46 protein-coding genes are annotated in these 57,671 nt (G+C 61.8%); 40 read left to right on the top strand and 6 right to left on the bottom strand.

Annotated features, from left to right (window positions below):
• Positions 1 to 62: 62 nt before the first annotated feature.
• Entirely contained in the window at positions 63 to 623 is a 561-nt protein-coding gene (locus tag Q0I65_RS04785) for a carbonic anhydrase (protein ID WP_296060541.1), read from the bottom strand.
• Positions 624 to 743: 120 nt separating this feature from the next.
• On the opposite strand from Q0I65_RS04785, the gene Q0I65_RS04780 reads away from it, so the two are divergent.
• The 23 genes from Q0I65_RS04780 (at position 744) to uvrB (ending at position 28,479) form a co-directional block, all read left to right on the top strand.
• Positions 744 to 1,418 carry a YigZ family protein gene (locus Q0I65_RS04780; RefSeq protein WP_296060538.1) on the top strand — a complete coding sequence of 225 codons (675 nt, stop codon included), beginning with the start codon at positions 744 to 746 and terminating at the stop codon, positions 1,416 to 1,418.
• A 13-nt stretch (positions 1,419 to 1,431) separates the two neighbouring features.
• Positions 1,432 to 3,123, top strand: a complete 1,692-nt coding sequence (locus Q0I65_RS04775) for a polyphosphate--AMP phosphotransferase (protein ID WP_296060536.1) — start codon at positions 1,432 to 1,434, stop codon at positions 3,121 to 3,123.
• A 289-nt stretch (positions 3,124 to 3,412) separates the two neighbouring features.
• Positions 3,413 to 4,213, top strand: coding sequence for an HAD family hydrolase (locus tag Q0I65_RS04770; protein ID WP_296060534.1), 801 nt, complete (start codon positions 3,413 to 3,415; stop codon positions 4,211 to 4,213).
• A gap of 162 nt (positions 4,214 to 4,375) precedes the next feature.
• On the top strand, positions 4,376 to 6,907 hold the full coding sequence (feoB, locus tag Q0I65_RS04765; protein WP_296060531.1) for a ferrous iron transport protein B: 2,532 nt from the start codon (positions 4,376 to 4,378) through the stop codon (positions 6,905 to 6,907).
• A gap of 69 nt (positions 6,908 to 6,976) precedes the next feature.
• On the top strand, positions 6,977 to 7,489 hold the full coding sequence (locus Q0I65_RS04760; protein WP_296060529.1) for a YbhB/YbcL family Raf kinase inhibitor-like protein: 513 nt from the start codon (positions 6,977 to 6,979) through the stop codon (positions 7,487 to 7,489).
• A 210-nt stretch (positions 7,490 to 7,699) separates the two neighbouring features.
• Positions 7,700 to 9,586 (top strand): acetyl-CoA carboxylase biotin carboxyl carrier protein, encoded by a 1,887-nt coding sequence (gene accB / locus Q0I65_RS04755; protein WP_296060526.1) that lies wholly within the window; start codon positions 7,700 to 7,702, stop codon positions 9,584 to 9,586.
• Complete coding sequence (accC, locus tag Q0I65_RS04750) at positions 9,586 to 10,938, top strand: acetyl-CoA carboxylase biotin carboxylase subunit (RefSeq protein ID WP_296060524.1); 1,353 nt, start codon at positions 9,586 to 9,588, stop codon at positions 10,936 to 10,938. The genes accB and accC overlap by 1 nt, the downstream gene beginning before the upstream one ends.
• Positions 10,935 to 11,288: an Asp23/Gls24 family envelope stress response protein gene (locus tag Q0I65_RS04745; protein WP_158048678.1), complete on the top strand. Its 354-nt coding sequence runs from the start codon at positions 10,935 to 10,937 to the stop codon at positions 11,286 to 11,288. Before accC ends, Q0I65_RS04745 begins: the two co-directional genes overlap by 4 nt.
• A 7-nt stretch (positions 11,289 to 11,295) precedes the next feature.
• Complete coding sequence (nusB, locus tag Q0I65_RS04740; RefSeq protein ID WP_296060519.1) at positions 11,296 to 11,967, top strand: transcription antitermination factor NusB; 672 nt, start codon at positions 11,296 to 11,298, stop codon at positions 11,965 to 11,967.
• Complete coding sequence (locus tag Q0I65_RS04735; protein WP_296060516.1) at positions 11,954 to 12,268, top strand: exodeoxyribonuclease VII small subunit; 315 nt, start codon at positions 11,954 to 11,956, stop codon at positions 12,266 to 12,268. Before nusB ends, Q0I65_RS04735 begins: the two co-directional genes overlap by 14 nt.
• Before the next feature lie 49 nt (positions 12,269 to 12,317).
• Positions 12,318 to 14,201 carry a 1-deoxy-D-xylulose-5-phosphate synthase gene (dxs, locus tag Q0I65_RS04730; protein WP_296060514.1) on the top strand — a complete coding sequence of 628 codons (1,884 nt, stop codon included), beginning with the start codon at positions 12,318 to 12,320 and terminating at the stop codon, positions 14,199 to 14,201.
• Positions 14,202 to 14,429: 228 nt separating this feature from the next.
• A complete protein-coding gene (locus Q0I65_RS04725; RefSeq protein WP_296060512.1) occupies positions 14,430 to 14,666 on the top strand; it encodes a helix-turn-helix transcriptional regulator in 237 nt (78 codons plus the stop codon).
• Between the two features lie 296 nt (positions 14,667 to 14,962).
• Entirely contained in the window at positions 14,963 to 16,237 is a 1,275-nt protein-coding gene (locus Q0I65_RS04720; RefSeq protein ID WP_296060510.1) for an ammonium transporter, read from the top strand.
• A 29-nt stretch (positions 16,238 to 16,266) separates the two neighbouring features.
• Complete coding sequence (locus tag Q0I65_RS04715) at positions 16,267 to 16,605, top strand: P-II family nitrogen regulator (RefSeq protein ID WP_296060507.1); 339 nt, start codon at positions 16,267 to 16,269, stop codon at positions 16,603 to 16,605.
• 153 nt (positions 16,606 to 16,758) lie between these two features.
• Positions 16,759 to 17,193, top strand: a complete 435-nt coding sequence (locus Q0I65_RS04710; protein WP_296060505.1) for a transcriptional repressor — start codon at positions 16,759 to 16,761, stop codon at positions 17,191 to 17,193.
• Between the two features lie 83 nt (positions 17,194 to 17,276).
• Complete coding sequence (locus Q0I65_RS04705; RefSeq protein ID WP_296060502.1) at positions 17,277 to 18,824, top strand: LuxR family transcriptional regulator; 1,548 nt, start codon at positions 17,277 to 17,279, stop codon at positions 18,822 to 18,824.
• Positions 18,825 to 19,226: 402 nt separating this feature from the next.
• The gene (locus tag Q0I65_RS04700) at positions 19,227 to 21,527 is read left to right on the top strand and encodes a molybdopterin-dependent oxidoreductase (protein WP_296060500.1); all 2,301 of its coding nucleotides are present in this window, start codon (positions 19,227 to 19,229) and stop codon (positions 21,525 to 21,527) included.
• Positions 21,528 to 21,539: 12 nt separating this feature from the next.
• On the top strand, positions 21,540 to 21,872 hold the full coding sequence (locus Q0I65_RS04695) for an oxidoreductase (RefSeq protein WP_296060637.1): 333 nt from the start codon (positions 21,540 to 21,542) through the stop codon (positions 21,870 to 21,872).
• 129 nt (positions 21,873 to 22,001) lie between these two features.
• Positions 22,002 to 22,469 carry a hypothetical protein gene (locus tag Q0I65_RS04690; RefSeq protein WP_296060498.1) on the top strand — a complete coding sequence of 156 codons (468 nt, stop codon included), beginning with the start codon at positions 22,002 to 22,004 and terminating at the stop codon, positions 22,467 to 22,469.
• 65 nt (positions 22,470 to 22,534) lie between these two features.
• Positions 22,535 to 23,842 carry an MFS transporter gene (locus tag Q0I65_RS04685; protein WP_296060494.1) on the top strand — a complete coding sequence of 436 codons (1,308 nt, stop codon included), beginning with the start codon at positions 22,535 to 22,537 and terminating at the stop codon, positions 23,840 to 23,842.
• Between the two features lie 365 nt (positions 23,843 to 24,207).
• On the top strand, positions 24,208 to 25,413 hold the full coding sequence (rpsA, locus tag Q0I65_RS04680) for a 30S ribosomal protein S1 (RefSeq protein ID WP_296060491.1): 1,206 nt from the start codon (positions 24,208 to 24,210) through the stop codon (positions 25,411 to 25,413).
• Positions 25,414 to 25,593: 180 nt separating this feature from the next.
• Positions 25,594 to 26,193 carry a dephospho-CoA kinase gene (coaE, locus tag Q0I65_RS04675; RefSeq protein ID WP_296060489.1) on the top strand — a complete coding sequence of 200 codons (600 nt, stop codon included), beginning with the start codon at positions 25,594 to 25,596 and terminating at the stop codon, positions 26,191 to 26,193.
• Positions 26,194 to 26,328: 135 nt separating this feature from the next.
• Positions 26,329 to 28,479, top strand: a complete 2,151-nt coding sequence (gene uvrB, locus Q0I65_RS04670; RefSeq protein WP_296060486.1) for an excinuclease ABC subunit UvrB — start codon at positions 26,329 to 26,331, stop codon at positions 28,477 to 28,479.
• A 160-nt stretch (positions 28,480 to 28,639) separates the two neighbouring features.
• On the opposite strand, the gene dtd is transcribed toward uvrB, so the two are convergent.
• Positions 28,640 to 29,086: a D-aminoacyl-tRNA deacylase gene (gene dtd, locus Q0I65_RS04665; RefSeq protein WP_296060483.1), complete on the bottom strand. Its 447-nt coding sequence runs from the start codon at positions 29,084 to 29,086 to the stop codon at positions 28,640 to 28,642.
• A gap of 282 nt (positions 29,087 to 29,368) precedes the next feature.
• Between dtd and recN the strand changes: the two genes are divergently transcribed.
• On the top strand, positions 29,369 to 31,030 hold the full coding sequence (gene recN, locus Q0I65_RS04660; RefSeq protein WP_296060479.1) for a DNA repair protein RecN: 1,662 nt from the start codon (positions 29,369 to 29,371) through the stop codon (positions 31,028 to 31,030).
• A gap of 232 nt (positions 31,031 to 31,262) precedes the next feature.
• Here recN and Q0I65_RS04655 read toward each other — a convergent pair whose 3' ends face one another.
• On the bottom strand, positions 31,263 to 32,531 hold the full coding sequence (locus tag Q0I65_RS04655) for a polysaccharide deacetylase family protein (RefSeq protein WP_296060476.1): 1,269 nt from the start codon (positions 32,529 to 32,531) through the stop codon (positions 31,263 to 31,265).
• A 916-nt stretch (positions 32,532 to 33,447) separates the two neighbouring features.
• On the opposite strand from Q0I65_RS04655, the gene Q0I65_RS04650 reads away from it, so the two are divergent.
• The 4 genes from Q0I65_RS04650 to Q0I65_RS04635 are packed head-to-tail and all read left to right on the top strand — an operon-like array spanning position 33,448 to position 36,546.
• Entirely contained in the window at positions 33,448 to 34,035 is a 588-nt protein-coding gene (locus Q0I65_RS04650) for a tryptophan transporter (protein ID WP_296060473.1), read from the top strand.
• 44 nt (positions 34,036 to 34,079) lie between these two features.
• On the top strand, positions 34,080 to 34,937 hold the full coding sequence (locus Q0I65_RS04645; RefSeq protein ID WP_296060471.1) for an ATP-binding cassette domain-containing protein: 858 nt from the start codon (positions 34,080 to 34,082) through the stop codon (positions 34,935 to 34,937).
• Positions 34,934 to 35,782, top strand: coding sequence for an ABC transporter ATP-binding protein (locus Q0I65_RS04640; RefSeq protein WP_296060470.1), 849 nt, complete (start codon positions 34,934 to 34,936; stop codon positions 35,780 to 35,782). Before Q0I65_RS04645 ends, Q0I65_RS04640 begins: the two co-directional genes overlap by 4 nt.
• Complete coding sequence (locus Q0I65_RS04635) at positions 35,779 to 36,546, top strand: energy-coupling factor transporter transmembrane component T (protein WP_296060467.1); 768 nt, start codon at positions 35,779 to 35,781, stop codon at positions 36,544 to 36,546. The genes Q0I65_RS04640 and Q0I65_RS04635 overlap by 4 nt, the downstream gene beginning before the upstream one ends.
• A 341-nt stretch (positions 36,547 to 36,887) precedes the next feature.
• On the opposite strand, the gene Q0I65_RS04630 is transcribed toward Q0I65_RS04635, so the two are convergent.
• Positions 36,888 to 37,691, bottom strand: coding sequence for a protein-ADP-ribose hydrolase (locus Q0I65_RS04630; RefSeq protein ID WP_296060465.1), 804 nt, complete (start codon positions 37,689 to 37,691; stop codon positions 36,888 to 36,890).
• 189 nt (positions 37,692 to 37,880) lie between these two features.
• Here Q0I65_RS04630 and Q0I65_RS04625 point away from each other — a divergent pair, with 189 nt between their 5' ends.
• The 6 genes from Q0I65_RS04625 (at position 37,881) to Q0I65_RS04600 (ending at position 46,230) form a co-directional block, all read left to right on the top strand.
• Positions 37,881 to 38,984: a methyltransferase domain-containing protein gene (locus Q0I65_RS04625; RefSeq protein ID WP_296060460.1), complete on the top strand. Its 1,104-nt coding sequence runs from the start codon at positions 37,881 to 37,883 to the stop codon at positions 38,982 to 38,984.
• A gap of 75 nt (positions 38,985 to 39,059) precedes the next feature.
• A complete protein-coding gene (locus Q0I65_RS04620) occupies positions 39,060 to 40,148 on the top strand; it encodes a GTP-binding protein (RefSeq protein WP_296060458.1) in 1,089 nt (362 codons plus the stop codon).
• A 194-nt stretch (positions 40,149 to 40,342) separates the two neighbouring features.
• A complete protein-coding gene (arsS, locus tag Q0I65_RS04615) occupies positions 40,343 to 42,388 on the top strand; it encodes an arsenosugar biosynthesis radical SAM (seleno)protein ArsS (protein ID WP_296060455.1) in 2,046 nt (681 codons plus the stop codon).
• A gap of 195 nt (positions 42,389 to 42,583) precedes the next feature.
• The gene (locus Q0I65_RS04610) at positions 42,584 to 43,696 is read left to right on the top strand and encodes a hypothetical protein (protein WP_296060454.1); all 1,113 of its coding nucleotides are present in this window, start codon (positions 42,584 to 42,586) and stop codon (positions 43,694 to 43,696) included.
• A gap of 8 nt (positions 43,697 to 43,704) precedes the next feature.
• Positions 43,705 to 44,568 (top strand): histidine phosphatase family protein, encoded by an 864-nt coding sequence (locus Q0I65_RS04605; RefSeq protein ID WP_296060453.1) that lies wholly within the window; start codon positions 43,705 to 43,707, stop codon positions 44,566 to 44,568.
• Between the two features lie 252 nt (positions 44,569 to 44,820).
• Positions 44,821 to 46,230, top strand: a complete 1,410-nt coding sequence (locus Q0I65_RS04600) for a cation:dicarboxylase symporter family transporter (protein WP_296060452.1) — start codon at positions 44,821 to 44,823, stop codon at positions 46,228 to 46,230.
• 144 nt (positions 46,231 to 46,374) lie between these two features.
• Here the strand turns inward: Q0I65_RS04600 and Q0I65_RS04595 are convergent, their stop codons facing one another.
• The gene (locus Q0I65_RS04595) at positions 46,375 to 47,166 is read right to left on the bottom strand and encodes a GNAT family N-acetyltransferase (RefSeq protein WP_296060448.1); all 792 of its coding nucleotides are present in this window, start codon (positions 47,164 to 47,166) and stop codon (positions 46,375 to 46,377) included.
• Positions 47,167 to 47,786: 620 nt separating this feature from the next.
• Between Q0I65_RS04595 and pheS the strand changes: the two genes are divergently transcribed.
• Together pheS and pheT are read left to right on the top strand one after the other, a co-directional pair.
• Positions 47,787 to 48,869, top strand: coding sequence for a phenylalanine--tRNA ligase subunit alpha (pheS, locus tag Q0I65_RS04590; protein WP_276996131.1), 1,083 nt, complete (start codon positions 47,787 to 47,789; stop codon positions 48,867 to 48,869).
• 169 nt (positions 48,870 to 49,038) lie between these two features.
• A complete protein-coding gene (gene pheT / locus Q0I65_RS04585; RefSeq protein WP_296060441.1) occupies positions 49,039 to 51,501 on the top strand; it encodes a phenylalanine--tRNA ligase subunit beta in 2,463 nt (820 codons plus the stop codon).
• A gap of 105 nt (positions 51,502 to 51,606) precedes the next feature.
• On the opposite strand, the gene Q0I65_RS04580 is transcribed toward pheT, so the two are convergent.
• Positions 51,607 to 52,398 (bottom strand): MBL fold metallo-hydrolase, encoded by a 792-nt coding sequence (locus Q0I65_RS04580; protein WP_296060439.1) that lies wholly within the window; start codon positions 52,396 to 52,398, stop codon positions 51,607 to 51,609.
• A gap of 424 nt (positions 52,399 to 52,822) precedes the next feature.
• Here Q0I65_RS04580 and Q0I65_RS04575 point away from each other — a divergent pair, with 424 nt between their 5' ends.
• The 4 genes from Q0I65_RS04575 to Q0I65_RS04560 form a co-directional block, all read left to right on the top strand.
• The gene (locus Q0I65_RS04575; RefSeq protein ID WP_296060436.1) at positions 52,823 to 55,693 is read left to right on the top strand and encodes a molybdopterin-dependent oxidoreductase; all 2,871 of its coding nucleotides are present in this window, start codon (positions 52,823 to 52,825) and stop codon (positions 55,691 to 55,693) included.
• Positions 55,694 to 55,722: 29 nt separating this feature from the next.
• Positions 55,723 to 56,301, top strand: coding sequence for a 4Fe-4S dicluster domain-containing protein (locus Q0I65_RS04570; RefSeq protein WP_296060434.1), 579 nt, complete (start codon positions 55,723 to 55,725; stop codon positions 56,299 to 56,301).
• On the top strand, positions 56,301 to 57,287 hold the full coding sequence (nrfD, locus tag Q0I65_RS04565) for an NrfD/PsrC family molybdoenzyme membrane anchor subunit (protein ID WP_296060432.1): 987 nt from the start codon (positions 56,301 to 56,303) through the stop codon (positions 57,285 to 57,287). The genes Q0I65_RS04570 and nrfD overlap by 1 nt, the downstream gene beginning before the upstream one ends.
• Positions 57,288 to 57,477: 190 nt before the next feature.
• Positions 57,478 to 57,671 (top strand): hypothetical protein (locus tag Q0I65_RS04560; protein WP_296060427.1); only part of this gene is annotated, 194 nt, incomplete at its 3' end.

Here is a 57,671-nt window from a genome sequence, read left to right as displayed (position 1 = left end):
GGAAGGCTCGTCGGGTCAGCGCCCGCCGTCCGTCTGCGAGGTGCCGGCGCTTCTGCCAGATGCTAATCCGCCACGCGAATGAGCTCGCCGGTTTCGGAGTCCATGATGAAGCCGGCGACGCGCACGTGCGGCGGCATGACCGGGTGGTTGCGCACCACGTCGACGCTTTTGCGCACTGCCTCCTCGGTGTCGCCGAAACCTGCGAGCCACTTATCGAAGTCGATGCCGCAATGGTGCGCCATCCTGATGTGGTCAGCGCTCACGCCAAGGCGCATCATGTCGGAAACCATGCCCTCGCCGCTCATGTGCTGCGCGCCGCAGTTCGTGTGCGCGACGATCATGATGTCCTCGACGCCGAGCTCGCACACGGCGATGAGCAGCGATCTCATGACGCTGCCGAAGGGGTGGGAAACCTCGGCACCTGCAACTTTGATGATCTTCGCGTCGCCGTTCTTAAGCCCGAGCGCCGCCATGAGCAGCGCTGTCAGACGCGTGTCCATGCACGAGACCACGGCGAGCTTTTTGTCGGGGTATTTGTCTGTCTTGAACTGCTCGTATTCGCGTTCTTCCACGAAGCGCGCATTGTGTTCCAGGATCTGATCGATCGTCGACTTCTCGGCCATTTTCTGCCCTTTCTCTTGACGAGTGACAGTTTAGCATCGTCTGCTCCCCGCGCCCGCCTGTTTGCGCGCATGCGCTATGATGGGGCAAAGCTGAGTTTTCCCGAAGACGAAAGGAGCCGCATGGCCTCGTATTGCACAACCCAGGGTCGTGCGCGCGCCGAGATCGTCGAGAAGAAGAGTCGCTTCATCGCCACCGTCCAGCATGTCGAAACCGAGGAAGAGGCGCTCGCGTTTCTCGACGAGATCCGCAGCGAGCACCGCATGGCGCGCCACAACGTGTACGCCTACGTGTTGCGCGAGAACGGTCGCGTGCGCTACTCCGACGACGGCGAACCCCAGAAAACGGCGGGCATGCCGACGCTCGAGGCTATCCAGCATGCGGGCCTGACCGACGTCGCCGTGGTTGTCACGCGGTATTTCGGCGGGATCCTGCTTGGCACGGGCGGGCTCGTGCGCGCCTACACGCAGGCGACGCAGGCCGGTATCGCCGCGGCGGACATCGTGTCTGTCTCGCGGTGCATCGACGTGCTGATCGAGGTCCCGTATTCCCTTTACGAGCAGGCTCAACGCCTTGCCAGCCAGCACGGCGCCCAGACTGTCGACGCCGATTTTGCGGCACAGGTCGCCCTCACGTTCCGCATGCTCGACGGCACGCAGGAGCCCTTCGAGGCGGCCCTCACGGAGCTCGTGCGCGGGCAGTGTCCGATCATCGAGAGTGACCCCTACGATGCGCCCTTCGCGGTGCCCGGGCAAGCCGACTCCTCGGCGCCCGACGCTGCGCCAAACCTTACGTGAAAAGAGGTTTTCCATGCTCGACCAGGTCAATCTGAATCAACCGGATATCGATAAGGGCACGTACAAGGAAACCCACGACGCGCTCATCGAGCGGCTCGTGACGTTGCAGCAGCAGGCACGCCTTCGGGGCGTAGGGCTTGTGGTGCTCTTCGAGGGATGGAACGGCGCGGGCAAGGGAAGCCGCATCTCCGACCTCATGTTCAACCTGGATGCGCGCGCGACGAGCGTTCATGTGACGGGCGATTTCGACGTGGACGAGGCGCGGGCGTTCTCGGATGCCGGGCATAATGTCACTGGGTACTGGCCTTTCATGCAGCAGTTCTGGCAGGCGCTCGGGCCGCGCGGGGCGATCACCTTCTACGATCGCGGCTGGTATTCCGTGGCCGCCGAGCGCGCGATGTGCCGTGCATTCGGCGGACTTAACCCGAAGCGCAAGGAAGGCAAGAAGGGCGCTGTCCGCGGCGATCAGCTTGCAGCGCGCAAGGAGGCCGGAGTGTGCCTCGCGTCCATACGCGAGTTCGAACGCGGCCTTGTCGACGACGGCTACGAGGTCGTGAAATTCTTCATCCATGTGTCCGCCGAAGGCCAGAGGGAGCGCCTCGAGCGCCTGGCCGCCGACCCCACCACGGCGTGGCGCGTCGACAAGAAGCGTCTCGAGCGCATTGGGAACTACGAGTACGCCTACAGCATCTACGATCTCATGCTCGAGGGCAGCAACTTCGCGTTCGCCCCTTGGACGCTTGTGAACGGGGAAGACAAGCGCCGCGCGAACATCGTCATCGCGCAGACGCTTGTGCGCGCACTCGAGTCCGCGCTCGCGCGCAAGGAGGCCGCGAACTCGGTGAAGGCCGCAAGTGCCGCGGGCTCGGCGGATGCCGCAGACGCCTCGACCCCCGCAGACGCCTCGGCTTCCGCGGACGGTGCCATGAGACAGCCCCCGCGCTTTGCCGCCCCCGCGACTTCCCGCTTCCACCTTATCGACGACCCACCGACGCTTGCGGGCGTCGACCACTCGCTCGCGCTCTCGCCCGAGGAGTACAAAGACGAGCTCAAGAGCCTGCAGAAGCGACTGTTTCGACTTGAGAACAACATGTACCAGGCCCGCATCCCGCTTATGGTGATGTACGAGGGCTGGGACGCCGCGGGCAAGGGTGGCAACATCAAGCGCGTGGCACAATCGCTCGACGCGCGCGCCTACACGATCTTCCCGAGCCCCGCCCCCACGGCGCCCGAGCTCGCGCACCCGCACTTGTGGCGCTACTGGACGCGCCTGCCGAAGGCGGGCCATGTGGGTATCTACGATCGCAGCTGGTACGGCCGCGTGCTTGTGGAGCGGGTGGAGGGCTACGCCTCGCCCGAGCGCCTCACCCAGGCGTACGACGAGATCAATGCCTTTGAGAAAGACCTGGTGGATTGGGGTGCCATCCTCCTGAAGTTCTGGGTGGAGGTCAGTCCCGACGAGCAGCTGCGCCGTTTCGAGGAGCGACAGTCGAACCCCGCCAAGCAGTGGAAGATAACCGACGACGACTGGCGCAACCGCGAGAAGTATCCCCAGTACAAGGAAGCTATCGAGGACATGTTCCGCCTGACGTCGACCTCGTTCGCGCCCTGGATTATTCTCGAGTCCGACGACAAACGCTACGCGCGCGTGAAGGCCCTGCGCACGATCGTCGCCGCGCTCGAGGACGCGGGACTCTCCGACTAGCCCCTTCGGCTTTCGCCTCCGGGACCGCCCGTGGGTTTGCCGCCCCTGGGGGTTGCCCTTCGCCTATCGCCCCGAGGCCGCCCCTGGGGTCGCCGGCCCTCCGCCGTCGCTCCCTCCCGAGGCCGCCCCTGGGGTCGCCGGCCCTCCGCCGTCGCTCCCTTCCGAGGCCGCCCGCAGACGGTCCGTGACCTTCCCTTAACCGTTTCTTTATACACGCCCGCTACAATGCAGGCGTTGGAAACGCGAAGGGAACAGGCTGGCGACGGGGCCGGCAAGAAGGAGAACCTGCATGATCAAGCTTATCGCAAGCGACATGGACGGCACCCTGCTCGACGCGGAGGGCAACGTCCCGCCTGAAACGTTCGAGCTCATCAGCGGGCTTCGCCGCTGCGGAGTCCACTTCGTCGCGTCGTCGGGGCGCCGCTTCGACACGCTTTCCGAGCAGTTCGCGCCTGTGATCGACCTTATGGACTTCGTCGCGTCGAACGGCGCGCAGGTTGTCGTCGGCGGCAAGCTGGTCGACCGTGAGGTCTTCTCTCATGCCGCCGTGTGCCGCCTCTACCGTGCGGTCTCCCTGTTCGACGTGCTCCACCTGGCCCTATTCGATCGGACGAACAGCTTCCTCCTCGACGACGAGGCCGTTTTCGAGCGCGAGATCGACAAGAACCTCCCGAACCCCGTGCGCGCCTACGAGGTGCCTTCCCCGGAGACGAACATCATCAAGGCGTCGGTGTATGTGAGCGACGGCGCCGTCATGGATATGTCCTATGCGCTCACCCGCGAGCTGGGGGAGGACTTCGTGTTCGCGCCGTCGGGCCGAAAGTGGATCGACGTCATGCAGCGCGGCGTGAACAAAGCGACGGGAATTCGCCAGGTCATGGAGGCGCACGGCGTCTCGGCCGACGAGGTCGCGGCGTTCGGCGATTCCATGAACGACTACGAGATCCTGCGCATGGTCGGCATGCCCATCGCGATGGAGAACGGTCGCTCGGCCGTAAAGCAGGTCGCGCGCAAAGTCATCGGCCCCAACACCGAGCACAGCGTGCAAAAGGAGCTGCGCCGCATGCTCGAGGAGCTTTCCGCTCGATAGCTCGCGGGGCGAGAAACTTCCCGCTTGGCACGAGGAGCTTTCCCGCTTGGCAGCTCGCGGGGCGATGGATATTTCTCGGCCGTTCGGGGAGATGTTCTTGCGCTCGCGCCCGTTACGCGTGACGATAAGCAGTTGAAAGTTAGCGCGGGGGACGAGGTTTGCATGACGCAGGAGAAAAACGATGCGGCGAAGGCCGAGCTGGGAAGCGGGGGAGTGCTCCTGAAAGGCGGCGCGCCTGGAGAAGGCGGGCGCTCGAGCGGTGCATCCGCAGATGACAAATCCGCAGTTCGCGAGCATGAACCAAACGATGAACCCACGCTCGACACGCTGAAGGCGGGGCAGTGCGCGATCATCAAGGCGGTGCGCGGCCACGGCGAGCTGCGCCGCCATCTGCTCGACATGGGGCTTACGCCCGGCATCGGGGTGCGCGTGCGCAAGGTTGCCCCGATGGGCGACCCTATCCAGATCGAGCTGCGCGGCTACGAGCTGACGCTGCGCCTCGACGACGCCCGCTTCGCCCTGATCGAGCCTGTGGAATCCCTTCCTCAGACACCTGTTCCCGTTGAACCGTTACCCCGCGCATCCGCGCACCCCGGCATCGGCGAGGTGAGCGCAACGGGCGACGACTACATCCGCAACCTCGGTGAGCCTCTGCCCAAGGGCGCGCCGATTACCTTTGCGCTCGCCGGCAACCAAAACTGCGGCAAGACCACGCTATTCAACCAGCTCACAGGCGCAAATCAGCATGTCGGAAACTTCCCCGGCGTCACTGTCGACAAAAAGGAGGGCCAGCTGCGCCGTCATCCCGAGGCGACGGTGGTCGATCTTCCCGGCGTCTACTCGCTCTCGCCGTACTCGAACGAGGAGGTCGTGACGCGCGACTTCCTCATCAAAGAGAAGCCCACCGCGATCATCAACATCGTCGACGCGACCAACATCGAGCGCAACCTTTATCTCACGTTGCAGCTGATGGAACTCAATATTCCCATGGTGCTCGCGCTCAACATGATGGACGAGCTCTCCGCGAACGGCGGTTCGGTGCGCATCAACGAGCTCGAGGCGGCGCTCGGCATTCCCGTCGTGCCCATTTCTGCGGTGAAGAACCAGGGCATCGACGAGCTTGTCGACCATGCGATGCATGTTGCGATGAACCGCGAAGTCCCCGGGTACATCGACTTTTGCCCCGCAGGCGAGAAGTCGGGCGATCCGCTCGGCGAGGTGCACCGCTGCGTTCATGCGTTCATGCACCTCATCGATCCCTATGCGAAGGCGGCGGGCCTGCCCGTGCGTTTCGCCGCGACGAAGATGGTCGAGGGCGACCCGCTGATCGAAAGCGAGCTCGCCGTCCCTGAACGCGAGCGCGAGGCGCTCACCGGCTTCATCGAGGCCCTTGAGCGTCAAGGCGGCCTCGACCGCGAGGCGGCGCTTGCGAACATGCGCTTCTCGTTCATCGAGCGCCTTTGCGCGCGCACCATCGTCCGCCCGCACGAGAGCCGCGAGCATGTCCGCAGCGTGGCGGCCGACCGCATCCTGACCGGGCGCTTTACTGCCATCCCGTGTTTCATCCTTATTATGGGGTTCGTGTTCCTCATGACGTTCAGCTGGCTTGGCGCATGGCTGTCGGACTGGCTGCAGGCGGGAATCGATTTCGTGATCGGCGCCATCGGCGATGCGCTCGCTGCGGCGGAGGTGAGCCCGATTGTAAGCTCGCTCGTGACCGACGGCATCTGCGGCGGCGTGGGAAGCGTGCTCGGGTTTTTGCCGGTCATCGTCACGCTGTTTTTGTTTCTGTCCATTCTTGAGGACAGCGGATACATGGCGCGCGTGGCCTTCGTAATGGACAAGCCGCTGCGCCGTCTTGGCCTTTCGGGCAGAAGCTTCGTGCCCATGCTCATGGGGTTCGGCTGTTCGGTACCGGCAATCATGGCTTCGCGCACCTTGTCGAGCGAGCGCGACCGCAAGATGACGATCCTGCTTGTCCCCTTCATGAGCTGCAGCGCAAAACTTCCGATATACGGCCTGCTCACAAGTGTATTCTTCCCGCCTGAGATGCGTGGTTTTGTGGTGCTTGCCCTCTATCTGCTCGGCATGGCGACAGGCGTCCTTTACGCGCTTGCGCTCAAGCGGTTCAAATTCACCGGCGAGCCCGTGCCGTTCGTGATGGAGCTTCCCAACTACCGCCTCCCCAGCGCGAAAAGCGTGCTTCGCCTCGTATGGGACAAGGCGAAAGGGTTCATCCAGAAGGCGTTCACCGTCGTGTTCCTCGCGACGCTCGCTATCTGGTTCCTGCAGACCTTCGACGCGGGACTCGGTCTTGCGGCAAGCGCCGATGAGAGCCTGCTCGCCTTGATCGGCGGCGCGATTGCCCCGGTGTTCGCACCGCTCGGGTTCGGTGACTGGCGCGCATCGACGGCGCTGCTCACCGGATTTATGGCCAAGGAGAGCGTCGTGTCCACACTGACCGTGCTCGTCGGTGGTGGCGTCGCGGCGCTTCAGGAGGTGTTCACGCCCTTCACGGCGTTCGTGTTCCTCGTGTTCACGCTGCTCTATACGCCCTGCGTGGCTGCCATCGCGACGGTGAAGAAGGAGACGAACGGCCGCACGGCGGCGAAGCTCGTGGTGTCCCAGTGCGTCGTCGCGTGGGTCGTGGCGTTCTGCATCCGCGCCGTGGGGCTTGCGTTCGGGCTTGCGTAGCGCTTCTTTTCGCGGCGCCGCGCGTGGTACACTCGCAGTGTCACGCCGTCGAACGAAAGGGGTCCTGCCATGCGTGTGAGCGTCGAGCTTGAAGGGAATCTGCTGTCCGATCGATTCGGGAAGTACGCGTCTGAGGCTGACAGGATCGAGGGCTTTCCCGTGCGCTCTTTCCCCATCCATATAGAGGAGGTGCCCGAAGGTAGCGCCTCGCTTGCGCTCGCGTTTATCGACTTCGACGCGATTCCCGTGGGCGGCTTTTGTTGGATTCATTGGTTGGCCTGCGATTTCGACCCGTCGACAACGTTCATTCCCGAAGATGCCTCGCGCACGGGAGCCATCGCGTGCACCCAGGGCGCGAACTCCAACTGGTCGCCGATGGCGCACGGCAGCTCGAATCCTGCTGTGTTCAATCGCTATTGCGGCCCCCAGCCGCCCGATAAGACGCATGTCTACACGCTCGCCGTCTACGCGCTCGATTGCAAGCTGGGGCTTTCCGAGGGGTACTACCTCAACGAGTTTCGCCGTGCGATCGAGGGCCACGTGCTCGCGAAGGCGGTCGTCGAGCTTCCGAGCCGCGCATAGTCAAGCCAGGCACGCCAATCGCCCAGCCGAGTTTGCCCAACCCGCCCAGTGAAGCACGAACTACGCTCATTGCTCCGCGCGCTCGCGCCGCCTACCCGTTCATGTGTTGCTTGTCCGTGAAATTCGGATGCCAGAAGGCCGTTTGAGCGGCCTTCTCCTATAATTTTGATTTCGTTCTTTGACTTAAACAACCGAAGGAGGTGTGAGTTCATGCCACGGCTTCAAATTATGGATACCACCATCCGTGACGGCCAGCAGAGCTTGTGGGCCACGCGCATGCAGATCGGCGATATGCTGCCGATTCTGCCGAAGATGGACCGAGTAGGGTATTGGGCTATCGAGGCTTGGGGCGGCGCAACGTTCGATACGTGCCTTCGCTTCCTCGACGAGAATCCTTGGGAGCGCCTGCGCTCCATCAAGGCGAACACCCCGAACACGCCGCTTTCGATGCTCTCTCGCGGACAAAATTTGGTTGGCTACAAGCATTACTCGCGCGAGATCTGCAACCGCTTCATCAAGGCGGCCAACCGAAACGGCATCCATGTGTTCCGCGTGTTCGACGCGCTGAACGACATTCGAAACGTGGTGGACAACGCCGACGCTATCAAGGAGTGCGGCGCGCATTTCGAAGGCGCCATCTCGTATACCATCAGCCCTGTTCACACGCTTGATAGCTTCCTTGACTACGGTCAACAGCTCAAGGATCTGGGCGCCGACTCCATCTGCATCAAGGATATGGCGGGCATGCTCACGCCGTATCGCACCGAGCGCATCGTGAAGGCGTTCAATGCGGAAATCGGCCTGCCCCTGCACCTGCATTGCCACTATGTCGGCGGCATGGCCCCGGCAAACTACATCAAGGCCGCCGAGGCCGGCGCCGCGATCGTTGACACGGCGACCGCGCCCCTCGCTTTCGGCAACTCCCAGCCCGCCGTCGAGATGCTCGCGGCTGCACTCCAGGAGAGCCGTTACGATACTGGTCTTGACCTGGGTCTTCTGTTCGAGATTGCGGAATACTGGGAAGGCGTGCGCAAGCGCTGCCACTACAAGCGCGGCGTTTCCTCGCTCACGCACATGAAGGTGTATTCCCACCAGGTTCCGGGCGGCATGATGTCGAACCTCATGAGCCAGCTGGAAATCCAGAACGCCACGGATCGTCTGGGCGAGGTTATGGCCGAAATCCCGAAGGTCCGCGCCGAAGTCGGCTACCCGCCGCTCGTCACGCCGATGTCCCAGATCGTGGGCACGCAGGCCGTGTTCAACGTGATCACGGGTAAGCGCTGGAGCGTCGTGTCCAAGGAGATGAAGGACTACATCTGCGGCTACTACGGCAAGGCGCCCGGCCGCATGGACAAAGAAATCGTGAAGAAGGTCGTGGGCAACTCCGACGTCCTCGATCCCGATATTGCGCCCGGTTCGCTCGTCACCACGACGTTTGACGAGGTGGCGGAAGAAATCGGAGACCTCGCGCAGAGCGAGGAAGACGTCCTCATGTATGCGCTGTTCCCCAACGAGGCGCGCACATACCTGAGCAAGCACCGCACGTCCGAGAAGGTTGACTTCTTGCTCGAGCAGGAATCGAGCGGTACCAAGGAGGAAGATTACGTGGATATCAATCAGATTCGCGAGCTGGTTCGCGTTGCCGAGGAAAGCGGCGTCGGCGAAATCGTAGTCGAAGAGGAAGGCACCCGCATCGCAGTGCGCATGCCCGGCCAGGCTGTGGCCGCCCCTGCGGCAGCCGCCGTCCCCGCTGCGGCTCCTACCGCTGCCGTGGCTCCCGCCCCTGCGGCGCCCGCTCCCGCGCAGGAGAGCGAGCACCCCGCCAACTGGTACGCCGTGAAGGCGCCGATGGTAGGCACCTTCTACGCGGCTCCCGCTCCCGACGAGCCGCCGTTCGTCAAGGTGGGCGACGAGGTTGCCGCTAACCAGACGCTGTGCATCGTCGAGGCGATGAAGCTCATGAACGAGATCACCGCCGAAGAGATGGGCACCGTCCGCGAGGTGTGCGTCGAAGACGCCACCCCGGTTGAGTTCGGCACCGTGCTCTTCTACATCGAGCCGCACGCGAAGACCCCGCTTGTCTCGGAGCAGTCATAATGTTTAAGAAGATCCTCATCGCCAATCGCGGGGAAGTTGCGCTGCGCGTCATGCGTGCCTGCAAGGAACTCGGGGTGAAGACCGTGGCGGTTTACTCGACCGCCGACGAGGACACCTACCCGGTTCGCTACGCTGACGAAAAGGTTTGCATCGGACCTGCTCAGGCGAATAAAAGCTATCTCGTGATGTCGAACATCATCGAGGCGGCGAAGATTACCGGCGCCGAGGCAATCCATCCTGGCTACGGCTTCTTGGCTGAAAATGCCGACTTCGCCCGCGCCTGCGTCGACAACGACCTCGTGTTCATCGGCCCTTCCGCCGAGTGCATCGAGCGCATGGGCGACAAGTCCTCCGCTCGCGAGACCATGAAGGCCTGCGGCGTCCCCACGGTGCCCGGCTCCGACGGCTGCATCGACACCGTCGAGGAGGCGCGCGCTTTCGCCGAGGAAGTCGGCTACCCGGTGCTCATCAAGGCCACGGCAGGCGGCGGCGGCAAGGGCATGCGCGAAGTGCACGACCCGGCCGACCTCGAGTCCCACTACAAGGCCGCTCGCGCCGAGGCGGGTGCGGCGTTTGGCAACGACGGGGTGTACCTCGAGAAGCTCGTGCTGCGCCCTCGTCACGTGGAAGTGCAGGTGCTCGCCGACAACCACGGCAACAACGTGGCTCTTTGCGAGCGCGACTGCTCGGTGCAGCGCCGCCACCAAAAGCTCATCGAGGAGGCTCCGTCCCCGGCGCTCACCGAGGAGCTGCGTCGCGCGATGGGCGTTGCGGCCATCAAGGCGGTGCGCGCGGTCGACTACAAGAACGCCGGCACGATCGAGTTTCTGCTCGACACCACGGGCAAGTTCTACTTCATGGAGATGAACACGCGCGTGCAGGTCGAGCATCCCGTTTCCGAGCAAATCACGGGCACCGACATCATCAAAGAGCAGCTGCGAATCGCGGCTGGCGAGCCTATGAGCTGCGCCGATCGCGCTCCGTTCACCCCCTTCGGCCACGCGATGGAATTCCGCATCAACGCCGAGGACCCCGATCATGGCTTCCGTCCGTGCCCGGGCAAGATCACGCGCTTCGAGCCTCCGATGGGCCCGGGCGTGCGCGTGGAAACCTACGTTCACGAAGGCTCCTCGATTTCGCCGTATTATGACTCCATGGTGGCGAAGGTCATCGTGAGCGGGCAGGATCGCGAGGAGTGCCTTGCACGTGGTCGCCGCGCGCTCGACGAGTTCAAGATCGAAGGCATCGCCACCACGTTGCCGTTCCACCGTCGCGTGCTCGACAATGAGGTGTTCCGTGCGGGTGAAGCCACGACTGACTTCATCGAGACCCAGATGGGAGACTTGTTATGAGTGAGTTGAACGTCGAAGGTATGGCGCTCGCCCCGGGCGTCGTGGAAACAATCGTGTCCATTGCGGTCAGCGAGGTCGAGGGCGTTGCGTGCGTCGGCTCGGCGGGCGCTCAGGGCCGCGGCATCCGCGCCGTGTTCGGCCAGAAGCCGTCGACCCAGGGCATCGAAATCACCGTGAACGAAGACAACAAACTGGCAGTCGCCGTGCGCATCGAGGTCTACTACGGCTTCGTGCTTCCCGAGGTCGCGTCCAGCTTGCGCCAGGCTGTGGCCGATGCGGTGGCAAGCCAGGTCGGCGTCGAGGTTGCCTCGGTCGATGTCTACATCGACGGCATCCAGTTCGCCGAATAGGAGATCAATGGCATCACGACGACATGAACGCACCGCTGCGCGTCAAAGCGCGCTCCAGGTGCTCTATACCAGTGAAATAAAGGGCATCCGCCCGTCCGATTTGCTCGATTCGGGCCTTGTGCTCGAAGATGACGGCAAGTCGCTTTCGGACTACGCGATCGGGTTGATCGAGGGCGTCGACGAGAAGATGCTCCCCATCGACGTGCGTCTCAATTCGACTTCCGAGAACTGGAAGCTCAACCGCATGCCCATCGTCGACCGCTGCATCCTGCGTCTAGCGACGTACGAGATGCTCTTCGTCGACGAGGTGCCGGTCTCGGTCGCTATCAACGAGGCGGTCGAACTGGCGAAGGATTTCGGCGGCGAGGACGAGTCGCCCCGTTTCGTGAACGGCGTTTTGGGCCGCATCGCCCGCCAGCTCGAGGAGGACGCGAAGGATCCCGAGGCGGCGCGCCGCCGCGAGGAAGAGGCCCTTGCCGCCTATGCGTTCCCGACCAATGAGGAAGATTCCGCAGCTGAAGGCGCCGTTGAGCAGCCCGAGGCTGAAGCTATCGTCGAGAACGCGCCCGCGGCAGAAGGCGAGGATACCTCGGCTGACGCCGTGTCGCCCGAAGAGCCGGCTTGCGCAGCAGAGGAACCGACCTGTGCTCCCGAGGAGCCGGTGAATGTCGGACTCTAACGCTGCATCGTACGATCAGGTTCGCGACCGCCTCGATGAAATCGTCGAGGCGGTAAGCGCGCCCGGCATCTCGCTTGACGAAGCGCTCGCGCTCTACGAGGAGGCGGTGAAGCTCGGCCTTTCCGCATGCGATCTGTCTGAGGAAGGCGCCGAGGAGCTTCTCGAGCAGGATGCTGCAAACCTCACAACCAAGCAGGGCGAACAGGCCGACCAGGCCGACGCATCCGACGATCAAAGCTCGCCTTCCCAGGGCGAGGCGGCAGCTGCACGCCAAGACGAGGCGGCGTCGGCTGCGCGATAGCACCGCTTTTGCGGCGAAGGCGCGAGGGGGAAAGAGGAGTTCTTGCATCATGGCGAATAAGCGCATACTTGACGTGGTCGATTCACCTGCCGACCTGAAGCTTCTCACCGACGATGAGCTCTCGATTCTCGCTCGCGAAATCAGGGAGCAGATTATCACCACCACTTCTCGAACAGGTGGTCACGTGGCGTCGTCTCTTGGTGCGGTCGAGATCATCCTCGCAGTTCACAGCCTTCTCAATTGCCCTGAAGACAAGTTCATCTTCGATGTGGGGCACCAGTCGTATGCGCACAAGCTTGTGACGGGGCGGCGCGACCGCTTCGATACGCTGCGCACGTTCCATGGCATTTCAGGTTTCCCGAAGCCTTCCGAGAGCGAATACGACGTGCATGCTTCCGGCCACGCGTCCGACTCGCTTTCGATTGCCGTCGGGCTTGCCAAGGCGCGGGCGCTTTCGGGCGGCGCGAACAAGATCGTCGCGCTTATCGGCGACGCGGCGCTTGGCGGAGGCATGGCCTTCGAGGCGCTGAACTACATCGGGCAGGCCCAGCTTCCCATGGTCATCATCCTGAACGACAACGAGATGTCCATCTCGCGCAACGTCGGCGCGCTCATGAAGCACCTCGGCTATTTGCGCACGTCGTCGTCATATCGCACGACGCGCGACCGCGTGCAGGAGGCTATGGAGCAGTCGGGCGCCCTCGGCAGTGCGCTCATGCACTTCGGGCGCAACGCGAAAGAATCGATGAAACAGTTCGTCATTCCCCATTCCATGATTTTCGAGCAGTTGGGCATCGTGTGCACGACGCCGGTTGACGGGCACAACATCCACGAGCTGAAGGGGATGCTCTCGACGTGCCTGGCCGCCGACGGCCCGGTGCTTATGCACGTGGTCACCAAGAAGGGCGCTGGGTACGGTCCCGCGATGGCGGAGCCGACGCGCTTCCATGGTACGGGTCCTTACGATATCGCCACGGGCAAGGCCATAAAGAAGCCCGCGAAGGCGCCGAGCTACACCTCGGTGTTCGGCGAGGCTCTCTTGAACGAGGCGCGCGCCGATGAGCGCATCGTCGCGATCACCGCTGCGATGGAAAGCGGCACAGGGCTTACCGCGTTCGAGAAGGAATTCCCCGACCGCTTCATCGACGTGGGCATTTGCGAGGAGAACGCAGCCGGTATGGCGGCGGGACTCGCTATCGGCGGGCGCAAGCCGGTGTTCGCCGTGTACTCTACGTTCCTGCAGCGCGCCATCGATCAGCTCATCGTCAATAACGCCCTCATGAACCTCGATGTCGTGTTCGCTATCGACCGCGCGGGCTTGGTGGGCGCCGATGGGCCGACGCACCACGGCATGTTCGACCTGGTCTATACGCGCATGGTTCCCAATATGCGAGTGCTTGCGCCCTCCAACGAGGCGGAACTCGTGAACTCCCTTCATACCGCGCTTGCGCTCGGCGGGCCGTTCGCGGTGCGCTATCCGCGCGGCGAGGCGTGCGGCGTGCCCGTTCCCGACAAGCCTGAAACCTACGAGCCTGGCGTGTCTCGCCTGGTGAGGGAAGGGTCCGATGTCGCGATCCTCGCGTTTGGGAATATGGTTGAGCCTGCGAACGAGGCTGCGGCTGCGCTTGAGGACGCGGGCCTGTCCGTTCGCGTCGTCGACATGCGTTGGGTGAAGCCACTCGATACTGAGGCGATTCGCAAGGCATCCGAAACCCGTCTCGTGGTGACGGTCGAAGACGGTGTGATCGCAGGTGGTGTCGGGGAAGAGGTGCTCGCCGAGCTCGCGCGCCAGAACGAGAAGGTGCCCGTGCTCACGCTGGGCATTCCCGATCGCTACATCATGCAAGGTGCCCCCGACTTCCTCATGCATGAGCTCGGCCTCGACGCCGAAGGGATCGCCACTGCTATTCAGGAGAAACTCGAAGCGCTCTAACAAGCTCAACAGGCGATCTTGTGCGTGGAAGGCGATGACTTTTCGTCATTCCTGCATATACTCAGGTGAGCTCGTAGCGAAGGCATGGGCTTTTGTCGTGCCTTCGAGTCCATCCTCCAGCATCGAGGATTCAAAATACTTATTATTCGCGATATTGCGATACTATTAAATTTTCTGTATATTTTTATCAGTAGAGCGAATATAAAGTATTTTGAACGGCGGCATATCATGTGGACCAACGCTTACTCATACGAGGACATTGGCGAGTTCTTGCGCGAGGCGCGCAGGGAGCGCGGCATCACGCAGGTCGAGATGGCTAAAAAGCTCGGCTTCTCGTCGGTGACTCTTTCGGCGCTTGAGACGGGAAAGAATGTGTCGGCAGTCAAGGTCAACCGCTACCTGCAGCAACTGGGCTTTCGCATGGTCATCGTTCCCAAAGGCGCGGACGTGAAGGTGACCGAATGAAAAGGGATTCTTGCCCTTGAGACGGCGGCGCCATAAGCGAGCGGCGGCACTCCAAGAACGGGGGCACCAACCCTCACCCCATCGGCGAGCGGTGTCCTGAAATCCGTTTGAAACAATAACCCTAGGCCAAGTGACCTGGGGTTATTTCTTTTCTGTTTCGCTCGCGCTTCCCGTTTGTTACGTTGCGTTTGAATAAACGTTAACACTGGGCATCGCGCCGTTTGAGCCCGTCTTCTGGTGCGATTATCTTCTCTGTCATACAGATGCACGTTAGTGAGATTAGAGGAGGTAATGCAATGTTTGACACAGGATCAACGGCATTCATGATCGTTTGCGCCATGCTCGTCCTGCTCATGACGCCCGGCCTCGCGTTCTTCTACGGCGGCCTTTCGCGTCGCAAGAACGTGGTCAACACGATGGTCATGGTGTTCGGAGTTATTGGCATCGTTGCAATCACGTGGACGATTTGCGGATGGTCGTTCGCCTACGGCGGAGACGGTTCGATCCCCTTTTTCGGGGGCTTTGATCAGCTGGGCTTCTTAAGCGGTACGAGCGATATGCTTGCTGAAGCCGAAGCAGTTCCCGAAGACGCGGTTTATCCGTCCATCATCGACTTCGTCTTCCAGATGGCCTTCTGCATGATCACCACGGCCATCATCACCGGCTCCCTTGCAGGCCGCATGAAGTTCGGCGCGATTTGCGCGTTCGTGGCCATTTGGACCATCGTGGTGTACCCGCCGCTGGCTCACATGGTTTGGGGCGGCGATGGCAGCCTCATCGGCGACACCATCGGCGCGCTCGACTTCGCAGGTGGCGACGTTGTCCACATTTCCTCTGGCTTGACCGGCCTTATCCTCTGCCTGCTTCTGGGCAAGCGCAAGGGCTTCGGCATGATGAGCTACCGCCCGCACAACGTTCCCTTCGTTGCCCTGGGTGCTGCGCTTCTGTGGTTCGGCTGGTTCGGCTTCAACGCCGGCTCCCAGTTCGCCGCTGATGGCGTTGCGGGTCTGGCCCTCATCAACACGGTTGTCGCATCCGGCGCGGCGCTCGTTTCCTGGATGATCGTCGAGCGCGTGAAGGTCGGCAAGCCCACCCTCGTTGGCGCTGCCACCGGTCTTGTTGCGGGCCTCGTCGTTATCACTCCCGCTGCTGGCTTCGTGGAGCCTTGGGCCGCACTCGTCATGGGCCTCATCGTTTCCCCCATCTGCTACTTCGCGATTTCCTTCTGCAAGGCGAAGATTGGCTACGACGACGCGCTTGATGCGTTCGGTTGCCACGCAGTCGGCGGCATCGTCGGCGGCATCTGCACTGGCATCTTCTGCGTGCCCGAGCTTTCCTGGACCGACTTCGGCGGCCTCATCTACACCGGTGATGCTTCGCTTTTGGGCAGCCAGATTCTGGGCATCCTGATTACCATCGTGTTCGTCGGCGTGCTCGACGTGGTCATCGGCCTCATCGCGAAGGCGTGCTTCAAGGGCAGCCTGCGCGTCAGCGAGGAAGAAGAGGCGCAAGGCCTCGACGTTGCGGCACACGGCGAGTCCGCGTACCCTGCCTATATCGGTCTTGACTAGGCGAGTTTTTTAGGAAGGAGTTGAAACCTATGAAGAGGATCACTGCGATTGTCCGCCCCGAGAAGCTCGAACCGCTCAAGGAGGCACTCTTTGCGGCAAAGGTTGGCGGCATGACGATTTCCCAGGTCAACGGCTGCGGCAGTCAGCATGGCTGGAAGGAATACTACCGCGGCACCGAGGTTCTGCTGAACATGGTGCCTAAGGTGAAGTTCGAGCTCGTGGTAGGTGATGGGGAAGTCGACGAGCTGGTGAAGGTCATCACCGAAACGGCGCGCACGGGTAACGTGGGTGACGGCAAGATCTTCGTCTCTCCGATTGACGAGGTCATCCGCATCCGCACCGATGAGCGCGGAGAGTCGGCGGTTTAAGTCCGGCAGGCGCTCGCGCGACAGCTTGAGTTCTCCAATTCAGAAGGCTCCGATGGATTTTCCGTCGGAGCCTTCGTCATGCTTGCATAAAGGCTCTGCTAATGATATATACTCCTATTAAGATTACGATTAGCAAGCTTGAAAAGAGGCGAAATGGCGAACATATCGAAGGTTACGGCGAAAACGGGTGCTGCTAGTTGCGCGGCGACGAGGAACACACGACAGCGAGCGCTTGTGCTCGAGGCGGTTCGCTCGCTTCATAACCACCCCACTTCAGCAGACGTGTACGACGCGGTGCGCGAGAAGCACCCGAGCATCTCGCGGGCGACGGTGTACCGCAACTTGAACGTGCTGACCGAGCAGGGCGAGGTGCTCCATATCCCCGTGGCGGGGGGTGCCGACCGCTATGACTTCCGCTGCGATTGCCACTACCACGCGATCTGCCGCGAATGCGGTGTTGTCTACGACGTCGAGATGCCGAGCGAGGGCCTGCTTTCGAGCGTGCGCGACACCCACGGGTTCCAGATCGAGGGCTTCGACATCATCTTCACCGGCCTGTGCCCCGATTGCGCAAACCCCAAGGAATAGCTAGCGAAACAACATCCTAAGCCGCATAATGGACAACGCGCGAAAGGGGTTCGCGCGTTCAGAGCGGACAATAGGGGACGTACGTGGAGAATAAAGCAGCGGGAATCAGTTGGGCCTTGTCGAGCATCGGCAATAGGCTTCCGCAGCTTCGATATCTAAGCTATAGCTTTTACGGAGCATGGATCCTGCTTTCCGTGACGGGGGTCGATCTGGTTTCCCTTTCGGGGGCTGACGACGCCGTATCGCGTTTCTTGCGCAACTATATGCTCTCCGGCATCCCGCTGACCGCGTGCCTGTTTTTGGCAGGTGCGTTCGACTCGTTTTTCAACAGGCGCATTGCGCACGGTCCGCTGGCGATCGTCATGGCCATCATCGCCTCGGTATCCACGTTTATCGTCGCGACGGGTTATGGCACTGGAAGCCTCGCTTATGACGTCGCCATGGCGGGAACGGGTCTCGGCACGGCGTTCGTGTGCTTGCGCGTCGGTCTGGTGACCAGCCGTCTGAGCGGCACGGAGGCGTGCATCACCATCAGCAGCGCAGCGCTTCTCTCCTTCCTCATTTACTTTGCGGTGAAGGGTGCTCCGGGCGACATCTCGATTGTCCTCGTGTCGCTTTTGCCGTTCGCGTCGGTGTTCTGCTCGTTCTGCGTGCCCGATGAGGTGAGCGAGTCCGACCCACTTGAAGAGGCAATCAGCATCGACAAGCTGCCACGTGGGTTCTTCGTGCGCCTTGTCCTTGCCGTGTGCGCGTTTGCGCTGGCTGCAGGCGTGTCGAAGGGCATCGGCATGATCGTCGTCAGTGGCGCGTCGACGCCGATCGAATGCATCATCTCGATTGTGTGCATCGCGGGCTTCATCTTGGGGCTATGCCTGCTCCTTCGCACGCGCAACTTCAACGTGAGCTCGCTTTATCTGCCGATCGGCCTGCTCATGGCGTTCGCGATGCTCGTCACGCCGGTGCTGGGCTCCCCCGACATCGTGCAGAGCGCGATCACGGGCGTGCTGTACAACATCTTCGTGATCGTGGTGTGGTGCTTGCTCGTCGACCTTGCGGGTCGAACGACGCTCACTCCCACGCGCGTGTTCGGCTTCGGGCGCGGCGCGTCGGCTCTCGGCACGACGGTCGGCGTCGTGGTGGTGATGCTGAACCAGGGGCTTTTCTCGGGCGATTCCGTTTACTACGTGGCCTATCTTGCCGTCATGAGCGTCCTTCTCGTGCTTGCGTTCACCTTGGCGCTTTCCACGGGCACTATCGAGCGGGCGCTCGATGTGATGCTCGCGAAGCAGGAGCAGCAGGCGGTCGAGCGCTTAAGCCAGCGCGCCGCCGAAGGACAAGTCCCTAACGAATCGACGACAAATGTCGAACGGGCAAATACCCCCGAGGAGGCGCCCGGTGCGCTTTTCGATCGCGCATGCACGACGCTCGCTTCGGAGGCGAAGCTGACGGCGCGCGAGACGGAAGTGCTCGCCTTGCTCGCGCGCGGCAGAACGATCGGATACGTTGCCGACGAGTTGGTCATCGCGCAGAACACGGCGAAGGGCTACGTGAAAAACGTGTACGCAAAGCTTGGCATCCATTCGCGCCAAGAGCTCATTGATGCGGTCGAGGAGCTTTATCTGCGGATGTAGTCGCGGCGGGCTTGATGACCTTCTGCGCAAGGGAGGTGCCCCCGCATGCAGGGCACGCACCTGCCCCCACGGGTACCTCCGTCCCGCAGCTTTTGCACACCACGACGACCTTGATCGAGAACATGCCGCACTTGTTGCAGTGCGTGCAGGTGTAACACGACATAGTCTCCCTCCTTTTCCCGCTATATAGCATACCCTACTTTCTTTCCGCAGGTGAGACCCGTAGGGGGGAGTCCGACCCCCCGCTATGGGGGGTTTGCGTCCCGAAGCGTGGGAATGCCTGAAACACCCCGCGACGGGTCTTTCTCCCCCCAGCTCCCAAAGCGTAGAGTTCGGGTTGCTCGAAATGACGCGAGGGTCTGGCGAGGCCTTCGCGAAAACCGACGAAGGAGGGGGAGTGTAATGGGAGAAACTTGCGCTTCGTGCAAGCCATTCATCACCGAAGAAGACGGGGTATTGAAAGTCCGCACCTGCGCATGGTCGCCTCCGGGAGACCATCCGGTTGGATGCGGCATGTTCATCCATGTGAAGGACGGCAAGATTGTGAAGGTGGAAGGCGACCCGAGCCATCCGATCACGCAAGGCCGTCTGTGCCCGAGATGCATCGCGCTCGACGAGGTCGTCTACCACAAGGACCGTCTGCTGAGCCCCATGAAGCGTGCCCGCGAAGATCGCGGTAAGGATACGTGGGAGAAAATTTCTTGGGATGAGGCCTACGATTTGCTCGAGGAGAAGATTCGCGGTTTCCAGGAGAACTACGGTGCCGAGTGCATCTTCACGCTGACGGGCACGGGTCGCGAGTCGACGCTTTATGCCCCGGTGTACGGCCCGGCTATCATGAACACGCCGAACGGTGCATCGACCTATCCGTTCTCGGGCGAGGCGTGCTACGGCCCGCGCGCTACCATCGTGAACTACCTGCTGGGTGCAGGCGTGCCCGAAATCGACTCCGCGCAGTTCTTCCCGGATCGCTACGACGATCCGCGCTGGGTTTGCCCGAAGTACATCATGGTGTGGGGCAAGGACCCGCTCTACTCGAGCCCCGACGGATTCTTTGGCCACAGCATCATCGATATCATGAAGCGCGGTGCGAAGATCATCACCGTCGACCCGCGTCTGACCTGGCTCGGCGCGCACTCGGAATACCACCTGCAGCTGCGCCCCGGCACCGACGCTGCTGTCGGCATGGGCTTTTTGAACGTCATCATCTCCGAGGACCTCTACGATCATGATTTCGTCGAAAAGTGGTGCTACGGCTTCGAGGAGCTCTCCGAGGCGGTGAAGCCTTGGACGCCCGAGAAGGTCGAGGAGGTTTCCTGGGTCGACCCCGAGCAGCTCGTGGGAGCCGCACGCGCCTTCGCGACGAATGCGCCTTCTACCGCGACCTGGGGCGTTGCGCTTGACCAGTCCAAGCAGTCCACGCAGGCGGCACAGTGCTTCATGGCGATTTGCGCCATTTGCGGCTACATCGACGTGCCCGGCGGAATCACCATCACGAAGCCTACGAGCTTCATCGGTCAGTGGCGCTATGACATGTCCGACACGCTCACCGAGGGCATGGCGGAGAAGCATATCGTTGACCCCACGGGCAAGTACCGCATGTTCAACACGGGCGCTGCCATGGGCGGCGTTCAGGGCGACACGCTTCTGAACTGGCTCGAGGGCATGTACAAGGATTATCCCGAGTATTACCCGCTGCGCATGTGCTGGCTTATCGGCTCGAACCCGCTCGCCTGCATGGCTGACCAGCCGCAGCGTTGGTACGCGGCGATGAAGGACCTTGATTTCATCGTGGCGCAGGACATCTTCATGACCCCGACCATCATGGGCCTGTGCGATTTGGTCTTGCCGCTTTCGACCTTCGCCGAGCACGATGGCCTGGTCACGCCGAACTACGGGCGCAATCAGCACTTCGTGGGCGCTATGAACACCGCGGTGGAGAACCCCAACACGAAAAGCGACCTCGAGATCTTAGTCGACATGGGCAAGCGCATGCGCCCCGAGATTTGGGGAGACTTCACCACGATTGATGACTTCTTCGACACCAAGCTGAAGGAGAACTACGGCTACGGCATCGAGGAACTGCGCGAGAAGTCCGTCATCCAAGCCGACTACAAGTACCGCAAGTACGAGACAGGCGATTTGCGCGACGACGGGCAGCCCGGTTTCCAGACGGTCACCGGCCGCGTGGAGCTGTACTCCTACGTGCTCGAGGCCTATGACGAAAAGCCGGTTCCCTATTTCGAGGAACCTGACTACAGCCCCGTGTCCCAACCGCCTGAGGTCGTGGAGAAGTATCCGCTCGTCTATACCACGGGCGGCCGCCATATCAGCGCTTTCCACTCCGAGCACCGACAGGTTCCCTCGCTGCGCGCGCTGCATCCCGATCCGCTTGTGACCATCAACCCGGCAACGGCCGAGAAGTACGGCATCCGCGAAGGCGACTGGGTGCGCGTCGAGACCATGTTCGGCAAGTGCACGCAGAAGGCGCACCTCACCTACGAGGTCAACGAGAAGACCGTTCACGTGGAACACGCTTGGTGGTTCCCCGAGCAGGACGGCGAGGCTCCTAACCTCTTCGGCGTGTTCGACGCGAACGCCAACAACCTCATTCCGCACGAGAGCGTCGGCGTCACCGGATATGGCGCGCCGTACAAGAACGGCATCTGCTCCATCACGCGCGTCGACAGCATGAAAGACTAGGGGGTGTGCGACATGCAACATGCGATGATCATCGATTACAAGTACTGCACCGGATGCGAATCCTGCGTCGTCTCCTGCGCGAAGGAAAAAGGCCTTGGCGCTGAAGAGTGGGGCATGAAGGTCGAGCAGATCGGCCCGAACAAGATCGGCGGCAAGTGGGAATGGGACTACGTTCCCGTGCCGTCCCGGGCGTGCGATTTGTGCGCCGAGCGCCGCGAAGCGGGCAAGGTGCCGCTGTGCGAGTTGCACTGCCTGGCGAAATGCATCGAGGTCGTGCCCGTCGAGGACGTCTCGAAGCGCATGGCCGACCTCGGCGAGCACAAGGTGTGCTGCTTCATGCCTTAGGCATCGTAAGGAAACCATCCATCCCTCACATGCGCGGTCCGTTTCCCTCGCTTAGACGGACCGCGCACTCCCCAAACAGCAAAACCCATCACCCTCATATGACGCGCCTTGCGACGTGAAGGAGGTTCTATGCCTCAGAAAAGACAAGGGTTCACCACCATGGTCGACCTTGCCGAGTTCGAGAAAACCACCTGGGCATTTCTCACAAACATCAAGATGACCTGGCAATACGACGGGATGGCGTACCTGTTTCGCGAAGCGGGAATCCCACTTTACGGCATCGACCGCGGAACTACGAAGATGAACCACCCCATTGCAGCGATGGCAATCCCCATGAGCAAAGACAAGAACTACGGGGTTGACATATACGTGCCCGTCGACCGCAAGAAGAAGGCGGCTTCCCTCATTGAGGACGAGGAGAAGCTTGCCCGGGCGGCCGAGCTCGAAGCCGAGGTCGGAGGCGAGGCGCATGCGAGATTCAACGAAGAGGCGACGGAGAAGAAGGCGTCGTATCTCGAGATGAAAAAGGAAAGGAGGAGGGCGAAAAGGGGACTTATTTTCACGAAACTGCGCTCGCTCGGCGGTAGCGCGTCATAAGGGGACGCTTTCGCCGGTCGATCGCAACGATCCGATCCGATTGTTATCTCAGAAAGGAAGCGGCAATGCTTCAAACCATTGAAGATACCGCCCCCTCGAAAAAGGGGAACGGCCTCCATTACGCATTCATCATCTGCCTTGGTGGCTTCTTGACGCAGGCCATCGTCTTGAGCTGCCAGCGACTTCCTGCGGTCGCGCTCGAGCCGATCCGCCAGACGCTCGGTGTGAGCTACGCTGATGTCGGCCTTATCACCTCGGTGTTCATGATTTTCTACGCAGGCTTGTCCATCGTATGGGGCATGCTCGGCGACAAGATCGGCACCCGTTGGGCGATGACCATCGCCTGCGGACTCGCCTCCGTCGGCGCGCTGCTGTTCGGCTTCTTCGCCCAGTACGGGTTGCCGGTCGCAATCGGCACCTGGGCTATCGCGGGCGTCGGCACGGCTGGCCTGCTTATGGCCATTCTGCCGAAGATTGTTTCCCGCTGGTTCGCCCCGCACCGCCGCGGCTTCGGCATGAGCCTCATTACGCCGGGCGCGAACTTCTCGGCGATCATCTTAGGCATCATTGCACCGCTTATCATCGGTGCGATGGGCTGGCAGTGGACCTACGTGATCTTCGGCATCGTGTTCGCCGTGATCACGGTCTTCGTGGCGATGTTCTTCCGCGAAGGACCCGAGGAGAAGGGTCTTGCACCCTACGGCGCTCCTGCAGGCACGCAGGCGGCTCCCGCGCCGAAGCTTGAGGAGCAGAAGTCGGGCAAGGTCGGCGCAGGCGAGGCGCTCAAGCGCGTGCTCAAGATGCCGATTTCCTGGCACTTCGGTATCTTCTACATCGTCTATCAGATTGGCTACATGGCGGCGACCCAGTACTACGTGGCTTCCATCCAGTCCGCCGGCTTCGATTTGGCCTCCGCGTCGCTCGCCATCACCTGGGGCGGCATCCTGACCATCATCTGCGAGCTTATTCTGGGCACGCTCTCCGACCATGTCGAGCGCAAGAACGTCATCGCCGCAGTGGTCGCGCTCTCCGGCATCTTCGGCCTGGCTTACTTCTTCTACCTGACGAACACGCCTTCGCCCTCGCTTATGATCTGCTGGATCTTCGTCGCGATCATCTCTGCGACGACGAGCGTCATCACGGTTATCATGACCACGGCGGGCGAGTACTACACCGACGACATCCGTGCGACGGGCACGGGCTTCATCGGCACGGTCAACGTTGTCGGCCGCTACCTCGGCCCGTGGCTTGCCGGTATGCTCATCGACGCGACGGGCGTTGTGGGCAACTCCTTCGGCATCGTCGGCGTGACGATGCTCATCGCGGCGGTCATCGCGTTCACCTTCCCGCGCCTTCGCAAGAAGGAGGCGTAAGAAAACGACCTCGGAATCGGGCTTCCGCGCTGCCCGACGCAGCGCTCGAGCTTGAGGGCGGGTCGGTTTCGATGCCAAGGCTTTAAGAGCCGGCAGCAGCACCGAGCGTGCGGTTGTCGGCTCTTTTTGTGCATTCGCGAGCCTTGCAATTTCGTTTCGCCGAGGCGTGCCGGCCCGTGGTATACTAGCCAAGCTTATGGGAAAACCCATAGGCGGTAAGTAATGTTGGCCCCCGAGACATGTTTTTTGCGCGGCCGGCAGCCTTCGGGCAGGTCGGTTTCTACTACGTACGAACATGGTTTACACGTAAGCAATCAATCATGGCGAAGGGTCCCCGGAATTTGAAGGTTCGAAAGGGGTCCGTTTTGACCGAAATTAAGAACACTTCCGTCATCGACTTCACCGACATTTCCGACGAGGAAATGAACAAGATGATCGATGGCACGCTGACCGACTTCGATGAGGGCGATCTCGTCGACGGCACCGTGGTGAAGATTGAGCACGACGAGGTGCTCGTCGACATCGGATTCAAGAGCGAGGGCGTTATCCCCGTTCGCGAGCTCTCCATCCGCAAGGATGCCGATCCGTCTGAGATCGTCAACCTTGGCGACAAGATCGAGGCTCTCGTTCTCCAGAAGGAAGACAAGGACGGTCGTCTGATCCTCTCCAAGAAGCGTGCCGAGTACGAGCGCGCCTGGATCAGCGTCGAAGAGAAGTTCAAGGCCGGCGAGACGGTCACCGGCGAGGTCATCGAAGTCGTCAAGGGCGGCCTCATCCTCGACATCGGCCTTCGCGGCTTTTTGCCCGCATCCCTCGTGGACCTTCGCCGCGTGAAGGATCTCGACATGTACCTGGGCACCGAGATCGAAGCCCGCGTCATCGAGATGGACCGCAACCGCAACAACGTCGTGCTTTCCCGCCGCGTGCTGCTTGAGGAAGGCCGCAAGAATGAGCGCGCCGAGATCCTGTCTAAGCTTTCCAAGGGCATGCGTCTCAAGGGCACCGTTTCCTCCATCGTCGACTTCGGCGCCTTCGTCGATCTCGGCGGTATCGACGGTCTGGTTCACATCTCCGAGCTCTCCTGGAACCATGTCAACCATCCGTCCGAGGTCGTCAAGGTTGGCGACGAGGTTGAGGTCGAGGTTCTCGACGTCGATCTGCAGCGCGAGCGCATCTCCCTCGGTCTCAAGCAGACCACGGAAGATCCCTGGGTCAAGCTCGTCGAGGAGTACCCGGTCGGCTCCATCGTCGACGGCAAGGTCACCAAGATCGTTCCGTTCGGCGCGTTCATCGAGCTCGGCAACGGCATCGAGGGCCTGGTGCACATTTCCGAGATGGCTATGCGCCACATCGACACCCCGGCGCAGGTCGTCAAGCCTGGCCAGGACGTCAAGGTGAAGGTCATGGAGATTAGCCCCGAGCGTCGTCGCATCTCCCTGTCCATGAAGGCTGCCGCTGAGGAACTCGGCTACGAGATCGAAGTGGACGAGTCCGTCCAGGTCGAGGAGAAGCCGGCCAAGAAGCGTGAGAAGAAGGCTGAAAAGCCCGCCGAGGAGCAGGACGCCGAATAGCTCCAACTCGCATAGCGCGAACGTAAAAGGAACCCGTTATCTGGCGGGTTCCTTTTTTCTAAAGGGGCGGGTAATTTCGATGGCTATCTTGCCTATTGTGTCGTTTCGCCTTCGCCCCATGAGGCGCCAATACGTGTATTATGGTACGAAGAAGGTGTCAAACGGACGAGGAGGCAGGTCATGAAAAAGCTGTTCATCATCGGCGGGATGGGCGCTGGCAAGTCTACAGCGAGAAAAGCCCTCGTTGAACAGGGGCTTCCTTATATCGATTTAGATCACGTCGGGCATGAGGTGCTCGCTTGGGATACGGTGAAGGATGAGATTCGCGAAACCTTCGGAGACGATGTCTTCGGCGAAGACGGGGCAATCGATCGCAAGAAGCTTGCGGCGAAGGCGTTCGCGTCGCCGGCGGAAACGCGCAAGCTCAACCGCATCACGCTTCCTCGCATCGAGGAGTTGTTCTCCGACCGCATCGACGAGTTCGAACGCCAGGGGAACAAGGCCGTCGTGGTCGAGCAGTCGGTGTTCAAGAACCGCCAAGGCTCGCTTGCCTATTGCGCCGACGTGGTGATCGCCATCATCGCGCCGCTCGAGCTGCGCGTTGAACGTGCGGTGGCTTCGGGATTCTCCGAGATTGACGTGCGTCGCCGCATCGCCCGCCAGATCACGGATGCCGACCGCATCGAGGCCGCAGACGTCGTCTTCAGCAACGATAGCACGCCGGAGGTGCTGCACGACAAGATGCTGAAGTGGTGGAAAGAGTACGAGAAGACGATTTAGAGTTCGAACACTTGTTCTAGTAATGATTCTGTGATAGACTAGCCTTCCCGAAACAGGGGAAGGCTAGTTTTTATTTGGCGCCGGGCGTGGGGGGCTTGTTAGCTGCCTCCTCTTGGTGAAGGACGTGGTGCTCTGATGTCAACGCATCTTCAAAATATCGAAGGCCTGGAAATGGAAGGCAAGCTGCCGGAGGTTCGCTTGTCCAACACGCCGTTTCAGGTCGTCTCGCCGTACGAGCCAGCGGGCGACCAGCCCAAGGCGATTGAAGAGCTTGCCCGCGGCATCGAAGAGGGCATGCGCTACCAAACGCTTCTAGGCGTCACGGGCTCGGGCAAGACGTTCACCATGGCGAAAACCATCGAAGCGGTCCAAAAGGCCACACTTGTCCTCGCCCCCAACAAGACGCTTGCCGCGCAGCTCGCAAGCGAGCTCAAGGAATTCTTCCCGAACAACTCGGTGGTTTACTTCGTTTCCTACTACGACTATTACCAGCCCGAGGCATACGTCCCCTCTTCCGACACCTTCATCGAGAAGGACGCCTCAATCAACGAGGAGGTCGAGAAGCTGCGCCATGCGGCCACGTCAGCTTTGCTTTCGCGTCGCGACTGCATCGTGGTCGCCTCGGTGAGCTGCATCTACGGCATCGGCAGCCCGATGGATTACGCGGGGCTGGCCGTCTTTCTCGACAAGGAGAAGCCGGCCGAGCGCGACGACGTCATCCACGAGTTGATCGACATCCAATACGATCGCAACGATTACGAGCTCAAACGCGGCACCTTCCGCGTTCGCGGTGACTCACTCGACGTGTTCCCGCCATATGCCGACAACCCCATCCGCGTGGAGTTCTGGGGTGACGAGGTTGAGACGATTGCCGAGATCGACAACGTCACGGGCGAGGTTCTCAACGAATACGAGGCCCTTCCTATTTGGCCTGCTTCCCACTACGTTACCGCACGTCCGAAACTTGATCGGGCAATCGGCACTATCCAAGACGAACTGCGCGAGCGATTGCGGCAGTTCAAGGAGGAAGGCAAGCTTCTCGAAGCGCAGCGCTTGGAGATGCGCACGAATTACGACCTGGAAATGATCGAGACGATGGGCTTCTGCTCGGGAATCGAGAATTACTCGCGCCATCTTGACGGGCGCGCTCCAGGCGAGCCCCCGTATACGCTCATCGACTACTTCCCGAAAGACTTTCTGTGCATCATCGACGAGAGCCACGTCACGGTGCCGCAGATTCGCGGCATGCACGAAGGAGACCGCTCGCGCAAGATTACGCTTGCCGAACACGGTTTTCGCCTGCCGAGCTGCCTGGACAACCGACCGCTGCGCTTTGACGAGTTCGAGGATCGCGTCCCGCAGTTCGTTTATGTGTCAGCGACGCCCGGCGACTACGAAGAGAAGGTGAGCCAGCAGACGGTCGAGCAGATCATTCGCCCGACCGGCTTGCTCGACCCCGAAATCATCGTGCGCTCAAGTGCGAGCCAGATCGACGACATCATCGACGAGGCGAGGGAGCGGGCAGAGCGCGACGAACGTACGCTTATCACCACGCTCACCAAGAAGATGGCGGAAGATCTGACCGACCACCTCCTCGATCGCGGCCTGAAGGCGCGCTACATGCATTCCGACATCGCCACGCTCGAGCGCGTCGAGATTCTCAGCGCGCTCAGGCGCGGCGAGTTCGACACGCTTGTGGGCATCAACCTTCTGCGCGAGGGCCTCGACTTGCCCGAGGTGTCGCTCGTGGCCATCCTCGACGCCGACAAGGAAGGCTTCCTGCGCAACTACCGCTCACTCATCCAGACGATCGGCCGCGCGGCTCGAAACGCGAATGGCCAGGTCATCATGTATGCCGACAAAACGACGGACTCCATGGACAAGGCTATCGCCGAGACGAGGCGCCGTCGTGCCATCCAAATGGCCTACAACGAGGAGCACGGCATCACGCCGCAGACTATCCGCAAGAAGGTCAGCGACATCATGAGTTCGGTTGCGGAAATATCGAATACGACGGCCGAGCAGGTGAACAAGGAGCTCGCCTCGCTGTCGAGGGAAGAGGTACTCCGCGTCATCTCAAGCATGGAAGACGACATGGCGGCGGCATCGCGCGAGATGGATTTCGAGCGGGCGGCGAGCTTGCGCGATCAAGTGGTGCAGCTGAAGGCCCAGTTCGAAGGCTCAAGCGAGGACGACGTGTTGAAGGAGTTGAAGCGAAGCGCTCGAAAGGGGAGCGCGTTCGGCAATCGCAAGAACGCAGCCTATGGTTCGAGCCGCAGAAGCTAGGCGCGCGGCGGGCTGCGAGGGACGGCAGTTGGGCGATGCGCGCCTTGTCGAAGCGCTGCGGATGGCCGCAGGCTCTCAAGCGCGATATCGTGTTGGCAGTGTGCGTTCTGGTAACGATGGGCGGACTCGGCGTGCGTTGGCAGGCGACGGATTCCCTTGCTTAGAGCTCGTCGGTGTCGAGCCAGATGGTGAAGGGCCCGTCGTTAACTAGCGATACCTCCATCATCGCGGCGAACTCGCCCGTCTCGACGCGAGGTACGTCCTTGCGCGCCTGGGAGACGAACAGCTCGTAGAGGCGTTTCGCTTCGGTGGGCGCGCCTGCGTCGGCGAAGGAGGGGCGATTCCCCTTCTTGCAGCTAGCGTAAAGGGTGAATTGGGAAACGACGAGCACCTCGCCCGACACATCGGCGAGCGAAAGGTTCGTCTTGCCCGCCTCGTCTTCAAAGATGCGCATCTTCGAGATTTTGCCCCACAGCTTGTCGACCTGCGCTTCGGTGTCGTTCGTGCCGACGCCGAGCAGGATGAGCAACCCGGTGCCGATAGACCCGACGGTTTTCCCGTCGATATCGACCTGGGCATGGGTGACTCGTTGGATAAGGGCGCGCATGGATGCTCCTTTGGATTCGCGGGCAATGAGTGAAAGTGTACTACGACATGCCTTCTTTAGCATCTTTGAAAAACGGAAACATTTGTTCGAAAAAGATGACGAATCATAGGGTATACTGTGCGGCAAGAAAGACGAGGCTCGGCCGTTAGGCCGCAGTGCCCTGCGCTGGGATTTGAGGAAGTCGCCTCAGGCGTCGAGGTGCGAGGCGTCGCGGCGTGCGGGAAGCTGCCTCGGCACCGCGTTGCACAGTGCAGGGCAAGTTCGGGAAAGATAGGAGATGCGATGATCGACGAAATCCATGTCAGTAACGTGGCGCTCATTCGGGACGCGTCCTTTTCCCCTTCTCGCGGGCTCACTGCAATCACCGGCGAAACGGGGGCGGGAAAGACGGCGCTCCTTTCGGCATGCAAGCTCCTTGTTGGCGAGCGTGCAGACAAAACCGCAGTTCGTGAAGGTTCTGACGGCCTATCGGTCGAAGGCCGTCTCTTCTTCGACAGCATTGCCGACATCCCCGAGGGGGTAGAGCTCGAAGATGGCGAGGCGGTTGTTTGCCGTCGTGTCAGCATTGACGGCCGCTCCCGTGCGTCGATCAACGGCCACATGGCAAGTGCGAAGGAAATCGCCCGCCTCGTCGCGCCGACGCTCGATCTGTGCAGTCAACATGAGCACCAGGCCCTTATGCGCCCCGCAACGCATCTTTCCCTGCTTGACGCTTGGGCGAGGGATTCCATTAGCGAGGCTCACGCCAACTACCTTTTGGCATTCGAAGCGGCGAAGCGCGCCGCTGACGAGCTTTCGCGCGTAAAAGCTGCTGGTGAGGCGTCGACGGCGAGGCTCGACGAGGCCCGCTTCACGCTCCAGCGCATCGACTCGGTCGGCGTTTCTGACGAAGGGGAATACGAGGAGCTTGCCGCGCGTCTCGAGAAGGCGGAAAACGCGGAATCGCTCGTGTCCGCAACGAACTGTGCCTACGAATCGCTTTCGGGCGAGGGGGGCGCCATCGATGCGCTCGATGCGGCGGCAAGCGCGCTCGAAGGTGTGTCGGCGTACGACAAGACGCTTGCGGATCTGGCGAGCTCGTTGCGCGAGTCGAGCTACGTGCTCGAGGACGTCTCCCGCGAGGCGCTGTCGTATCGCGATTCGGTCGAGTTCGACTGCGACGCGCTTGAGGAGGCTCAGGAACGCATGGCGGCGCTTCAAGGGCTCCTTCGCGCGTTCGGTCCTCGGCTTTCAGACGTTATCGCTGCGCGCGAGGAGGCGGCGGAGCTGGTCTCCCTCGTCGACGATGCGGAGGAGCGGGAGCGGGCGGCAGTTCGGGCCCTCGAGGCGGCAGAACGGGAACTTGTCGAAGCGGCGTCGGCGCTCGATGCGGCCCGTCGTAAGATGGCGCCGCGCTTTGCCCAGGCTGTTTCGAAGGTGATGGCGCGCCTTGAAATGGGCAGCGCATCCCTGGAATGCGAAGTGGGCGAGCTTCCGCGTGAGAAGTGGACGAAGGAAGGCCCCCATCAGGTTGAATTTATGTTTCGTCCCGGAAGCGGCATGCAGGCCCGCCCGCTTGCGCGCATCGCGTCGGGTGGCGAGGTCAGCCGCGTGATGCTCTCCATCAAGGTGGCGCTCGGCGAGGCGGACAGCGTCGACACGCTCCTCTTCGACGAGGTCGATGCTGGTGTCGGCGGTGCGACGGCGGTGGCTCTTGCCTCCGTTCTCGCCGATTTGGCAAAGACTCACCAGGTGATCGTGGTCACGCATCTGGCGCAGGTTGCTGTTGCCGCCGATGTCCACTATGTCGTGCGCAAGACCCAAGGGGATGTACCCGAGACCTCGCTCTCGGTCGTGTCGGGGGAAGAGAGGGCGTCCGAAATTGCACGCATGCTCTCGGGCGATGTGACGGAAACCTCGCTTGCCCACGCGCGCGAGATGCTGCATAACGCTACTGGCGAGTAGCGCTAACGCTGTTGGAAGCAGGCCTGCCAGGCGCGCTTCCCGCATCGGCCCGCGTATTCACCCGAGCATTCTCGCATGCTTTCGCCCGCGGGCTCTGGCTTAAAGAAAAAAGGTGGCCATCTGGAAGTTTTCCCAGATGGCCACCTTGGTTTCGCGCCGTTCTAATTGTCTTCTGCGCGTTGCCTGTTGTTCAGGGAGCCAGAGACCATGCCGCTTGCTATCTCGCGGCTCGCTACTTGCTCACGCTCGAATCCGCGGGCGGGTCGTATTGCAGAAGCTCGCTTATCGTGACGAAGCGATAGCCCTCCTGCTTCAGCTGGGGAAGGGCTTTCTTCAGCGCTTCCACGGTTTGCGAGCGGTCGCCGCCGCCGTCGTGCATGAGGATGACGCTTCCCGGCTTCGCTTTCATGATGCGGCTCGCGATGGTATCCGCTCCCGGGCGCCGCCAGTCTTCGGTGTCAACGTTCCATCCGATCTCGGCATCGATGTAGGGTTGCAGCGTCCAAACGATATCGCCCTTGAAGTTGCCACCGGGCGCGCGCATGATGCGGACGGGGTCTTCGCCGATGACGTCCTTGATTGCCTGAAAGCCCTTCTCAACTTCTTGAATCTGCTCGTCGGCGGTCATGTACGTCAAGTTCACACCCTGCCCGCTGCCAGCAGCGTGGTCCCACGTGTGCGTGCAGATTTCGTGGCCCTCGTCGTGCGCGCGCTTCACCACATCAGAGTGGTCGGCGATTTGCTTGCCGATGGTGAAGAACGTCGCGTGCGCGTCATTCTCCTTCAGGACGTCGAGGATCTCAGCCGTCGTGTCCTTCCAAGGGCCGTCGTCGAAGGTGAGTGCGATCACCTTGTCGTCGCCGGTGTTCGCGGTGTAGATCTTGTATTCCTCGTTCACTGCGGGAGTTGTGTCCTCGGTCACGGTTTTACCGGAAACCTTGCCGGTTTTCGTCGTGCGCACGCCGTTCTGGCCGTCGATGTACACATGCAGCGAGCCGTTCCAGTAATTGTTGTCCTCGACGCGCTCGTAAGGAATTTCTTCGGTGGACGAATCGTAATCCTCCGTGACGTCGGCGCCGTTTTGGATTTCGACGGCGTCTCCCTTCCTGACCTTCTTCGAGCCGTCGTTGGTGGCGTTCCCGTTGATGGTCGCGGCGAAGCGGTCGCCGCCGCCCTCGGTGATGACGCTCGAGTCAACGGCGAGCAGGTTGCCCGCCGTCGGGGAGGCAAGTCCGTCGTCGATAAGCTTGTCAATCGTCGTGCCGTTGGAGACGGTGTGTTTCGCTCCGTTTACGGTGATGTCGAAAGTGGGCGGGTTCAAAACGAAGAACACACCGATGCCGATGGCGATGATGAGCACCGCCATAACGCCGATGGCAACAGGACCGGGGCGCTTCGAGCGGCGCTCGGTGTAGCGGGAGTAATCGTTGTAGACGGCGGCGTTGGCAGGGTTGTTCCGGTTCGCCTGCGCGCGAGAGCGATTGTACGACGCGGGTCGCACGTTCCCCTGAGCAGTGGGTCGATTCGCCGATGAGCTGGCATGATTGCGCGAAGGCGCACCCTGGCGCATGTGCTGGCGAGGGTTCTGAGAGGGGGCGCGATGCGGCGCGGGCTCGTGCCCAGCTTGCGATGCGCTCCGCGGTCTGGGGGCACCCTGCTGATGGGCGCCTGTTTGCTGTCGGGTGTCAGCGGGGCGCCTGTTCGAAGAGACGTGCCGGGCGTCGTTCCCGGTGGTGCGATGATTCGGGTTTGCGTCAATTCGCCTTCTCGATGAATTTTCCCCAGGCTGCCGACTGTCCCGATAATGGTCTCGGCTAAATTGATCCGTCATGGCGTAAAAGTGCTCCTTATGTAACTGAAGTGCGGACGGACACGCAAATTTCCGCACCTGGAAACGATTATACGCATTCGCGCTGGGTTATGCCGCGTGGCGCTCCATTTCCGAAATATTCAAAAATAATTCTTGACATGTCGCTACGCTCTGCTAAAGTGCAACTCACAACTTAATACGTTGAAACCGATGAGGCGAAGATCAAGCCGTTAAAGCGCTTACAGAGAGCGGGCGTTGCTGGAAGTCCCGTAGAGATGCTGAGCGGTAAATGGATCGCCGAGGGAAAGGGGAAAGGTTGTAAGCCCGCAAGGGAAGCAGCTGAGTATCTGGACCGTGAGCCTGCGTTAAGGGCAGAACATGTGTTGGCATGTTCGTGAGAGGGTTTCCTATGGGAAATCAATAAAGGTGGCACCGCAGATTTCGAATCTGTCCTTTATCTCAAAGGACAGATTTTTTTATTTTGCGGACAGATTGCCACCCGAGATGATTCCCGGGCGATTCCTCATTCGCGTCCAAGCCGGCAAACCGAAAAGTCCGGGGACGGACGAAGACAGGCGGAAAACCGCCAAGAAAGGAATGAGGAATCATGACCGAGAACATTGCAGCAGCGAAGCGCACCATCGCCACCGACCAGAAGAAAGACGGCCTGTCCGTTCGGGACCTTATCTTGGTCGCCGTGCTTATTGCCGCGGGCGCCGTGCTGAAGCTCACCGTTTCGAGCTTTCTCAACTTCGCCGGCATGAAGCCGAACTTCATGATCGCTATGTACTGCCTAGCGATCATCCTCACGCGGCCGAAAATCTACCAATCGGTTGTCATCGGCCTGCTCGTCGGCGTGGTGAGCCAAATCCCCATGCTGAATGCGACGCCGCTGGTGAACATCGCGTCTGAAATGGTCGGCGCGCTTGTATGCGGCATTCTCGTCACCGTGCTTGCCAAGGCGGCGCGCGACAACAAGACCTGCCAAAACGTTGTCTTCCCGATTATCATCACCTTCATCTCCACCGTTTTCTCGGGCTATACCTTCGCGATGATCGTCGGCGTTGCCGTTGCGCACCTTGACCCGCTTGCCGTCTTCGGGGTGTACGCCGTCATGGTGCTTGGAACCGCGACGATGAACGCGGTGCTCGCTGCGATCCTCACCCCGGTCCTGCGCGCGGTTTTGAAGCGCTAGATTGCTCAGTCTGCTAGAAGGGCTATCACTGCGAAGGACATCCCATGATTGAGATTTCACAGTTATCGTTTCGCTATCGGGAGGGGGCCGAGCCCATCCTCAAGGGGATCGACCTCTCCATCCCCGACGGCGCGTTCGTCGGCGTCACGGGTGCCGCGGGCAGCGGGAAGTCGACGCTCACCTACGCAATCAACGGCATCATCCCGCACTGCTACCCAGGCGACTTCTACGGCAGCGTCTGCGTCGACGGGGTCGATACGTGTGAAGCGTCGCTCACGGACATAAGCCGCCTGGTCGGAAGCGTCTGCCAGGACATCGACTCGCAGATGGTGTCATCGGTGGTCGAAGACGAGGTGCTCTACGGCCTGGAGAACTTCGGCGTGCCTAAGGCTGAGATTCCCGCGCGGGTCGACGAGGCGCTCGCCGCTATGGGCATCGCCGACTTGCGCGACCGGAGCATCGCCGAGCTTTCCGGTGGTCAGAAGCAGAAGGTCGCGGTCGCGTCGGTGCTCGCGCTGAAGCCGCGCGTGCTCGTGCTCGACGAGCCGACGGCTGAGCTTGACCCCGCGTCGTCGGTTGCCGTGTTCGACCTGCTCAAGCGCTACTCGGTCGAACATGGGACAACCATTATCGTGGTCGAACAGAAAATCGCCCTGCTCTCCGAGTACGCCGACACGCTCGTTATCGTCGACGAGGGGGAGATTCGCTTTTGCGGCACTCCCCACGAGGTGCTTGAGCATTCCGACGAGCTTCTCGAGATCGGGGTGAACTGCCCGCGCTCGACGAGCCTTGTCAACAGGCTGCGCGCCCGCGGGCTGGTGTGCGGGCCGGCGGTATGCACCGTCGAGGGCGCCGTTGCCGCGTGCAAGGGGCTTCTTACGGGGAAGGAGGTTCTCGCATGATTGAGTTTCGCCAGGTGAGCGCTTCATACGATGGGGAGCTTGCCATTTTGTACGACGTGAGCTTCGCGGTGGACGATGGGGATTTCGTCGCCTTCGTCGGAACGAACGGCGCGGGGAAATCCACCACGATGCGCCTGATCAACGGCCTTTTGAAGCCGACATCAGGCGAGGTCCTGATTGACGGGGTGCCGACCTCGCAGCTGAAAACGAGCGAGCTCGCCTCGAAGGTGGGCTTCCTGTTCCAAAACCCCGATCGGCAGATTTGCTGCAAGACGGTGCGCGAGGAGCTGCTGTTCGGCTTTGTTGCCCAGGGTCGCGCAGATGCTGACGCTGAGGCAAAGGTCGACGCGATGATCGAGCGCTTCGGGTTCGACGGCGATGCCGAGCCCTTTCTCTTGAACCGCGGGACGCGCCAGCTTTTGGCACTCGCGTCGATCATCGTGCTCGAGCCGCCTATCGTCGTGCTCGACGAGCCCACGACGGGCCTTGATTTCCGCGAGTGCGCCAAGGTGATGGAGGTGGTCTCCGATCTGAACGCCCTCGGCACCACCGTTGTCATGGTATGCCACGACATGGAGGTTGTCGGCGACTACGCAACACGCGTGATCGCCATGACCGCAGGTCAGGTTGTTGCCGATGGTGCGACGTTCGACGTGCTTCGCGATGCGGACGTGCTTTCCCGCGCGCATCTTTTGCCGCCGCAAATCGTCGAGGTGTCGATGCGGCTTGTGCAGGAAGGCGCGGTTTCGCCCGCATCTCCTGTCGCATGCGCGAACACGCTTGACGACATGGAGCGTGCGCTCGCGGATGAAGTTGGCGCGCGCGGGGAAGGAGATGTCGAATGAAGGGATTCCTCGAATACGTGCCGGGCGAGAGCTTTTTGCACACCATGAATCCGGTAGCGAAGCTCGCGGCAGCATTTCTGCTGGTCATTGTCTGTTTTACGACAAGCAACTTCATCCTTTTGGCCGTGGTGATCGTGCTCGATGTTGTCATGGCCGTGCAGTGCAAGATGGTCCCGCAGACGATCGGCCTGGCAAAAGCAGTCGCCGCGTTTTCTGTCGTCCTCGCGCTCATTGCGCTTCTGTTCACGCCGCAGGGCGACGTGCTCGCGCCCCTGCCCTGGGGCTATATCGGCACGGTGAGCGTGCTGAACGCCGTGCTCATTGTGGTGCGCCTGGTTGCCTGCGCGGTGCCGCTGTTCCTCGTGTTCTATGTGACCAAGCTCACCGACATGGCGAATGCGCTGGTCAAAGTGTTGCATGTGCCGTACAAGTATGCCTTTACCTTCATGTCGACGGTGCATTTCATCCCCGTGTTCATGAACGACATGGCGGGCATCATGGAGGCGCAGACGGCGCGCGGCGTGGAGTTCGATGGCGGCCTCGTGAAAAAGGTGCGGCTCATGATTCCCCTGTGCGTGCCGCTTCTGGTGTCGTCGGTGCGCAAGACGAATAGCGCCGCCATCGCCGCCGAGGTGCGCGGTTTCAACCTGCGCACACGCGAGAGCGGCTTCAAGGAGTACCCCTTCTCAGGCACCGACTTCGCCGTAATGGTCGCCTGCGCGTTGCTGCTTGTTGCGGCAATCGTGCTCGGCGTGCTGCTGTAGGCGGACGGCTGTCGCTGGTTGGCGCGGTGTTCGGCATCTAAGCCAGGCGGCCCGCAGCGCCAATGAATAGTGTTGCGGGCGGTTGGCGGTTCGCGGAAACGAGGAAAGCCTCCGTAACCGGCGGCCGCCTGGGCTCCGCGGGAGCAAGACGCCTGCTTCGTGGTCAACTGAGCGAGTTGTGCACTGTTGGATTGTCGAAATCGGGCCGTTTCAGCGCCGCCAACCCAACCTTGCGTGGCCCGAATCGGCGTTTTCCCAGGTCGGCAAAAGTCGCGCTTTCGTCCAGCCCGAATGCAGGCGCGCACAGCTCGTCCAGTTGACCACCAACTACGGGTTTGCCTCTATTCGCCGAGGATCTCGCGGTAGGTCTGCTCGTCTTTCTCGGTGTACACGTCGAAAATGACGTGCATATCGGCCCTGGGGTTGGCGTCAAGCCAGGCCCGCACCGTGTCGACGGCGATGTGGGCGGCTTCTTCTTGCGGGAACCCGAATACGCCGGTGGAGATGCAGCAGAAGGCGATGGACTTGCAGCGTCGCTCCGCCGCTGCGTCAAGGCAGTTCCGATAGCTTGCGGCAAGGAGTCGCTTGTGCTGCTCGGTGGGCTTCCCGTTTTCCACAATCGGCCCAACGGTGTGGATGACCAGGCTCGATGGCAGGTTGTATGCCGAAGTGACTTTCGCCTGGCCGGTAGGTTCCTCATGACCTTGCGCCCTCATGATCGCCGCGCACTCGATGCGCAGCTGCACGCCCGCAAACGTGTGAATCGCGTTGTCGATGCAGTAATGGCCAGGCACCCAGCATCCCAGGAGCTGCGAATTCGCGGCGTTCACGATGGCGTCGGCCGCCAGTGTGGTGATGTCTCCGCGCCATACGGCGAAGCGCGGGTCGCTCTCGCACGGGGGGATGAGCCCAGCGTAGGTGATGCCTTCCTCGTCGATGATTGCGTGCAGCAGTTTGTCCTGCTTGGCGAGGAACTCGCCGCTCACGTGCTCGGGCAGGCGCGTGTTGCACAGCGCGCGGAAAAGGTCCCACGCCTCGCCGAAAGTTCCGGGAATGGGGCAGGTCGCGAGCTCGTCGCCGGTGTTCGTGCGCTCTTCTTGCAGCTCGGTGATGAGGAAACGAAGGTCTTCTTCGATGGTGGACATGGCGTGCTCCTTATCGTCGTTTGCGGAAATCCTATCATAAGCTGCGCGAAGAGGGCCGACTCACGCTGCCCTTGCCGCTCAAAAGCGTTTGAGCGGGCACAGCTTCCGTGTAAAGTGATAGACTGCATCTAGTATTAAATCGAAGCAGGTATCTTTGCTGATTCGAAGGATCGAGACCGAGGAGGTCGCATGGACTACCAGGCATACTATCGCAAAGTCGAAGACGGCAACTATCAGGCATACTACGACGCAATCGCCGCCGCCGAGCCGCGCGATCCGCAGGCGACCGCCCGCACGCGCGATGCGGATGGCACGATTCCGGGGCAGGCTCGCGAGCGCATGTTCAACATCGCGGGCGAGATCCAGAACACGTCGCGGGAGTTCGGCGTGCCCTTGCCGCCGCTTCTGGAAGGCTGCACGGTGGTCGATCTGTGCTGCGGCTCGGGCCGCGACACCTATCTTGCGGCACAGCTCGTGGGGCCCTCGGGCAAGGTCATCGGCGTCGAGCCGAACGCCGTCCGCATGCGCATCGGCGAGAAGTACCTGGAAAAGGAGATGAAGCAGTTCGGCTACGATGCCCCTAACGTGGAATTCCACGCTGGTTGCCCGGAGGATCTCTCTTTTGTCCCCGACGGCAGCGTCGATGTGGTCATCTCGAACTGCACGTTCAACGAATCCCCTGATAAAGCGCGCTATATTGCAGAGGTGCGACGCATTCTGCGGGAAGGCGGCGAGTGGTATTTCACCGATGTGTTCGCCGACCGCCGCATGCAGAGGGAAATCTCCGACAACATCGACAACGTCGCGCTTCGCCTGGGCGGCGCCATGTATATCAACGATTTCCGCCGCATCGCGCAGCAGCTCGGCTTCAACGATCCGCGCTACTTGATTACCAACAAGACGCCGGTGACCGAGAAGGAGGCTGCGCTGTTCGACGGCACGTCGTTCGCGACGATCACCTGCCGTTTGGTGAACACTCCCTACACTTCCGACGTGTGCGAAGATTACGGCGAGTTCGTCACCTACAAGGGCGGCCTGCCCGACTTCCCCGACTATTTCCTGTTCGACAAGGACATCAAGTTCGGGGTGGGGGAGAGACGTCACGTGTGCAACAACGTGACGAGCCTGGTCATCCCCGAATTCGGCGGGCGCTATGCAGCCGTGTTCGACTATGAGGGCAGCCGCAATCGCCATGCGGGCGACACCCATGGCGACCACATCATCAAGGTCGCGCCCGACTTTGATGGTGTTGTCGACGAAGACGACCAGCCGGTGCGCGTGTCCTGCTGCTAATACTGGTAGAATAGAAGGACTTGCAGGGGCCGCGCGGGAAGACGCGGCCCCAATCACGATAGAAGGAGCATTCACGTGGACAAGATCCGCTTTATGGTGGTGAGCGGCTTTTTGGGAGCCGGCAAGACCACGACCATGATCGCGCTTGCGGAATACATGGATCGCAACATCGGGAAGACGGCTATTATCGCGAACGACCTGGGCGCGAACCTCGTGGACACGAGCCTCACGCAGACGTCGGGTTGCACGGTCGCGGAGATCGGCAACGACTGCATCTGCTATCAGATGGACAACACGGTCGACCAGATTCGCCGCCTGCGCGACAAGGAAGGCGCCACGTTCGTCATGAGCGACATCCCCGGTTGCGGCGTCGGCGCGCTCGACCATGTGTACCACACGCTGCATGACAACAACGCCGACGAGTTCACTCTCTCGCCGTTCATGGTGATGGTTGACCCCGAGCGCCTGCGCATGATCATGCCCGAGCATGCCGATATCAACCTGCCCGAAGAGCTGGTCTACCTGCTGAAACTGCAGCTCGAAGAGGCAGACCTCATCGTGCTTAACAAAATCGACCTGCTCGACGAGCCCACGATCGAGCGCTACATGGGCTTTTTGCACGAGGCGTGCCCCGACATTCCCGCGATGAAGATCTCGGCCAAGGACAAGACCGGCATTCCCGAGCTGGCCGAGTACCTCACGACGCACGAGACTGCGCTCAAGAACTTCTCGGTGCGCAACAACCAGGAGTTTGCCGATGCGGAAGCGAAACTCACCTGGTATAACCGCCGTCTGTACCTGAAGACGAAGGACGGTTCCAAGATCGACTGCAACGCGGTGGTCGACGACCTGATCGAGGGCATCCGCATGGGGCTCATCGAGCGCAAGCGGAACGTACCGCACCTGAAGACGTTCGCGACTTCGGGAAACGGCGACTTCAACAAGGCGTCGCTCATCGGCGTGGACTACGACACCGAATACGCTCAGGAATTCCTGCGCGACCACAAGAACATGCGCATGATCATCAACGCCCGCGCCGTTTGCGAGTCGCGTCCGCTCGCCCGCCTCATGGACGACGCGCTCGACGAGGTGTGCGACAAGTACGATCTTGACTGCCAGGTGTTCTTCACCGAGTGCTTCGGCATGGCGGACGAAGGTCGGTAGCCCATTCCAGGTTGCGCGAAGGCCGCGGCAACGTTCAGTCGCTCGGCAGTCCTGCTCGCGCGAACAGCCCACTGGGCTGTTCGGCTCGTGCGGAACTCGCTTTGTGAACGCCGCCGGCGTTTCCGCTTGGGGTGTGGCTTATCTCTTTATAAAAATAGATGCTTCCTGTGATATTGCTTTTCTAGAGGGGAACAATGACAGACGAGAAGAACGACATTCGCGCTCAGGTGCGCGAGTATTACGGCAAGACGTTGGGCGGCTCCGACGACTTGAAGACCAACGCATGCTGCTGCGCGACCGAACGTCCGCCGAAGTACGTGCTCGACGTGATGCCCGACATCGCCGACGAGATCGTCGAGCGCTTCTATGGGTGCGGCTCCCCGATTCCGCCGGCGCTTACCGGCGCGACGGTGGTCGATTTAGGCTGCGGCACGGGGCGCGATGTGTACGTGCTCTCGAAGCTCGTGGGGCCGACCGGGCGCGTTATCGGCGTCGACATGACTCCCGAGCAGCTTGCCGTTGCACAGAAATACCAAGACGAGCAAGCGGAAAAGTTCGGGTTCGAACATTCCAACGTGGAGTTCAAGGCGGGCTTCATCGAGGACTTGGAAGAGCTCGGCATCGAGGACGGCACGGTTGACCTGGTCGTCTCCAATTGCGTGATCAACCTGACGCCGTTTAAGGACCAGGTGTTCTCCGAAATCTACCGCGTGCTGAAGCCCGGCGGCGAGCTGTACTTCTCCGACGTGTTCTGCGACCGCCGCATGTCCGATGAGCTGCGCGCCGACCCGGTGCTTCGCGGCGAGTGCTTGGGCGGCGCGATGTACATCGACGACTTCCGCCGCATGCTGGCCAAGCACGGCTGGAAAAGCTACGTGTGCACCGCAGTGGAGGACATCCACGTCTCCGACCTGGCGCTCGAGACGAAGCTCGGGTTCACGTCGTTCACCTCGCGCACGGTGCGCGCCATCAAGGCGGAGGGCTTGGAAGACGCCGAGGAGAATTACGGCCAGGTCGCGCGCTATCTGGGCGGGATGCCCGAGATGCCGCGTTACTTCGACCTGACCGAGGAGCTGCGCCTCATCAAAGGCCGCGAGTACGCCGTGAGCGGGAATTTGGCGGCCATGCTCGAGCAGTCGCGCTACGGGAAATACTTCGAGGTGACGCCCCGCGGCGCGCATCGCGGCGGGTTCGACCTCGCCCGCGCCCAGCAGGCGCTTGAGATGCGCCGCGGCAAGCGCAAGGCCGACCTCGATTATTTGAACAAGGCGTGCGAGCGCTGCGGCATTCCCTCGTTCTACGATCGCGTGAACCTGCCCGATATCCTGCAGGCGAACGAGCGACCTGCGACGATGCAGGTGAACATCACCTACGCGTGCAACCTTGCGTGCCGTCATTGCTACCTGGAGTGCGGGCCGAAGAACACCGAGGCTATGTCGCGCGAGACGATGGAGCAGATTCTTGCCGCCTTCAAGACGGGCGGTTACAAGACGCTCGACGTGACGGGCGGCTCGCCTGAGCTGCACCCCGACTGCGAGTGGTTCTTGCGCGAAGGCGCCAAGCTCGCCGAGAAGGTGATCGTCCGCACGAACCTGACGCTTGAGGAGAAGCCGGAATACGAGCATTTCCTGGACGTGTTTGCCGAGGTGGGGGCCGATGTGTGCGTGTCGCTTCCGTATTTCGACGCCGAAAACGCCGACAACCAGCGTGGACGCGGCGTCTTCAAGCGCGCGGTCGCGAACATCCGCAAGCTTAATGAGCGTGGGTATGGGCGCGAGGGCGGCCCCGAGCTGGAAATCGTCTACAACGTGGCGGGCCCGTTCCTGCCGCCGCCGCAAGAGCTTCTGGCGGACGCCTATCGCGTGAAGCTGACCGAGCAGCAGGGCATCGACTTCAACGAGCTGTATGCCTTCAATAACTTCCCGCTTGGCCGTTTCGCGATGGATTTGGCGGACGCGGGACTCACCGACGAGTACCTGAAGCTGCTCCATGACAACTTCAACGCGTTCGCCGTGGGCAAGATTATGTGCCGTGACCAGGTGAACGTCGACATCGACGGGCGCCTGTACGACTGCGAGTGCAACCATGTGCTCGAGATGCCTATCCAGATTGACGGGCGCGACGCGACGATTGCCGACATCGTGGATGCGCCGCTTCCCCCGCGCGAGGTTCGCACGAACCCGGTGTGCTACAGCTGCGCTGCCGGTGCCGGCTCGAGCTGCGGCGGCTCGCTGATCTAGCGGGGAAGGGGTACGCGCATTCTGGGCGCCCTGCAGGCTTGCTGGCTTGCGGGGCGCTCATGTTGTTTGCGCTGTTTTACTTGCCAGGAGAGTGCTGTTTGGTCATACTTGATTCCGCAAGGCGTCCCGGAAGGGACGTTTTTCATGTGGCGAAGCAACGCCGCACACATTCTATTGGCCGTTGGAAGGAAATTGGTGGGAACGCACTTTAGTGCATGTGAACAGGTGAAACGCTGGGTCTTCGCGATGTGTGCGTTGGCTTTGAGCGCTCTTCTCGCCGTGTCCCTTATCCCCGCTCCCGCGTTTGCCGACGATGTCTCCGATGCCCAGACGGCGCTCGATGCCGCTGAGGCCCAAATGAAGACCATCTCCGAAGAATACGATAAGATCAATGCCGAGCTCACCTCGATTCAGGGGCAGATCGATGCGACTGCCGCCGACGCGCTCGATGCCCAGCAGGCGGTGATTTCGGGTCGCGAAACGCTGAGCAACGCCGCCCGCAGCGAGTACCGCTCGCCCTCGGCGGGGTCGATGCTCATGCTGATCTTGGGATCGGCCTCCTTCGACGAGCTGACGCGCAACGTGGTGTACGCGGGTTCGATTCTGCAGGCGCAGGCTGACGAGGTTGAGGCGCAGAAGGACCGCGTCGCCACGCTCGAGGGCATCACTGCCGAGCTGAACACCCAGAAGGATTCGCAGACGCGCGCTTTAGGCGAGCTTGAAAAGACGAAGCAGGAAGCGGCGGCCGTCGTTTCGCAGGCCCAGTCGCAGCTGCAAAATGCCAAGGACGCGGAGGCCGATCGCCTTGCCGCACTCCAGGCGCAGGCGGCGAGCATGTCGAACTCCGGTTCGTCCGATCAAGGCGCGGGCGGGTCATCCACGCAGGTTTCCGACAAGGCGAACACCACGGATCGCCAGGAAGTCGTGCCCGATTCCACGCCGGTGGAGCCCAACCCTGAGCCGGCCCCCGATTCCGGTGCTGGCTGGAAGACGGGCATCGCCTCGGCGTACGGCGGCTCGACCGACCCCTACACTCCCAATCCCGGCACGACGGCGACGGGCGATGTGTGCGACGATTACTCGATGGGTGTGGCAATCCCGATGGCATGGCCGAATTTCAGCAGCTATTTCGGGCGCACCGTGCAGATTTCCTACGACGGCATGACGGTGTACGCCGTTATCAACGACTGCGGCGGCATGGGCGGCGGCAGCCGTTCGCTCGATTTGCAGCCCGGCGTATGGAAGGCCTTCGGGTATTCCTCCTGCGATGACTGGGGCCTTCGCACGGTGAGCTACCGTATTCTGTAGGGACCGAAATGATTGATTCCAACATGGTGCGCGGGGAAAACGGCGCGCAGGTTTTTGGCGACTCGACTGCGTCCGCGGCCGATGGGCGTTTCGCGGTTCCGCTGGGCGAAGCGACACCTGCCGCTTCGCCTTCCTCAAGCGGGGGCGCGCCCGTCACCTTCTACATCGTTCGCCATGGGCAAACGGAATACAACTTGAAACACCTGGTCCAGGGCTGGTGCGATGCTCCTTTGACAGAGGCGGGCGTTCGCGATGCGCGCGCTTGCGGACGCGGTCTTGCCCGTGCGGGCGTCGAATTCGCGGCGGCCTATTCGAGCGATTTGGGGCGTGCTGTGCAGACGATGGGCGAGTTGCTCTCGGCGCGCAGCGAGGTGGCGCCTGAGCTGGCCCTTCCTTCTCGCATGTCGGATTCTCGCATTCGCGAATGGTGCTACGGCGACTTGGAGGCGCGCCCCGGCACGCTCATGCGCGATGTGCTCAACGAGGGATTTGGACGCGACATGCCCTTCGAGGAGCTCAATGTCCGCCTCCCGGAAACGGCGGGCGCCATCAAGCGCTGGGACGCTTCCGGTAAAGCGGAGGGTTGGGAACAAATCAAGGCGCGGCTCGGCGATTTCTATTGCGATGTGGCGCGCAAGGTGGCGCTCTCGGGCGGCGGCAACGTGCTCGTGGTGACGCACTCGTTCGTCATCCGCTCGACCATGTACCTGCTCGATCCCGCGCGCGTGAACGACCCCGTGAAGATCGAGAATGCAAGCGTCACGAAAGTGACCTGCGACGATGGTCTTGCCTGCGATGCGGGTGCGTTCCCTGGCGCCCTTTTCGCGCTCGGCGAGACGGGCTCGACAAGCTTTTTGGATTCGCATCTCTAAAGGCATCGGCCGGAACGGGCTATCCGACAGGCTCACCTCGGTTGTTCCGCCCGCTCTGGCGCGACCCTGTCCACGTTCGCGTAATTGCCGTGTTCATTCCAGTTGCTCAGCGCGCTCTAGCGGACATCCCGCATCCCCCCGTTTTTCATCGATGGCATGTTCCGATTTCCTAGACCTCCTATTGAAATTGTAGGAATGAAGCGCGATAATAGCCACCTGTTCAGTAGGAATAAGGCGTTGAAGGAGTATGCAATGTCATTCGAGGTGGGGGCGGCGGTTGCTGTCGTTTTAATCGTCTTCGCCGCATTACTTGCGGTGTTGAAATTCATGAAGAACAAGGGGCTGTCGTTCACGGTCCGCGTGTTCTCGGCGCTCGGCATGGGCATCGTGCTGGGCGTTGCCATCCAGCTGGCCTTGGGCCGCGGGTCCGATGCCGCGAAGTGCGCGCTCGACTGGATGTCGCTTGTGGGCACGGGTTACATCAGCCTGCTCAAGATGCTCGTGATGCCGCTCATCTTCGTGGCGATCGTCGGCGCGTTCACGCGAACGGAGGCGACGGAGAATCTGGGCAAGATCGGCATCTCGGTGCTCGCGGTGCTTTTGGGCACGGTCGCCATCGCCGCCGTGTTCGGCTGGGCCACCATCGCCTTCTCGGGTCTGGCCGGCGCCGACTTCACGCAGGGCACGGTCGATGCGTCGAAGATGGACGCGTTGCAGACGCGCTCCGACAAGGTGGCCGACACCACGATCCCGCAGACCATCCTGTCGTTCATCCCGACGAACGTCTTCTCCGACTTGGCCGGCACCCGCTCGACGTCGACTATCGCTGTGGTCATCTTCTCGGCTATCGTGGGCATGGCTTACTTGAAGTTGCGCGATCGCGACTCTGAGCAAGCCGATCTCTTTCGCCGCATCATCGATAGCCTCTACGGCATCGTGATGTGCATCGTGAAGATGGTCATCGGGCTCACCCCCTATGGCGTCATGGCGCTCATCGCGAACGTCATGGCCACGAGCGATTTCGCGGCAATCGTCGATCTGGGCAAGTTCATCATCTTCTCGTATGTCGCGATCATCGCGATGTTCGTCGTGCATCTGATCATCCTCGCGGCGAATCGTGTGAACCCCGTCACGTACCTGAAGAAGGCGTTCCCCGTGCTGTCCTTCGCGTTCGTGTCGCGCACGAGCGCGGGTGCTCTGCCCATGAACATCGAGACGCAGTCGAAGGCGCTCGGCGTTGACGAGGCGACGGCGAACTTCGCGGCGAGCTTCGGGATGTCCATCGGGCAGAATGGCTGCGCGGGCATCTACCCGGCTATGATGGCGACGCTCATCGCGCCGACCGTCGGCATCAACGTGTTCGACCCGATGTGGGTGGTCATGCTGATCGCCATCATCGTGATCAGCTCGTTCGGCGTGGCAGGCGTTGGCGGCGGCGCCACGTTCGCGAGCCTTATCGTGCTCGGCACCATGGGGCTGCCGATCGAGATCGTGGGCCTCATGGCGTCGGTTGAGCCGCTCATCGACATGGGCCGCACCGCGCTCAACGTGAGCGACTCCATGGTCGCGGGCGTCACGTCGGCGAACGTGAACAAGACGCTTGATCGCGAGATGTTTGCGAACCCCGAGGCGCGCATCAGCGGGGCTGCTGCTGAGGAATAGAGCTTTCTGGAAAACGTGCGTGAGCTATCAAGCGCGGATGTGGGCCTGCAAGGCTTGCGTCCGCGCTTTTTCATGCGAGCCGTGCGCGGGGAGAAGCCGCGGCGCGGATTTCGGCTGGAGGGCGTTCTTTTCTTCCCGAGTTTGCTACAGCTGCAGCCTCTCGTTTGCTTGAGCGATGACCTCGCTCACCTGGTCGGGGTGTGCGCTTGCGAACAGGGGGAAGGGAACAGGAGGCGCGGGCGCGTCTTCGAAAGGGGCGATTTCGCGCACGTACCAGGAGACGTCGTGCCATGCGCCGCAGGTGAAACCCGCGTGCGGCTGCACTCCCATGAGCGCGAACCCGAACGCGCGGTGCAAGCGCTCGCTTGCGGGGTTGGGGGAGGTCACCACGCCGTAGACCGCCTTTATGCCCGTAAGGCGCAGAAGCTCGATGAGCGTGGCGTACAGGCTACTTCCCGCGCCACGGCCCTGCGCGGTGGGTGCAAGGTAGACGGAAAGCTCGGCGTTCCACTGGAAGGCGATGCGTTCGCGCAGCTCATGGGCATAGGCGAACCCGACGATGCGTCCGCCTTCCTCGGCGACGAGGCAGGGGTACTTCTCGCAGATGCGCACGATGCGCTCGCGGTATGCCTCGCGTGAGGGAGCTTCTTCCTCGAAGGTCACGGGCGTGTCGACAAAGGGGGCGTACACCGCGCGGATGCCGTCCGCATCGTTGGCCGAGGCAAGATGGACGTGCATCTGCGAGCTCGCCGGCGTGCGGTCGGCTGTGGAAGTCTGGAAGTTTGCGGGCGCGTTGCGAAATACGCGCATCTGCGAGTTCGCCGGCGCGCATCCCGGCAGAGGCGCCATCGCGCCTGCGGAGGCATTATCGCCCGTAGCCTCCGCGAGCGTACTCTCGTTCGCGGCGGCAGAATCGCACAAGGACGCATCGCGCATAAAAAGGGCTCCTTCCCGAGCAATCGGATAGGAGCCCATGGTAGCACGCATCTGTTTCGGCGGCTTTTCGAGTCGACGAATCCCCCTCTATGTTGGCTTCGGTTGTCCTACGTGGGGGCCTGTTGCTTCCAGCGGTTATCGCGCCCGCCCCTTTCGGGCCGCTCCTCGCGTTTCGCGTTGTGGATTTTCCCCATGGTGGGCGGTCCTTGCGCTATACTCTCTTCCACATGCGATGACGAAGACAGCGCACGTATGGCGAAGCTTCCAGAGATGGGGCTCATCGGCTGAAAGGCCCCAAGCGATGCGGCGTGCGATTCCCTTCCGAGCAGCGCGCTTGAACGCGGACGTGGGGTCAACCTGCGAGACGAACGAAGTAGGGTGCGACGGTTTGCCTCCGTCATCAGGCGAAACGAGTGGATGCCTCTCGGGCGGCGCAGCATGTCGCGTTGCCGGGGGAAGGTGTCAACCAGGGTGGTACCGCGAGGGCTTGTCTCTCGTCCTTGGAAGTGAAGGCGAACGCGAATGCGCGCGTCTTCCAGGGCGAGATGGCAAGCCCTTTTTTATTGGCGGAGCGCCCTTTGGGCCAGGTGGGGCGCTCGATACGAGAGGTGAAGGTGATTATGGCGATCACGGACGAGCTCGCGCAACTGCGTGAGCAAACCCTTGCGCGCATCGCGGAAGCCGACACGTCGGCGGCGCTCGAGAGCGTGCGCGTGGCGGTGCTCGGCAAGGCGGGCACGCTTACGGGCTACCTGCGCGGCATGGGCAAGGTCGCGAAGGAGGAGCGCGCCGTTGTCGGCAAGACGGTCAACGAGGTGCGCAACGTGGTGGAAGAAGCGCTCGAAGCGCGCAAGAAGAAGCTCGCGGCAGCCGAGATGGAAGCTGCGATCGACGCAAGCGCCGTCGACGTCACGCTCCCCGGCCGCGCGCAGCAGATGGGCACGCGCCATCTGATCAACGCGATCACCGACGAGGTGTCGGAGATCTTCCTCGGCCTGGGCTACACCGTCGTCCACGGCCCCGAGGTCGAGACCGACTACTACAACTTCGAGGCGCTGAACGCCCCGAAGGACCATCCGTCCCGCTCGATGCAGGACACGTTCTACGTGCGCGACCTCTCGGGCGAGGCGTCGTCTGTTCGCGGTGAGTCCGACGTGCTCCTGCGCACGCAGACCTCCGGCGTGCAGGTGCACGTGATGGAGGACCAAAAGCCGCCGATCTACATCATTGCGCCTGGCAAGGTGTACCGCCGCGATGTGGCCGACCCCTCGCATCTTCCGCAGTTCACCCAGATCGAGGGCCTAGTTATCGACAAGGGCATCTCGTTCGGCGACCTTAAGGGCACGCTCGACTACTTCTGCAAGCAGATGTTCGGTCCCGACCGCAAGACCCGCTTCCGCGCGCACTACTTCCCGTTCACCGAGCCCTCCGCCGAGGCCGACGTCTCCTGCGGCGTGTGCGGCGGCACGGGGCATCTGCATGACGGCGAGCGTTGCCGCATGTGCAAGGGCACGGGTTGGCTGGAAATCCTCGGTTGCGGCATGGTAGACCCGAACGTACTCACCATGTCGGGAATCGACCCGGAGGAATACTCCGGCTTCGCGTTCGGCGTCGGCGTCGAGCGCGTGGCATGCTTGAAGTACAACGTGCCCGACCTGCGCATGCTCCTCGAAGGCGACATGCGCTTCCTGCGCCAGTTCTAGCCGAACGGCGAAGGATATCCTGCCTCGAGCTCGGCGGGCATGCGCCACGCGCAGTTCCGCACGAGCCGAACAGCCCAGTGGGCTGTTCGCGCGAGTCAGGACTGTTTGAGCATGGCGTATGTCCGCCGAGCTCAAATTGCGGAAGTGAACATTCAAGAAAGAGAGAGTCATGAAAGTATCGCTGAAATGGCTTAACGAATACGTGGAGGTGCCGACCGACACCAAGGCGCTCTGCGACAAGCTCGATCTCACGGGCACGGGCGTCGAAGGCGTCGAGGTGCTCGGCGCCACGTTCGACGGCGTGGTCGTGGGCTACGTCGAGACCTGCGAGCCGCATCCCGATTCCGACCATATGCACGTGGTCACGGTGAACACGGGCGCGGGCGAGCCCGTGCAGATCGTGTGCGGTGCGCCGAACATCAAGGCGGGAATCAAGCTTCCCGTCGCGACCGTGGGGGCTGTGCTCCCCGGCGACTTCAAGATCAAGAAGTCGAAGCTGCGCGGTGTTGCGAGCGCCGGCATGTGCTGCTCGCGGCGTGAGCTGGGGCTCGGCTCCGACCATGAGGGCATCTGGATCCTCCCCGACGACGCCCCGGTGGGCACTCCCATCGCCGACTACTTGAAGCTGACCGACACGGTGCTCGACCTGGAAATCACGCCGAACCGCCCCGACAGCCTTTCGATTGTGGGGCTCGCGCGCGAGATGGGCGCGATGTATCGCCGCGATTGGAAAAACCCGCTTGACGAGATGGCCGCGAAGCTTGAGCTTGTCGACGACGGCACCGACGACGTCGACGTGACCATCGAGGACGCCGTGCGCTGCCCGCGCTATTCCGCCCGCGTCATCCGCGGCGTGAAGGTGGGCCCGTCGCCTGACTGGATGGTCGAGCGCCTCGCTGCCATCGGCCAGCGCTCCATCAACAACATCGTCGACGTGACGAACTACATCCTGTTCCTGTTCGGCCAGCCGCTGCACGCCTTCGACCTGAATAAGCTGAAAGGCGCAGACGGGCGCGCCCATGTGGTGATCCGCGAGGCCGCAGACGGCGCGAAGTTCACCACGCTCGACGAGGTGGAGCGCACGCTCACTTCCGACATGACCGTCATCGCCACGCCCGAGCTCGGCCCCGTGGCGCTCGCGGGCGTCATGGGCGGCCTCGATACCGAGGTCACCGAGGAAACCACCGATATCCTCCTTGAGACGGCGACCTTCGAGCCGGGCCGCACCTCGCGCACCTCGCGCAACCTGGGCCTCATCTCCGAGAGCTCCATGCGCTACGAGCGCGGCGTGGACGACCACGGCATCGAGGAGCGCTCTGCTGCCGCGGCGGCGCTCATCGTGGAAGTCGCCGGCGGTCAGGTGTCTGGTTCCATCGGCAGCGGTACGGGCATCGTGGACGAGTGGCCGAACGTCTCCGAAGAGGCTCACCTCACCTTCCGCATCCCGCGCTTCAACGCGATGATGGGCGCCGACATCTCCCGCGACTTCATCGTGGAGATCCTCGGCCGTCTGGGCTGCAAGGTGGAAGACGGCGCAGACGCCGACACGCTCGCGGTCACGTCGCCGACGTTCCGCCCCGACCTGCCGCGCGAGATCGACCTTTACGAGGAGGTTCTGCGCCTCTACGGCATGGACCAGATCGAGGCCACGCTCCCCGGCGGTCGCGGCCGTTTCGGCACGGTGAGCCACGAGCAGCACGTGAAGAACAAGGTCAACGACACGCTGCGCGCCTGCGGCATGAATGAGACGATGACCTACTCGTTCGCTGAGCCGAGCGAGATCGAGCGTCTGCGCCTGCCGCTCGAGGGCTTGGGTCAGGCGGTCGAGCTTCTGAACCCGATGAACGCCGAACAATCGGTCATGCGCCAGAGCATCATCCCCGGCCTTCTGCGTTCCATCGCCCACAACCAGAACCGCGGCGTGAAGAACATCCAGCTCTACGAGATGGGCCGCGTGTTCTTCGCCCATGAGGGCAAGAAAAAGCCCAAGGAGCGCGAGAAGCTCGCCGGCGTTTTGGCCGGTGCCGTGCGCGACGCCGGATGGAACGAGGCGCCTGCTCCCTACGACTTCTTCGACGGCAAGGGCGTGCTCGAGAACCTCGCGCGCGAGCTTGCGCTTCCCAAGGTGCGCTTCAAGGCGCTCGCCGCCGACGAGGCGCCGCAGCTGCAGCCCGGCCGCGCTGCCGAGATGCTCTCGGGCGGCACGTCGCTTGGCTGGGTGGGCGAGCTCCATCCGCTCGCCGTGGCGGCCTACGACGCAGCGGCCCCCGTCGTCGCCTTCGAGCTCGACCTCGAGGCGCTCGAGCGCGCGGCGCGTCCGGCGCGCGACTACGTCGACGTGCCCACGTTCCCCGCGGTGTCGATGGACATCGCGTTCGTCGTCGACGAGGACGTGACCCACGAGCGCCTTGTCCAGTGCATGACGTCCGCCGGCGGAAAGCTGCTCGAAGACGTGCGCCTGTTCGACGTCTACCGCGACGAGAAGCGTCTCGGCGCCGGCAAGAAGTCGATGGCGTATGCGCTCACCTACCGCGCCGCCGACCGCACGCTCACGAGCGACGAGGCGGAGAAGGCCCACGAGCGCATGGTGAAGAAGGTGTGCTCGGCGACGGGCGCCGAGGTTCGCGGGTAGAAGCTCTCTCGCCAAAAAGGAAGAGCCGAGGATGTGGCGGCATCCTCGGCTCTTCGTGTTTCAGACCTCCTGCAGTATAGGACGTCATCTAGTAATGGTCAAGCACTAAATCTCAAACGTGAGCCCGTCGCAGGCGGCTTCGACGCGACCTTCGTACTGCTTGAGGAACTCCTCGAGCAGTACGAGCGTGATCGGCTCGTCGTAGTGCATGCACAGGTGCGTGAGATAGATCTTGCCCGCGTTGAGCGACAGTCCCTCCTCGATGCATTCCTGCACGCTGTGGTGCGCGGCGGGGGACCAATTGTTCTTCCAGAACGTCGCGTCCATCGCGAGGATGTCGATATCTTGCAGTCGCTCATAGGTTTCGGGTGGCAGCTTTCCGGTGTCGGAGGCGTAGAACATGCGCGTGTCGCCCGTCTCGATGAGATATCCATATGTGCCCGCGGCGTGGGTGCAGGGGAGTGCCGTGTACTTCACGCCGTCGAACTCGACGGTGCCCATCGGTGCAATCTCGCGCATGTCGAGCGCGTAGGTCATGTAGTGGAACTCCTGCGCGATGCCCGCGAGCGTCTCGGCGCTGCCGTAGACGGGAAGCGCCTCTTTCTGCTTGAGCTGCACGAGGTACTCAAGTTCCAAAAGCCCTCCCACGTGGTCGGAGTGGCAGTGGGTGTAGAGCACCTCGTCAATGCGCCGCACGTTCTCGCGAATGCATTGATGGCGCAGGTCGGGGGGCGTATCAATGAAAAGCGTCTTCTCGCCTTTGATCATAGTCCCGCAATCTCCGCGCCTCGCGCGCGGATTCGCTCGCGCCTCCTCGCACGCGGGGCAGTCGCAGAAAAACGAGGGCACGCCGCAGCCTGCTCCCGTGCCCATAAAGGTGAACGTGTGGTTTTTCATAGAAGTCTCTTTTCTCCCTACGCCATACGCCGCCGATTATACCCCGCTCGCCATGCAAAGCTGCCCCTTTCGGGGAAGGAGGTATCGCGGCAATCCATAGGCAATAGCTATAATCCCTAACGAAGATTCGGTCGAATAGTCGTTCGCGTCAAGCCATGGGGCTAAACCTGTGTTTTTTCGCGTTCGGTGTCGCGAAATCGGCGAGTGGTGGCATACAGGGAGGCTCATCCCTGGCTCATACTGCGGGGTTTATCCGTCGGGGGAATTCAGACTGGCGGGGCGATGTTTGCAGAGGGTCTCTTCCGTACACTACCGCTGTCAACGCGTCGGGGCGTGCCGTGCGCTTTCGGACAATGCGCAGGTCGCAAAACCCGACGAACCGAATAGTAGGTGTCTGTAGGACGAGAAGAAGAGGGGAAGGTAGATGGCTGATAAGGTCAGCATTTACGACGAGAACGGCGAACTCGCCGAAGGCGTCGAGCGCATCAGAACGCAGTGCTATTTCTGCCATGCCAACTGCGGTGTCCTTGCCTATGTCAAGGACGGCGACGTAATCAAGATCGAAGGCGATCCCGATTACAACAACCAGGGTGGTCTGTGCTGCCGCGGAACGAGCGCGCTTTTGCACGTCAACCACCCCGCCCGCATCAACCACGCGCTCAAGCGCGCTGGCGAGAAGGGCGAGAACAAGTGGGAGCAGATCCCGTACGATCAGGCAATCAAAGAGGTCGCCGAGCGACTCAACCAGATCAAGGCCGAGTCGGGCGCCGAGGCGGTTGCTTCCGCCGGCGGCACGACCCGCACTGATGACTGGGCGCGTCGTCGCTTCCTGAACCAGTTCGGCACGCCGAACGGTTTCCACAACGCACTTCTGTGCTGGATCCCGACGTTCATGGCCGAGACGGTCGTCGCCGGCTGGTCTCCGTTCGAGACCGACCTGGGCGCTGCTCGCTGCCTCATTCTTTGGGGCATGAACCCGGGCGCATCTTCGCTGCCCTCCATGCACGGCTACACCGACCTTCAGCTCGCGGGCATGAAGATCATCTACGTCGACCCGCGCTTCTCCGAAACCGCCTGCAAGGCAGACCTGTGGCTGCCGCTGCGACCGGGTTCGGACACCGCGCTCTCGCTCGCGATGCTCAACGTCATCATCAACGAGTTCCTCTACGACTTCGAGTTCGTCGACCAGTGGTGCGACGGCTTCGAGGAGCTGCGTGAGCACATGGCTCCGTACACGCCGGAATGGGCTGCCCCCATCACCTGGCTCGACCCGGAGGACATCCGCAAGGCTGCTCGCATGTACGCGACCACCAAGCCCGGCTGCATCCAGTGGGGCTGCTCTTGGGACCAGTTCGGACCTGCGTCCGCGACCGGCTCTCAGGCCCGTCAGCTCATGCGCGCCATCACCGGCAACCTCGAGGTTCCCGGCGGCGACGGCATGCCCGGCCCTGCCCTCAACTTCATCACCGACGAAGAGCTCGAGCTCAACGAGCTGCTTCCCGAGGAGCAGAAGGCGAAGCAGATCGGCTCTGACAAGTTCAAGCTGACCTCTTGGCCCGGCTACACGCTCATCTCCAACAACGCCAAGCGCACCTGGGGCAAGACGCTTCCCGCAGAGTGGTTCTGCGAGGCTCACGGCCCGAGCGTGTTCAAGGCGATCCTCACCGGCGAGCCCTACCAGATTCGCGCTCTCATCTGCAACGCGACCAACCCGGTGAACTCCTACGGCGACTCCAAGATGACGCTCGCCGCCCTGAAGAAGGTCGAATTCCTGGTCACCGTCGATTACTGGATGACCCCGGCAGCGCTCTTCTCCGACTACGTGTTCCCGGCCGCCGGCGCTCTCGAGCGTCCGACGATCGTCACGCACTACGGCGCAACCGACTCCGTCATGGGCGGCCGCCGCGCCATCCAGCCGAAGTTCGACCGTCACACCGACATGTCCTTCTGGCGCATGCTCGGCCTGGCCTGCGGTCAGGATCCCGCGAACTGGCCGTGGGAGACGGAAGAGGAAGTCTACTCCTACATCATCGCTCCGCTGGGTCTTCCCTGCACCGACTGGAACGACTTCGTCAACAACATCCGCATGTACTATCCGCCGCTGCACCAGAACAAGTACGTCACGCGCGGTGGCTTCTGGACGCCGACCGGCAAGATCGAGTGCAACTCCACGATCCTGCGCGAGCTGGGCTATCCTGGCATGCCGACCTACCTGCCCTGCGCTGAGAACGACATCGACAATCCGGAACTCGCCGAAGAGTACCCGATCGTGCTCACCACGGGCGGCGGCTTCATGCCGTATCACCACTCCGAGCACTTCCAGATGGCGGGCATGCGCTATATCTACCCGGATCCGTACTTCTCGATCAACCCCGAGCTCGCTGAGAAGCTCGGCATCGAGTACGGTGACTGGTGCTGGATCGAGACCCAGCGCGGCCGCATCAAGATGCGCGCGAACGTCGAGCCCGAGGTCGATCCCCGCGTTGTGTTCGTGCCGCGCGGCTGGTGGTTCCCCGAGCGCGACACCAACATCGACCTGGACAACCCGTTCGGTTGCCTCGAGTCCAACACCAACGTCCTCACCTCTGTCGACGAGTGGGACTGCGACCCGATGGGCGGCTCCTGGGCGAACCGCGGCCTGATGTGCAAGGTTTACAAGTGCACCGAGGCCGACCACGAGTGGAACGCCAAGGACAAGACCTGGTCTATTCCTGGTTGCGCGAAGACGCCGGGCATCTCCACCGATCCCGAGGATCTCAAGCACCGCGTGCTTCGCTGGGAGAAGATTCCCTTCGAGGCTCCGGCCTGCACGAAGGAAGTCCCCGAAGGCTTTAGCTGGCAGTGGCAAAACGATGCGCTCTATCAGGATTCCACCCAGTTCCGTCTGGACGATTCCGGTTGGCTCATCGACCCGAAGACCAACGAGTACGTCGACGCTCACACCGGCTGGTACTACGTTGCCGCTGAGAACTGCCTCATGGACAAGGCCACCGGTAAGAAGTACACGATGGAGCGCCAGGAGATCGCTGAGCTCGCAGGCATTCGTCTGTACCCGGGCCAGGATGCTCCCTACGCCGTACCCGAGCAGCTCACCTGGGATAGCGAGAAGGGTTACGCTCGCCTCGGCGACAAGCCCTACATCTACAACCCCGAAAGCGGTTGGCTGATCGACCCCGCGACCAACGTCTACCATGACGCCTACTATGGCTGGGCTTACGACCCCACCACCAACGGCCTCATCGACGAGGAAACGGGCAAGCGTTACACGATGAGCTACGAAGCCATCGAGGAATAATCAGGCTATCGAGTAGGAAAGGATAGATAATGACTCGTTATGCTATGGTCATCGACCAGCGTCGTTGCATCGGCTGTCACTCCTGCACGGTTGCCTGCCGTACGTGGAACGACCTGCCGCTCGATATCATCTACAACCCCGTGGTGACCGAGGGCGCTCAGGGCAAATGGCCCCACGTCCATCGCACCTACACCCCGACGCTGTGCATGCACTGCGCCAACCCCGAGTGCGTCCCCTGCTGCCCGACCGGCGCGTCCCAGCAGGACGACGACGGCGTCGTGTGGATCGACTCCAAGAAGTGCATGGCCTGCAAGGTGTGCGTCAATGCCTGCCCCTACGGCATGCGCGACGCCTCGGTGCTCGGCCCGCGCCTGCATCGCTTCGTGCGCAAGTGCACCTTCTGCAAGGACCGTCGTGCGGAAGAGCCCGGCTCGATGCCGTACTGCGTGCAGACGTGCCACCAGAAGGCCCGTATCTTCGGCGACCTGGACGATCCCAACAGCGAAGTGTCGAAGCTCGTCAACTCGCTCCATACTGAGCGCCTGTTCACCGAGCACGGCACGGAGCCTCAGGTCTACTACATTCCGGATTTGGGAGGTCAGCGATAATGAAGCATCATTATTGGGAAGCGCCGATTGTCATCTACCTGTTCTTGGGTGGCCTCGGCGGCGGCATCATGTGCCTCACGGCTATCATGAGCCTCATCGTCAACCCTGGCACGGGCTCGCTCTTCTTCGTGCCGATGTTCTTCGCGCTCGCTGCGCTCGCTATCGGCTGCTTCTTCCTCGTGTTCGAGCTCGGTCAGCCGCTTGTGTTCTGGCGAGTGTGGACAACGGCGACGGCAATCATCAAATGGGGCGCAACGCTCCTGGTCATTGCCATGTTCGGCGATATCTTCTGGCTGCTCGGCTATCTGGACGTGCTGCCGCTTGATTGGGGCTTCCTGGGCGCCATCGCCTCCGTGTTCGGCGGCGGTACCCCGGTGTTCGCCACGATCGCCGGTATCGCCGGTTTCGGCATCATGGTGTACACGGGCGTCATGCTCTCGACCCTGAAGGCCCACTCCTTCTGGGCGACCCCGGCACTGCCCGTGCTGTTCACCATCTCGGCCCTGTCCACCGCTTGCGCCGCTATCGCGCTGTCGCTGGGCATCTTCGCTGAGCCGACCGTGGCCCTGCTTGCAGCCACCGAGGAGATTCACGAGATCATCCATGTCGTCGACATCATCCTGGTCTGCGCGGAGATCACCGTTCTGCTCATCATGATCCTCTCCTTCCTGGGCGCCGGCAACGTCACCCAGAAGGCAGTTGCCCGTCGCTGGGTCGTCGGCAAGACCGCCCCGCTGTTCTGGCTCGGCATGATCGCTTGCGGTCTGGTCATCCCGTTCCTCCTGTACGTCTTCGGCGCCGACTCCGCGGCTTCCACCGTGGTTGCCCCCGTCCTCGTGCTCTGCGGCGGCCTGCTGCTCCGTTACCTCTGCGTGTACTCTGACGAGCGCGCCGAGATTCCGGGCGAGAACCGCTACTGCAGCCGCACGGCCGACCCCCATGCGGAGTTCGTCGAGCATTGGACCTACGGCGAGAACATGTACTAAGTTCTCGCTTGCCTCCCAGGTTGAATAGCCTGGACGCTTGATCGAGCATGTTGCGAACCCGACCTTGCACGAGGTCGGGTTCGCCTTGTATCAAGAGCAGTTTTCCTGCATGAGGGCGAAGCGGTTGGGGCGCGTTCGCATTGATGACGGAAAACTCTGCGTGCAAGGCAGAGGTTGGAGAGGAGACGCCATGGGGCCTTATGCGTTCGATGATGCTTTGACGGGAAGCTCGATCACGTGTGATTACCCGGGGTTGCAGGCGCTTATGGTCGAGCAGTCGGGGGAATCGAGCGCATGCGCATCGCTGTTCTTTCCCGGGTGTTCGCTTATCAATTACGGCTTGCCGCTTGTGCAGTCGGTGTACGACCTGCTGAAATCAGCAGG

Origin of the sequence: uncultured Ellagibacter sp., assembly GCF_934643285.1 — a bacterium.
GTDB lineage: Bacteria > Actinomycetota > Coriobacteriia > Coriobacteriales > Eggerthellaceae > Ellagibacter.
Note: the sequence above shows the minus strand (reverse complement) of the source record. Positions and strands in the feature narration are given on the sequence as shown.

What these genes read in the sequence shown, in the direction of transcription:
- Q0I65_RS04785 (WP_296060541.1), bottom strand. Translation starts at nt 623, where the DNA reads ATGGCCGAGAAGTCGACGATCGATCAGATCCTGGAACACAATGCGCGC.
- Q0I65_RS04780 (WP_296060538.1), top strand. Translation starts at nt 744, where the DNA reads ATGGCCTCGTATTGCACAACCCAGGGTCGTGCGCGCGCCGAGATCGTC.
- Q0I65_RS04775 (WP_296060536.1), top strand. Translation starts at nt 1,432, where the DNA reads ATGCTCGACCAGGTCAATCTGAATCAACCGGATATCGATAAGGGCACG.
- Q0I65_RS04770 (WP_296060534.1), top strand. Translation starts at nt 3,413, where the DNA reads ATGATCAAGCTTATCGCAAGCGACATGGACGGCACCCTGCTCGACGCG.
- feoB (WP_296060531.1), top strand. Translation starts at nt 4,376, where the DNA reads ATGACGCAGGAGAAAAACGATGCGGCGAAGGCCGAGCTGGGAAGCGGG.
- Q0I65_RS04760 (WP_296060529.1), top strand. Translation starts at nt 6,977, where the DNA reads ATGCGTGTGAGCGTCGAGCTTGAAGGGAATCTGCTGTCCGATCGATTC.
- accB (WP_296060526.1), top strand. Translation starts at nt 7,700, where the DNA reads ATGCCACGGCTTCAAATTATGGATACCACCATCCGTGACGGCCAGCAG.
- accC (WP_296060524.1), top strand. Translation starts at nt 9,586, where the DNA reads ATGTTTAAGAAGATCCTCATCGCCAATCGCGGGGAAGTTGCGCTGCGC.
- Q0I65_RS04745 (WP_158048678.1), top strand. Translation starts at nt 10,935, where the DNA reads ATGAGTGAGTTGAACGTCGAAGGTATGGCGCTCGCCCCGGGCGTCGTG.
- nusB (WP_296060519.1), top strand. Translation starts at nt 11,296, where the DNA reads ATGGCATCACGACGACATGAACGCACCGCTGCGCGTCAAAGCGCGCTC.
- Q0I65_RS04735 (WP_296060516.1), top strand. Translation starts at nt 11,954, where the DNA reads ATGTCGGACTCTAACGCTGCATCGTACGATCAGGTTCGCGACCGCCTC.
- dxs (WP_296060514.1), top strand. Translation starts at nt 12,318, where the DNA reads ATGGCGAATAAGCGCATACTTGACGTGGTCGATTCACCTGCCGACCTG.
- Q0I65_RS04725 (WP_296060512.1), top strand. Translation starts at nt 14,430, where the DNA reads ATGTGGACCAACGCTTACTCATACGAGGACATTGGCGAGTTCTTGCGC.
- Q0I65_RS04720 (WP_296060510.1), top strand. Translation starts at nt 14,963, where the DNA reads ATGTTTGACACAGGATCAACGGCATTCATGATCGTTTGCGCCATGCTC.
- Q0I65_RS04715 (WP_296060507.1), top strand. Translation starts at nt 16,267, where the DNA reads ATGAAGAGGATCACTGCGATTGTCCGCCCCGAGAAGCTCGAACCGCTC.
- Q0I65_RS04710 (WP_296060505.1), top strand. Translation starts at nt 16,759, where the DNA reads ATGGCGAACATATCGAAGGTTACGGCGAAAACGGGTGCTGCTAGTTGC.
- Q0I65_RS04700 (WP_296060500.1), top strand. Translation starts at nt 19,227, where the DNA reads ATGGGAGAAACTTGCGCTTCGTGCAAGCCATTCATCACCGAAGAAGAC.
- Q0I65_RS04695 (WP_296060637.1), top strand. Translation starts at nt 21,540, where the DNA reads ATGCAACATGCGATGATCATCGATTACAAGTACTGCACCGGATGCGAA.
- Q0I65_RS04690 (WP_296060498.1), top strand. Translation starts at nt 22,002, where the DNA reads ATGCCTCAGAAAAGACAAGGGTTCACCACCATGGTCGACCTTGCCGAG.
- Q0I65_RS04685 (WP_296060494.1), top strand. Translation starts at nt 22,535, where the DNA reads ATGCTTCAAACCATTGAAGATACCGCCCCCTCGAAAAAGGGGAACGGC.
- coaE (WP_296060489.1), top strand. Translation starts at nt 25,594, where the DNA reads ATGAAAAAGCTGTTCATCATCGGCGGGATGGGCGCTGGCAAGTCTACA.
- uvrB (WP_296060486.1), top strand. Translation starts at nt 26,329, where the DNA reads ATGTCAACGCATCTTCAAAATATCGAAGGCCTGGAAATGGAAGGCAAG.
- dtd (WP_296060483.1), bottom strand. Translation starts at nt 29,086, where the DNA reads ATGCGCGCCCTTATCCAACGAGTCACCCATGCCCAGGTCGATATCGAC.
- recN (WP_296060479.1), top strand. Translation starts at nt 29,369, where the DNA reads ATGATCGACGAAATCCATGTCAGTAACGTGGCGCTCATTCGGGACGCG.
- Q0I65_RS04650 (WP_296060473.1), top strand. Translation starts at nt 33,448, where the DNA reads ATGACCGAGAACATTGCAGCAGCGAAGCGCACCATCGCCACCGACCAG.
- Q0I65_RS04645 (WP_296060471.1), top strand. Translation starts at nt 34,080, where the DNA reads ATGATTGAGATTTCACAGTTATCGTTTCGCTATCGGGAGGGGGCCGAG.
- Q0I65_RS04640 (WP_296060470.1), top strand. Translation starts at nt 34,934, where the DNA reads ATGATTGAGTTTCGCCAGGTGAGCGCTTCATACGATGGGGAGCTTGCC.
- Q0I65_RS04635 (WP_296060467.1), top strand. Translation starts at nt 35,779, where the DNA reads ATGAAGGGATTCCTCGAATACGTGCCGGGCGAGAGCTTTTTGCACACC.
- Q0I65_RS04630 (WP_296060465.1), bottom strand. Translation starts at nt 37,691, where the DNA reads ATGTCCACCATCGAAGAAGACCTTCGTTTCCTCATCACCGAGCTGCAA.
- Q0I65_RS04625 (WP_296060460.1), top strand. Translation starts at nt 37,881, where the DNA reads ATGGACTACCAGGCATACTATCGCAAAGTCGAAGACGGCAACTATCAG.
- arsS (WP_296060455.1), top strand. Translation starts at nt 40,343, where the DNA reads ATGACAGACGAGAAGAACGACATTCGCGCTCAGGTGCGCGAGTATTAC.
- Q0I65_RS04605 (WP_296060453.1), top strand. Translation starts at nt 43,705, where the DNA reads ATGATTGATTCCAACATGGTGCGCGGGGAAAACGGCGCGCAGGTTTTT.
- Q0I65_RS04600 (WP_296060452.1), top strand. Translation starts at nt 44,821, where the DNA reads ATGTCATTCGAGGTGGGGGCGGCGGTTGCTGTCGTTTTAATCGTCTTC.
- Q0I65_RS04595 (WP_296060448.1), bottom strand. Translation starts at nt 47,166, where the DNA reads ATGCGCGATGCGTCCTTGTGCGATTCTGCCGCCGCGAACGAGAGTACG.
- pheS (WP_276996131.1), top strand. Translation starts at nt 47,787, where the DNA reads ATGGCGATCACGGACGAGCTCGCGCAACTGCGTGAGCAAACCCTTGCG.
- pheT (WP_296060441.1), top strand. Translation starts at nt 49,039, where the DNA reads ATGAAAGTATCGCTGAAATGGCTTAACGAATACGTGGAGGTGCCGACC.
- Q0I65_RS04580 (WP_296060439.1), bottom strand. Translation starts at nt 52,398, where the DNA reads ATGAAAAACCACACGTTCACCTTTATGGGCACGGGAGCAGGCTGCGGC.
- Q0I65_RS04575 (WP_296060436.1), top strand. Translation starts at nt 52,823, where the DNA reads ATGGCTGATAAGGTCAGCATTTACGACGAGAACGGCGAACTCGCCGAA.
- Q0I65_RS04570 (WP_296060434.1), top strand. Translation starts at nt 55,723, where the DNA reads ATGACTCGTTATGCTATGGTCATCGACCAGCGTCGTTGCATCGGCTGT.
- nrfD (WP_296060432.1), top strand. Translation starts at nt 56,301, where the DNA reads ATGAAGCATCATTATTGGGAAGCGCCGATTGTCATCTACCTGTTCTTG.